Raw genomic sequence first — 56,914 nt, 5'->3', positions numbered from 1 at the left:
GCCGCGCGGCCCACAAGCTCCTGGCCGCTCTGGATGCGTTCGCCATCGATGTGGCGGATCGGACCGCGCTCGACCTCGGCGCGTCCACCGGTGGGTTCACCCAAGTGCTCCGTGAGCGCGGCGCCGACCCGGTGATCGCCCTGGACGTCGGCCACGGCCAGCTCGTCGCATCCATCGCTCTGGATCCCGGCGTGATCGCGATCGAAGGGTTCAACGCACGCGACCTCTCGCCCGAGTCGCTCCGCGAGGCCTCCGCGACGGATGCGCTCCCATCGATCGTGACGGCGGATCTGTCGTTCATCTCCCTCGGCCACGTGCTCGGGCCGATCCGCAGTGTGCTCGCACCGGATGGCGATGCGGTGCTCCTCATCAAGCCGCAGTTCGAGGTGGGTCGCACGGCCGTGAAGGGCGGACTCGTGACGGATGCTGCTGCCCGTGCCGACGCGGTCTCAAGCGTGCTGTGGTCGGCGTGGGACGCCGGGCTGCAGACCGTTGGCGTGATCTCGTCTCCGCTGCTGGGGACGCACGGCAACGCCGAGTTCGTCGCGCACTTCGCCGCTGACCGCGGAAGCAATCCGACAGAATGGTTGAGCACCGTGAGCCGACTGGCGGGAGAACGATGAGCGACGAGCGTAGCATCCTTGTCGTCGTGCACGCGCGCCGTGACGATACCGTCGAAGCTGCCCACCGCGTCATGTCGGCGCTCACCGCGGCCGGGGCGCGTCCCGTACTCAGCGCGGATGACCGCGACGACCTGGCGGCGGCGATGGCATTGCCTCCGAACACGGGGACGCTCGGGGTCGACGTCGATGTCGCCGACATCGAGCTGGCGATCGTCCTGGGCGGCGATGGCACGATCCTGCGCGCCGCGGAGCTCGTTCGCGACGGCACCGCGCCCGTGCTCGGGATCAATCTGGGGCATGTCGGCTTCCTCGCTGAGATCGAGCGCGACGACATGGACGACGCGGTGCGCCGTGTCATCGCGCGCGACTATCGCGTCGAGGAGCGTCTGGCCTTGAGCGTGCGCGTCAAGGATTCGGAAGACTCAGTGATCTACGAGACGTGGGCGCTGAACGAGGCGACGGTCGAGAAGGCCAGCCGTGAGCGAATGCTCGAGGTCGTGATCGAGGTCGACGGACGACCCCTTTCGACGTTCGGGTGCGACGGTGTCGTGGTTGCGACACCGACCGGATCGACCGCCTACAACTTCTCCGCCGGCGGGCCTGTGATCTGGCCGACCGTCGAAGCCATCGCGGTGGTGCCGCTCTCGGCGCACGCGCTGTTCGCGAAGCCGCTCGTGGTCGGCCCCGAAGCGGCCATCGCGATCGAGGTGCTCGAGCGCACGAACGGCACGGGAATACTGTGGTGCGACGGCCGCCGATCCCACGATCTCCCCCCCGGGGCGCGGGTGGTCGTGCGTCGCTCGGAACGCCCGGTGCGTCTCGCTCGGCTGCACCCCTCCGCGTTCACCGATCGACTCGTTCGCAAGTTCCGGCTCCCGGTCGAAGGCTGGCGGGGCCCTACCGCGATCACGGGGTCGAGCTCATCGGAGACCCTGTGAGCGAAGGCACCCCGTGACCGAAGCGACACTGCGAGAGAAGACACGCCGTGATTGAAGAGATGCGCCTGCGCGATCTCGGTGTGATCGCTGAAGCTACGCTCCCGATGGGTCCCGGTTTCACCGCGATCACCGGCGAGACCGGCGCGGGCAAGACGATGGTCGTGACGGGTCTCGGACTCCTTCTCGGCCAGCGCGCGGATTCCGGCGCCGTCCGCGCCGGCGCCCCGCAGGCCGCCGTCGATGGGGTGTGGCTCGTCTCCGAGACGGGGCCGGTCGCAGATCGCGTGCGCGAGGCCGGAGGCGAACTCGAGCCGCTGGGCGACGGACGTGCCGAGCTGTTCGTCGGACGCACGATCTCGAGCGAGGGCCGCAGCAGGGCGACCGTCGGCGGGCGCAGCGCTCCGGCCGGAGTTCTGGCCGACCTGGCCGATGAGCTCGTCGTCGTGCACGGCCAGTCCGACCAGCTGCGGCTGCGATCTGCGGCAGCACAGCGCGACGCACTCGACCGTTTCGGCGGCGCGCCGGTCGCCGAAGCCCTCGTCGCGTACCGCGCGACCTTCGACCGGTGGCGCGCGGCTCAGACCGCCCTCGAGGTGCTGACAGCCGAGCGCGACGTGCGTGCGCGCGAAGCGGAAGACCTACGCGTGGCGCTTGCGGCGATCGAGCAGGTCGATCCGCAGCCGGGTGAGGACCTGGAGCTCAACCGGCGGGCGGAGCGACTGGCCAACGCGGAGGATCTGCGCGTCGCGGCGGCATCCGCTCACGATGCTCTCTCGGGCGATGGCGATGTTCCGGATGTCGGCATCCTCCTCGCTGAGGCGCGAAGGGCGCTGGAGCGCGCGTCGTCGCGCGACCCAGCGCTGGAAGGACTCGCCGAGCAAGTCGCCGATCTCGGCTACCGTTCGGCTGATCTGGCTGCATCCCTGTCGGGGTACCTCGCCGATCTCGACGAAGCCGGCCCGCACGAACTCGAGGCGGTCGAAGAGCGGCGCGCTGCGCTCGGCGGACTGATCCGCGCGCACGGGTCGCTCGATGCCGCGCTCGCGCTCGTCGAGACCGGGTCGGCGCGGCTCGTCGAGCTCGATGACGACGACGATCGGATCGAACGGCTCGGGCGCGAGCGAGACGATGCCGCAATCGAACTCGACGATGTCGCCGCCGCGCTCACGGCGGCCCGCACCGAAGCGGCGATGAGGCTCGGCGCGGCGGTCACCGAAGAGCTGCATGCCCTCGCGATGCCGGATGCCCGTCTCACCGTCGTCGTCTCACCGGCATCCGCGACGGCAGCCGGACGTGATGATGTCGCCATCCTCCTCGCCCCGCACCCCGGGGCGGATCCGCGCCAGGTCTCGCGAGGCGCGTCGGGTGGCGAGCTCAGCCGCGTCATGCTGGCGATCGAGGTCGTGATCGCCGCCACCGACCCGGTCCCGACGTTCGTGTTCGACGAAGTGGATGCCGGAATCGGCGGTGCCGCCGCGATCGAGGTCGGTCGTCGGCTCGCGCGACTGGCCGAATCGTCGCAGGTCATCGCCGTCACCCACCTCGCCCAGGTGGCCGCGTTCGCGGGCAACCACCTGACAGTCGTGAAAGCGAGCGACGGTTCGGTCACAGCATCCAGCGTCCGCCGCTTGGAAGGGGCAGAGCGCGAGTCGGAGATGGCCAGGTTGCTTTCGGGCCTCGCCGATTCGGATGCCGCACTCACTCACGCGCGGGAACTGCTCGCCGTGGCGCACGAACGCGCGTGACGTAGCAGCGTCGGGAGGAACTGCCATACTCGGGGGAATCGTCTCGGCGCTCGCCCGGGAGATCCGATCATGCCGGACTGATAGGATAAAAGCCCGTGGCGGAAACTACTGACGCGGTACATTCGAACGGCGCCTTCTCTTCAGACGGCTCATCCTCAAACGGCACGACACGGCACATCTTTGTGACGGGTGGTGTCGTTTCTTCGTTGGGTAAGGGCCTCACTGCCGCCAGTCTCGGAAACCTGTTGACGGCCCGCGGACTGCACGTGGTCATGCAGAAGCTCGACCCGTATCTGAACGTCGATCCGGGCACGATGAATCCCTTCCAGCACGGCGAGGTCTTCGTGACCGACGACGGGGCCGAGACCGACCTCGACATCGGGCACTACGAGCGCTTCCTCGACATCGAGCTCTCGCAGGCTGCGAACGTCACGACCGGTCAGATCTACTCGCAGGTGATCGCCCGCGAGCGGCGCGGCGAATACCTGGGCGACACGGTGCAGGTCATCCCGCACATCACCGACGAGATCAAGCGTCGCATGCGCCTGCAGGCCACCGAAGACCCGCAGCCCGATGTGATCATCACCGAGATCGGCGGTACGGTCGGCGACATCGAGTCGCAGCCGTTCATCGAGTCGGCGCGGCAGATCCGCCACGAGCTCGGCAGGCAGAACGTCTTCTTCGTGCACGTATCGCTCGTGCCGTTCATGGGCGCCTCCGGCGAGCAGAAGACCAAGCCGACGCAGCACTCCGTCGCGACGCTCCGCTCGATCGGCATCCAGCCCGACGCGCTGGTGCTCCGCAGTGATCGGCCCGTGACCGAGGCGAACAAGCGCAAGATCGCCCTGATGTGCGACGTCGACGAGGGTGCGGTCGTCAACGCCGTCGACGTGCCGAGCATCTACGACATCCCGACGATGCTGCATGAGCAGGGCCTCGATGACTACATCGTGCGCACGCTCGGCCTCGGCAAGGCGCTCGACGTCGACTGGTCGCGGTGGGACAAGGTGCTGCAGGCGGTCCACAACCCCAAGCACGAGGTGACGCTCGGGCTGGTCGGCAAGTACATCGACCTGCCGGACGCCTACCTCTCGGTCACCGAAGCGCTCAAGGCCGGTGGGTTCGCGCACGAAACCCAGGTCGCGATCAAATGGATCCCGTCGGATGAGTGCGAGACGCCGGAAGGCGCGGCCAAGGTGCTCGGCGCGCTGGATGGAATCGTGATCCCGGGCGGTTTCGGCATCCGGGGTATCGAAGGAAAGCTCGGTGCGCTGAAGTTCGCGCGGGAACAGGGGATTCCTACCCTCGGGCTGTGCCTCGGACTGCAGTGCATGGTGATCGAGTACGCCCGCAACGGCGCGGGGATCGACGGCGCCTCATCGAGCGAGTTCGACCCCGACACCGCAGACCCGGTCATCGCGACGATGGCCGAGCAGGTCGAGATCATCGCCGGTGGCGACCTGGGCGGCACCATGAGACTGGGGCTCTACCCGGCCGACCTCGCCGAAGGTTCGCTCGCCGCAGAGCTCTACGGCGCAGCGCGAGTCGAGGAGCGGCACCGGCACCGGTACGAAGTCAACAACGCCTATCGCGACCGGCTCGCCGAAGCAGGACTGGTCTTCTCGGGACTCTCGCCCGACCGCAACCTCGTCGAGTACGTCGAGCTTCCGCGCGACGTGCACCCGTACTACATCGCGACACAGGCCCACCCCGAACTGCGCTCGCGACCGACCGAGCCGCACCCGCTCTTCCGCGGGCTCGTCGGCGCGGCGCTCGAACGGCACCGTGCCAGCGAGCTGTTCGACGACGCCGACGAGTGATCGCCGGTGAGTGAGAGCCTGAACTCGACGGACGCGAGCGCGCTCCGCGACGAGACAGTCGACCTGCCGATCGTTTCGAGCGAGCGGGTGTACGAGGGTCGCATCTGGGACGTCCGCTCCGATACCGTGCAATATCGCGACAGCGAGATCGTGCGGCAGTACGTCGACCATCCGGGTGCAGCGGCGATCGTCGCTCTCGATGATCACGATCGGGTGCTGCTGATCCAGCAGTACCGGCACCCCATCCGGCGCCGCGACTGGGAGATCCCTGCCGGATTGCTCGATGTCGTCGGCGAATCGCCGCTGCAGTCCGCGCAGCGCGAGCTGGCCGAAGAGGCCGACCTGACAGCATCCGAGTGGGAACCTCTGGTGAGCGTCTTCACCACTCCGGGCGGCAATGACGAGGTCGTGCACATATTCCTCGCTCGCGGGCTCACCGCGAACGGCGATGCGCACGCCCGTGCGGACGAGGAAGCCGACATCCGGATCGAGTGGGTGGCGCTTTCGGACGCGGTCACCGCCGTGATGGACGGGCGCATGCGCAACGGCATCCTCGCCACCGGAGTGCTCGCCGCGGCCGAAGTTCTGCGCCGTCAGAACGCATCGCCCACGCAGGACTGACATGCGGCTCGATCGAGCGGTCGACGAATACCTTCGCCACATATCGATCGAACGCGGCCTGTCCGACCATACGGTCGCCGCCTACCGTCGAGACCTGGCGGGGTATCTCGATTGGCTGCAGAGTCACAACATCGACGATTCCGCCGAGATCACTTCCGCACTCGTCACGCAGTTCGCAGCAGAGAGGGCATCCGAGCAGCCCCCTCCCGCCGCATCCAGCCTTGCGCGCCTGCAGTCCTCGGTGCGAGGCCTGCACCGGCATCTGGTGAGAGAGGGCATCGAGCACGACGATCCGAGCGGCAGGCTCCGGCCGCCCAAAGCCGCGCGTCGCCTGCCCAAGGCGCTCACGATCGATCAGGTGGAACAGCTGCTGGATGCCTCGGGTCCTGCCCCGTCGACCGACGCCGCGGACGGGGGAGTGCCCGCCGAGGCATTCGTGGCCGACATCATCGCGATTCGCGACCGCGCGCTGCTCGAGTTGCTCTACGCGACCGGCGCGCGAGTGTCGGAGATCGTCCAGCTCGATGTCGACGACGTCTCGCACGGCGATGTGCTGCGGGTACGCGGAAAGGGCTCGAAGGAGCGGATCATCCCCGTCGGCTCATTTGCGCGCAGGGCACTCGAGGCCTACCTCACGCGGTCGCGGCCGGAGCTGTCGCGGCGCGGAAGGGCGACACCCCGGCTCTTCCTCGGTGCCCGCGGTGCGCCGTTGTCGAGGCAGAGCGCGTGGCTCGTGATCGTCGGCGCTGCCGAGCGGGCGGGGCTGACCGCACATGTTTCGCCGCACACGCTGCGGCATTCGTTCGCCACCCATCTGCTCCAGGGCGGGGCGGACGTGCGCGTCGTTCAGGAGCTGCTCGGGCACGCCTCGGTCTCGACCACCCAGATCTACACGCACGTGTCGATCGACGCGCTGCGCGACGTGTACACGACGTCGCACCCTCGCGCGCGCTGAACGGGCTGTCCGGCTTCTCGCGAGCGCAGGCGGAATCACGAGATCAGGACGATTCGGTCGCCGAACTTCCTGTATCCGTGCGTTCTCCTGTGTCGGTGCGGCGTGGCGAGTGTGCGTCTGGCGTCGGGAGTTGCGGGCCGGACTCCGGGCGAGGCATCGCGGGGCGCGGCCCGGTCGCCGCTACAATCGGGAAACGGCATGGCGAAGTCAGGAGAGTCTGTGGCGGGCAGCAAACGAGGCGCGACGGCGGTCTCTGAGGACGGCACCCCGATGGGGCCGACCGGGCGTCCGTATCACGGCTTCCCGACCCCGCCGCCGCTCGACGGCCACGGCCCGGCACGCATCATCTCGCTGTGCAACCAGAAGGGTGGCGTCGGCAAGACGACCACCACGATCAACCTCGCGGCGGCTCTCGCCGAATACGGCCGTCGCGTGCTCGCGGTCGACTTCGACCCCCAGGGTGCGCTGTCGGCTGGGCTCGGCATCCAGACGCATGACGTGCCGACGATCTACGACCTCCTTCTCGACACCAAGCGCGATCCGCGCGAAGTGATCGTCGAGACATCGACGCCGGGGCTCGACATCCTCCCCGCCAACATCGATCTCTCGGCCGCCGAGGTGCACCTCGTCAACGAGGTAGCACGCGAGACGATCCTCGCCCGCGTGCTGCGGAAGGTCGCGCCCGAGTACGACGTGATCCTGATCGACTGCCAGCCGTCGCTGGGTCTTCTCACCGTGAACGCGCTGACGGCAAGCCACGGTGTCGTGATTCCGCTCGAGTGCGAGTTCTTCGCGCTCCGCGGCGTCGCGCTGCTGATCGAGACGATCGACAAGGTGCGCGACCGTCTCAATCCGACGATCGAGCTCGACGGTGTGCTCGCGACGATGTACGACCCGCGCACGCTGCACTCGCGCGAGGTGCTGGAGCGCGTCGTCGAGGCATTCGGCGACGACGTTCTCGAGACCGTGATCGGGCGCACCGTGAAGTTCCCCGACGCCTCGGTCTCGGGCATGCCGATCACGGAATTCGCTCCCGAGCATCCGGCCGCGCAGGCGTACCTGCGGCTCGCCCGGGAGCTGGTCGCGCGTGGTGCTGTCGCCTGACGGCTGGGTCGCTGACGACTCCCCGGTTGACGAGCCCGCCGAGCCTGCCGAGCCCGCCGAGGCCGCCGACCCCGGGTTTCGCGTGTCGCTCGGCGTGTTCGACGGACCGTTCGACCTTCTTCTGACGCTGATCTCCAAACACGAGCTCGACATCACCGAGATCTCGCTCAGCCGTGTGACCGACGAGTTCATCGGCTACCTGCGTCAACTCGACGTGGACGCGGAGCTCGAAGAGGCATCCGAGTTCCTCGTCGTGGCCGCCACTCTGCTCGACATGAAGGTCGCGGGTCTTCTTCCACAGGGCGAGTTCGTGGATGCGGAGTCCGTCGCCCTCCTGGAGGCGCGCGATCTGCTGTTCGCTCGGTTGCTCCAGTACCGGGCGTTCAAACAGGTGTCGACGTGGTTCGCGTCCCGGCTGCAGGCCGAGGACCGCCGCCACGTTCGCGCTGTCCGGCTCGACGAGAAGTACCGCCGGGCCACGCCGGAACTGGTCTGGACGCTCACACCCGATGACTTCGCCGCTCTGGCCATCCTCGCGATGACGCCGCGAGAGATTCCGCAGGTCGGCCTCGACCACCTGCATGCGCCGCTGGTGAGCATCCGCGAGCAGGCAGCGATCGTCGTCACGCTCCTGCGTGCCGCGGGTTCGCTGAGCTTCCGCGAGCTGGTGGCCGGTGTCGCGCAGCCGGGAGTCTTTGTGGCGCGGTTCCTCTCGGTGCTCGAGCTGTACCGTCACGCCGCACTGTCGTTCGAGCAGCTCGAGCCGCTCGGAGAACTGACCCTCCGCTGGACCGCCGAACGGTGGTCGGAGGAGAACCTCGCCACGCTGGGAGCCGACTATGACCGATGAGACTTCCACCTCCACCAACGAGGCTGCTGCGGAAGCGACAGAGACGCACGCAGACGCGACCGAGGCCGTGCGTCGACCGCATGATCCGGCATCGGTGGCGCGGCGACTGGAGGCGATCCTCCTCGTCGTCGAAGAGCCGCAGAGTCTCGTCGCCCTGGCCACGGCGGTCGGCGCGCCCGTGCCCGCCGTTCGGCAGGCGGTCCAGGCGCTGGTCGAGGATTACGACGGACTGGCCGGCGGGCCGCGTCGCGGATTCGAGCTGCGCGAGGTCGGCGGAGGCTGGCGTCTGTACGTCCGCGCAGAGCACGACGACCTGGTGACCGAGTTCGTGAACACGCAGGCGCCGTCGCGGCTCTCGCAGGCCGCGCTCGAGACGCTCGCGGTGATCGCGTACAAGCAGCCGGTCAGCCGCAGCCAGGTCGCCTCGATCCGTGCGGTCAACGTGGACTCGGTGGTGCGCACGCTTCTCGCGCGGGGGCTCATCACCGAGGTGTTCACCGACGCCGAGACCGGTGCGATCAACTACGGCACCACGGACGCCTTGCTCACGAATCTCGGCATCAACTCGCTCGACGAGCTGCCGCACATCTCACCGCTCCTGGACGACGGCGCGGACGGCTTCGACGATCTGGTGGTGCGATGAGCGAGTCTTCGGCAGGTTCAGTAACCGAGGGGCCCTCGGGCGATGGGCGGGGGTCTGACGGCGTCCGGTTGAACAAGGCACTCGCCAACGCCGGCGTCGCATCGCGCCGCGTGGCCGAACAGCTCATCGTCGAGGGTCGCGTGCGGGTGAACGGTGTCGTCGTCGACGAGCTCGGCACCCGAGTCGATCCCGCGACCGACCTGGTCGACGTCGACGGCACTGCCATCCAGTTCGACTCCACCATGCGGTACGTGGTGCTCAACAAGCCCACCGGTGTCGTCAGCTCGATGAAGGACGACCGCGGTCGTCCCGATCTGCGCCAGTTCACCGCCGACTGGGAGGAGCGCCTCTACAACGTCGGACGATTGGATGCTGATACCAGCGGGCTCCTGATCCTCACGAACGACGGGGCACTGGCCCACATCCTCGCCCACCCCGCCTTCGGGGTCACGAAGGTGTACATCGCAAAGGTGGACGGTCGAGTGACCGCGCAGACGATCGCCGCGCTCACCCGCGGAGTGCAGCTCGAGGACGGCCCCATCGCCGCAGACAAGGCCCGCCTCCTGTCCAGCTCGGACCGGGGCACCGGATCGCTGGTGGAGCTCACGCTGCATTCGGGGCGCAACCGCATCGTGCGTCGGATGATGGCCGAGGTAGGGCATCCCGTCGTCGAACTGGTCCGTCGCCAGTTCGGCCCCCTCCACCTGGGAAGTCTCCCAGTCGGTCAGGCCCGCGAGTTGACTAAAGTGGAGCGCGGCGCGCTGCTCACCCTCGCGCGCCGGGCGGCTGATGACTCGCCGCCGCCTGACGAGGAGACCCAGTGACCGACACGACCGGCGTCTCCGCGCGCGCCGACCAGCCGGCATCCCGCCTTCCGGTCGCCGGCGGCGCACCGCTCGCGCCGCGGACCACCGGGACGGTGCGGATCGTGGGCGCCGGTCTGCTCGGCTCGAGCATCGGACACGGCCTCCGAGGGTTGGGCGTCGATGTCGTCCTCGATGACAGTTCACCCGCTCAACTCCGCCTCGCGATCGACTACGGGGCGGGGCGCGCGGCGCTCGCCGGCGATCGGCCGTCGCTCATCGTCGTGGCCGTGCCGCCTGACGTCACGGCCGCCGTCATCGCGCGGGAGCTCGCCGCCTATCCCGGCACCGTGGTGACCGACGTCGCGAGCGTCAAGCTCGAACCCCTTCGTGAACTCCGCGCCCGAGGCATCGACCTCACGCACTACATCGGGTCGCATCCGCTCGCCGGTCGCGAGCGCGGCGGCGCGATCTCGGCGCGCGCCGACCTCTTCGTCGGACGCCCGTGGGTGGTCTGCCGCGACGAAGAGACGCCTGCGGCCGATCTCACGCTGGTCGAGGGCCTGGCTCTCGACCTGGGCGCCACCCCCGTGGAGATGGCGCCGGAGGAGCACGACCGATCGGTCGCCCTCGTCTCGCACGTTCCGCAGCTCGTGGCGAGCCTCCTGGCCGGGCGCTTCGTAGACGCCCCGGCGGGCTCGCTGCGCCTTGCCGGTCAAGGGGTGCGCGACACGACGCGCATCGCCGCGTCCGCCCCCGAACTCTGGGTGCAGATCCTCGGCGCGAACGCCGAGCCCGTAGTCGACGTCCTCGACGCGCTCGCCGCCGATCTGTCCGCCGTGGCCGACGCGTTGCGTGCGCCGGAGGCGCCGGGCGCTCGCCGATCGGTGGCCGACATGATCCGGCGCGGGAACGAGGGCGTCGAGCTCCTCCCCGGCAAGCACGGGCAGAACCGCCGCTTCGAATCGGTCGTGGTCATGGTCGACGACACGCCCGGTCAGCTCGGGCGCTTGTTCGGCGAGCTCGGCGAACTCGACGTGAACGTCGAAGACCTGCGGCTCGAGCATTCGCCCGGTGCGCAGTTCGGCCTCGCCGAGATCAGCGTGGTCCCGGCGGCGGTGCGCCGCGCCGTCGATGGCCTGGAGGCGCGCGGCTGGAAGATCGCGAGCACGACGAATGACTGACCCCACGACAACCACCGGCCTGGAGCTCGCGCCGATCATCGTCGCGATCGACGGGCCGGCCGGCAGCGGAAAATCGAGCGTCTCCAAAGAGGCGGCGCGCCGCCTCGGCTTCGACTTCCTCGATACCGGCGCCGCATACCGCGCGCTCGCCTGGCACGCGCTCGAACTCGGCGCCGACACGTCGGATCTCGATGCTGTCGTTTCCGCATCTGCCGACTTCGACTATGCGATCTCACTCGATCCCGATCAGCACTGGGTGCGGGTGGGCGAGGCGGATATCACCGACGCGATCCGGCAGCCCCGCGTGACGGATGCGGTGAGCGGCGTCGCCCGCGTGCCCGAAGTACGCGCGACGCTGACGTCGCTCTTCCGAAGCCTTGCGACCGGATCCGCGAAACCCGGCGTGATCGTCGAGGGACGCGACATCACCACCGTCGTCGCGCCGGACGCGCCCGTGCGCATCCTGCTGACCGCCTCGCCCGAGGTACGTGCCGCGCGACGCAGCGCAGAGGTCACGACGCAGGACGCTGCAACGGTCGCTGCGGCGCTGCGGCGGCGCGATGCCTCCGACTCGACCGTCGTGGACTTCATGACCGCCGCACCCGGCGTGGTCGTCGTGGACTCGACGACACTGGATTTCGAACAGACCGTGAACGCCATCCTCGAGGTGGTCCGCACGGAGACAGGAGCGCGCTATGGGCGCTGAAGACGAATACGAGGGCGGTCCTGACCGACTCGTCGAGAAGATGGCCGAGCTGGACGAGGGCCTCGCCGAGGCGCGCGCAGCGACACTTCGGGCGAGCCTCGCGGACTACGAGCTCGACGAGGCGGACGCCGCGCTGCTCGAGATGAACGAACGCGGTCTGGACGGGATCGAATACCTGCCCGCACTGCCGGTCGTCGCGATCGTCGGTCGCCCCAACGTGGGCAAGTCGGCGCTGGTCAACCGCATCCTGGGCCGCCGCGAGGCTGTCGTCGAAGACACCCCGGGCGTGACGCGCGACCGCGTGACGTACAAGGCGGAGTGGATGGACCGGCGGTTCTCGCTCGTGGACACCGGAGGATGGGAGCCCGACGCGCGAGGAATCGATTTGTCGGTCGCGGCGCAGGCCGAGATCGCGATCGACCTGTGCGACGTGGTGCTGTTCGTGGTCGATGCGATGGTCGGCGCGACATCCACCGACGAGGCCGTGGTGAAGCTCCTCCGGCGCAGCGGCAAGCCGGTGTTCCTCGTCGCCAACAAGATCGACGACGCCCGTCACGAGCCGGAGGCCGCCGCGCTCTGGAACCTGGGCCTCGGCGAACCGTACCCGGTCTCGGCTATCCACGGCCGCGGTGTCGCGGACCTCCTCGATGAGGTCATGAAGGTGCTGCCGGCCGTTTCGGCCGTCGCCTCGTACGAGATCGGGGGGCCGCGACGCGTCGCGATCCTGGGTCGTCCCAACGTCGGCAAGTCCTCGCTCCTGAACAAGGCCGCGGGTGAGGAGCGTGTCGTCGTCAACGAGCTCGCGGGCACGACCCGCGATCCGGTGGACGAGATCGTCGAACTCGGCGGCAAGCTGTGGCAGCTCGTCGACACCGCAGGCATCCGTCGGCGTGTCCACCTGCAGCAGGGCGCAGATTTCTACGCGTCGCTGCGCACGTCGGCCGCGCTCGAGAAGGCCGAGGTGGCCGTGGTCGTCCTCGATGTCTCGCAGTCGGTCAGCGAACAGGATGTGCGCATCATCGACATGGTGCTCGAATCCGGTCGCGCGCTGGTGCTCGCATTCAACAAGTGGGACCGCCTGCTCGACGACGACATGGAGAACCAGGATCGCCGTCGGTACCTCGAGCGTGAGATCGAACAGGATCTCGCTCACGTCGCGTGGGCGCCCCGGGTCAACATCTCGGCCAAGACCGGGCGTCACCTCGAGAAGCTCGTCCCTGCGCTCGAGACCGCGCTGACGTCGTGGGACCAGCGCATCGCGACCGGCAAGTTCAACGCCTTCCTCTCCGAGCTCGTGGCCGAGCATCCGCACCCCCTTCGCGGGGGCAAGCAGCCGCGCATCCTGTTCGGCACCCAGGCCTCCACGCGCCCGCCGACCTTCGTGCTGTTCACGACCGGATTCCTCGACCCCGGCTACCGCCGGTTCATCCAGCGCCGCCTGCGCGAGATCTACGGCTTCGAGGGCACGCCCATCGTCGTCAACATGCGCGTACGGGAGCGCCGCACGCGCTGAGGCATGAGTCGGAACATGGCGGTGGATGCGGTCTGGAGCCCGTGCTGTGAAAGGCTGGACCGGTGACGATCCAGCCGCCCGCCCCCGGGGAACCGCGCCGCCCACTCGGCCCGCGCGACCCCGGTGACGCGTGGGTCGTGGCGCCGACCGGCGAACGATACTGGGGGCGGTTCGGCGCCGCCGGTCTGCTCGCGCTCGACCCCGCGCGCGGCGTGCTGCTGCAGCACCGGGTGTCGTGGAGCCACTTCGGTGACACCTGGGCGCTGCCCGGCGGTGCGCGGCACGAGCACGAATCCGCGCGTGCCGCGGCCCTCCGCGAAGCGGCGGAGGAGGCCGGTGTGCCCGACGCCGCGATCGCACCGCGTTTCGTCAGCGTGCTCGACCTCGACGTCTGGACCTACACCACGCTCGTGGGCGATGTCGTCACGCCGTTCGAACCGGTGATCAGCGACCCCGAGAGTCACGCCCTGGCCTGGGTGCCCGTCGGCGAGGTCGATGATCTTCCGCTGCACCCGGGGTTCGCGAACTCGTGGGCGGCGCTCCGTTCGCTCCTCGCCGTCCGACCTGCGATCGTCGTCGATGTGGCGAACGTCATGGGGTCGGTCCCCGACGGCTGGTGGAAGGATCGCGCCGGCGCGGCCGCGCGCGTGATCGCCCGGCTCGAGGCGCTTGACGCCGGGGGAGTGGATGCGGCAGCCCTGGGCCTGCCCGCAACCGCGTGGTACCCCGAGATCGTCGCGGTCGTCGAAGGCGCGGCACGAGGGGTCGCGGATGCGACCGGGGCCGTCCGTGTCGTTCGGGCTGAGGCATCCGGTGACGACGCCATCGTGGCCGAGACCGTCTCTCTCGTCGCCGCGGGTCGCACGGTGACCGTCGTCACGAGCGACCGCGGGCTCGCCGAGCGAGTCAGCGCGGCGGGCGCCACGGTCCGCGGGGCGGCGTGGGGCCAGGACCTGTTCTGAGCCGGTCGCTGTCGCTGGCCCGCTTGAGCGTCAGTCCTCGCGCCCGCGCAGCTTGTCGATGTCGCGGCGTTCGCGCTTGGTCGGGCGTCCTGCTCCTCGGTCACGCACCGGAACGAACGGCATGGATTCCTTCGACGGCGGCGGAGGCGTCTGGTCGTCCATCGCCGTCGCGACGACGGCGGCGCCCACGCGTTTGCTGATGGGGGCACGCACGACGAGCATCCGATCGAATCCGGCGATCCGCACACGCAGTTCGTCGCCGATCTTCACGGGTTGCGCGGCCTTCGCACGCTCTCCGTTGACCCGCACGTGCCCGGCCCGGCATGCCGACGTCGCGGCTGACCGGGTCTTGTAGATGCGAACGGCCCAGAGCCATGCGTCGACCCGTGCGGAGGCGGACGACGAGGTCACAGGACTCCTCTGTGGGCGAATAGGTCTGTGCGCGATGGTGTCTGGCGAGCGGGCGCCCGTCCATCGTAGGACGCTGCCGGCCGGCTTCCGCGGAACGCTTCAGAGCTGCAGCGCCACGATCGCCCGGTCGGGCTTGGGGCGCGCAACCTCGCGGAAGCCCGCGTCGGCGAACACCGACAGCACGCCTCGGAAGAGGTTGTTGGGCGACTTCTTGCCGACGGAGGTGTCGATCGGGTAGCCCTCGACGGTCGCGGCCCCGTGTGCACGTGCGAAATCGACGGCGGCCGCGAGCAGGCGCGCGTTGAGCCCGATGCCCCGGTACTCCTTGCGCACCACGAAGCACGACACCGCCCAGATCGAAGGATCGTCCCACGGCTGCGTGGCGTCGGCGAACTCACGGGTGCGGGCGATGCGGCGCTGGGCATCACGGGGACCGACGCGGATCCAGCCCGCGGCCTCGCCGTCGACGTACGCGATCAGCCCGGGTGGGGGATCGGCCCTCATCTCGCTGCGGAGCATCTCGGCCTTGTCGTCGACGGACGCCGCCTGAAACTCGGCGTTGGTGATCGTCCACCACTGGCAGCGGCAGCTCGCGCCATCGCCACCGCCGGTGAGGGCGTGCTCGGCGTCATCGCTGCGGTCGGCGGTGGCGGGCGCAATCGTGATGTCTGGCATGGGCCGACGCTACCCACGGGTGCCGACATGGGCAAGGCGTTGCACAGCGCTCGTCGAGCGTGGTTTCACAGGGTGGCGGACGACCGGCTAAGATAGGGGAGTTGTCCGCGCTCAGGTGCGGGCCTCGGGATGTGGCGCAGCTTGGTAGCGCACTTGACTGGGGGTCAAGGGGTCGCAGGTTCAAATCCTGTCATCCCGACAGAAACGGCGAAGGGTCCGCGACGCGGGCCCTTCTTCGTCTTAACCCCGCCCGGTTGCGAGCCGGTGCGTGCGATCTCGTGATCGTTCCCTCCGCGACCAATACGACCAAAGGTCGATGCGTTCGATGAGAAGAGGCATCTTTGGTGGTATCCGCCATGGGTTGCGCTGCTATTCGGGATGTCACCGACGTGGGCGGCCGTGAGGAGAACTCTCTTGCTCTGTTTCCAAGATCTGGCACCCGTGCTCGACGTCGCCTTGTCTCGGGATGGGCTTCGCGATCCCGAACGCGTTTCCGGGGTTCTCGTCGAGAACGCGTGGACCACGACGTCGTTGGTGATCGTTGACACAACCGAGGAACGTTCGTGGAGAACGACGAACAAGCCGGGCGATGACGGGTTGGGTGCCTCTGCATGGACGACCCGGTCTGGAGAAGACGGCTCTACTCTCGGGATCATCGTCGAGGCGTCCTCCCCGATCGCCGCACATGCGCTCCGCGATCAGATCCGGGAAAGGATCCTCGCCGAGAGCAGACTCCTTGCTATCGAATCTGACGAAGTGTGGTCAGACGGCGAATGCCTCGTGATTCTCACCGCGCATGAGGGCTCCGTACTCGGTAAGAAGAGTGTTCCGCCCACCGTTCAAATGAGTTTCGGATCGGCTGACCACTCCATGCGGATGATCTGAGGCCCCGTCTCCGTCATGAGAGGGCAGGCCCGAGCATCCGTGACCCGGCTTGCGAGGGACTTTCGGCCCTGCCCGCCGCCTCCTCAAGGCGACAGGCTCGAAGAGCGGCGGGACCAGCGTGCTCACGCCGACACCGAGTCCCGCACGCGCGTCGAAGGAGTCACCCATGAAGTCCGCCGTCGTCACATCGTTCACCGCCCCTCTGGAGATCCAGCAGCGCGACATCCCGCAACCGGGCGCTGGACAGATCCTCGTCCGTCTGGAGACGAGCGGGCTCTGCCACACCGACATCCACGCCGCGCACGGTGACTGGCCGGTCAAGCCCACTCCGCCGTTCGTGCCCGGGCACGAGGGCGTCGGCATCGTGGAGAAGCTCGGCGACGGGGTCATCGAGCGCACGGTGGGGGAGCGGGTCGCGATCCCGTGGCTCGGGTACGCGTGCGGCGAGTGCCGATACTGCATCGACGGGCGCGAGACGCTGTGCGAGAAGCAGCAGAACAGCGGCTACTCGGTCGACGGGGCATTCGCGGAGTACGCCGTCGCGAGCGCCAAGTACGCCGTCCCCGTCCCCGATGGCGTCTCGTCGATGGATGCCGCGCCGCTCACGTGCGCCGGAGTGACGACATACAAGGCCCTGAAGGTCGCCCGCATCGTTCCCACCGAAAGGGTCGCCGTGTTCGGGATCGGCGGACTCGGTCACCTCGCCGTGCAGTACGGGCGGATCATGGGAGGGTCGGTCATCGCCGTCGATGTCGAGGACGCAAAGCTCGAGCTGGCCCGTGAACTCGGTGCCGACGACGTCGTCAATGCGGCGCAGACGGACCCCGTCGCCGCGATCCGTGATCTCGGCGGTGCCGACGTGGCCCTCGTGCTCGCGGCGTCGCCACGCGTGTTCGAGCAGGCGTTCTCTTCCCTCAATCGCGGGGGCCGCTTGATCTGCGTCGCTCTGCCGGCGGATCAAGAGATGACCGTGTCGATCTTCGAGACCGTTCTCAAGGGCATCTCGATCATCGGCTCGATCGTGGGAACCCGTCAGGATCTCGCCGAGGTCTTCGCCCTGCATGCGGCAGGCCGCACCAGGATCATCGCCGAGACCCGTCGCCTCGAGCAGGTCAACGATGCGATGGCAGAGGTGCTCTCCGGCAAAGTCCTCGCCCGCCTGGTCTTCGAGTACTGAGGAGCCCCGCCTCCCAGACCTTGAAGCGCGCCGAGTTGCGCGAACCGCCGCGTGCGCCGACGATGGGCACGTGGGGGATGCAGAGCAGAGCGACGCGCCGAGCGGGCCGCGCGGACGCCGCGCGATCTGGATCACGGCCGCGCTCGTCGCCGTCATCGGGGTCGGGGCGGTGACGGTGTGGATGCTGCGACCGGGCGAATCCGCAGCATCCGCGCCCGTGATCAGCCCGACGCCGACGGCCACCGCGACACCGACGCCGACTCCGAGCCCGACGGCGACCGGTTACCCCGCGAACGAAAGCGCCTACGACCTCGGCACGCTCCCGCAGGTGAACGTCTTCGCGGTGATCCCCGCCCTTCCGGTCGACACCGACCCTTACGGGGCGTTCACGGGTGAGGACGCCACGGCCCGGGCCGCCGGCGCGCCCGTCTTCGCCGATCCGCTCGGCCAGCCCGTTGCCTACCTGCCCGCGGACTACACGTACGGCGGCACCACTGTGCCCATCATCGAACGACAGGCGAACTGGGTGCACGTACTGCTCGCCGGGCGTCAGGCTGTGCCGTCGCAGGGTGATCCGGCCCAGATCACCGGGTGGCTTCGCGCACAGGACGTCGTCGTCGCACCGCTCGACGCATCGGTCGAAGTGAACATCTCGGCCCGCACGATCGACATCGTCCGAGCGGGCATCCCGCAGCGCATCGCGACCGATTTCGGGTGGGGGGCGGACGCCACCCCGACGCCGCACGGTCGCGCATTCATCATGACGACGCGCGTCGAGCAGTCGTTCCTCTACACGCGGGGCTACCCGCTGGTGTACCTCTCCACCCAGTCGCCGACCATGGACGGTTTCGCCGGTGCCGACGTCGCGGTGACCGCCTTCCACTATCACGACGAGCGGTCCGGCAACGTGTCCAACGGATGCCTGCGCGTCGACCCCGACACGATCACCCAACTCGCCGCGCTCCCGCTCGGCACGCCGGTCACCATCCATCCGTAAACACGCATCACGCACTCATCAAGGGAGCACCACATGCAGCATCGCCCGCTCGGCCGCACCGGCCGTGACGTCTCTGCCATCGGCCTCGGCACGTGGCAGCTCGGCGCCGACTGGGGCTCGGTGAGTGAGGCGGACGCCACGGCCGTACTCGCCGCATCGATCGAACGCGGCGTCACGCTCTTCGACACCGCGGACGTCTACGGCGACGGGCGTTCCGAATCGCTCATCGGCGGCTTTCTCGCGCAGAATCCCGGGCACGGCATCACCGTCGCGACGAAGCTGGGGAGGCGCTTGCCGCAACTGGCGGAGAACTACAACGCGCAGAACTTCCGCGACTGGACCGATCGCTCGCGCCGCAACCTCGGCGTCGACACGCTGGATCTCGTGCAGCTGCACTGCCCGCCCACCGAGGTGATCGAAGACGACGCGACGTTCGCCGCGCTCGACGATCTCGTCGCCGACGGAGCGATCGCGGCGTACGGCGTGTCGGTCGAGACGTGCGCGCAGGCGCTCGCCGCGATCGCGCACCCCGGGGTGACGAACGTGCAGATCATCTTCAATCCGTTCCGGCTCAAGCCCCTCGACGAAGTGCTTCCCGCGGCAGCCGGGGCGGGCGTCGCGGTCTTCGCCCGCGTGCCGCTCGCGTCCGGCCTGCTGTCGGGCCGGTACACCGCATCCACCACCTTCTCCGCCGACGATCACCGCACCTACAACCGCCAGGGAGCGGCGTTCGACCGGGGCGAGACGTTCTCGGGTGTCGACTACGGCGTGGGCCTCGAAGCCGCTGCGGCTCTCGCCGCGAGCCTGCCGGAGGGAGTATCGCTCCCCGCGGCGACCCTCGCATGGATCGCTTCTCGACCGGGCGTGACGACGGTGATCCCCGGCGCGCGCAACGTCGCGCAGGCGGAGTCCAACGCCGATGCCGGTGCTCTCCTCGACGCAGACACCGGCACTGCCATCGACCTGGCGGCGTTCGACGTGGCGGTGCACGAGGTGTACGACCGACTCCTGCGCGAGGCGATCCACCCGCTCTGGTGACTCCGCCGGGCCGGCCGATCGCGGGGCGGACGAGCACCCGCGTCACGCTCCCGCGCGCCCGCGTCCCGCCCGAGAGCAGACGAGTAGGGTGAACAACGTGTCTCTGGAGCTTCGCGTCACGGTCGTGATCCCGTGCCGAGATGACGCTGAATTCCTCGAGGCATGCTTGGTCGCGCTGTCGGCGCAGACCCATCCCGCCGACCGCGTCATCGTCGTCGACAACGGAAGCTCGGATGCTTCGGCCGAGGTCGCCCGACGGTACGGCGCGGAGGTCTTCGATGAGCCGCTGGTCGGCATCTGGCCCGCCGCCGCGCGCGGGTACGACGAAGCGGTCGGCGAGACCGACATCATCGCGCGGATGGATGCCGACTCGCGGCCCCACCCCGACTGGATCGCACGACTGGTGCGGGCGTTCGTCGCCGACTCGCGGCTCGGCGTCCTCACGGGCGCCGCCGAGTTCTACGGCTCCAACCCCGTCGTGCACTACCTCGGCGAGCACTGGTACATCGGCGGGGGCCATTACTGGATCCAGAAGTGGCTGGGCCAACCACTCATCTTCGGGTCCAACTTCGCGATGCGCGCCGCGGTGTGGGAGCACGTGCGTGACCGGGTAAATCGCACGAACGCGCGCATCCACGACGATCTCGACCTGACGATCCAGCTGCGCCCCTCCGACGGCATCCGCTACGACCCCACGCTGAAGATGCCGGTGTCGTCTCGACCGTTGCTCACTCAGCGCGGGCTCTGGCGCCGGGTGTGGAGGGTAGGCACCACATTCGCCGCGAGCTGGCCCGAGGGTGCGGCCTGGCGCCGGCGCACGCAGGCTTACGGTCCTGATGCCGGCACCACATCCTGGGCGCCGCCCGGCCCCGAGCCGGTGGCCGAGTGATCGTCGGCCCGCGATGATCGTGGAGTTCGAGGGCGAGATATTCCAGTGGGAGGCGCGCGCAGACGCCGCCTGGTTCTTCACCTCCCTCCCGCTCGAACTCAGTGAAGCGATCCGCGAGATCCCCCGCCCGTACCGGGGTTTCGGATCCGTCCGCGTCGTGGCGCGAATAGGGCGCTCGGAGTGGAAGACATCGATCTTCCCCGGATCGGGTCACGGTGCGTATGTCCTGCCGCTCAAGAAGGCCGTTCGGGATGCGGAGGCACTCGTCGACGGAGGCCCCGTGCGCGTTCGGCTCGAGGTGCTGGATTCCTGATCCGAATCGGCTGTCCGGCTGAGAGCGGCGCTGTCGCGCGACGCTGTCAAGTGGCCGAGGGGCAGCGAGCGCGCTCGGTAGGGTGGCGCAATGGCCAACCTCATCGCACGCATCACGGCTCGGGCGCTGCGACTCAAAGCCGTCCGCGCCTTCCTGCTCTACAGCGAACATCGTGGGCCCATGCTCGCCGACAGCGTCACGTATCGCACGCTGTTCAGCGTGTTCGCCGGGGTGCTGCTCGGGTTCTCGCTCGCCGGCCTCTGGCTCGCCGGCAATCCCGTTGCGCTGACGGCTCTGGTCGACGCGGTCGACGGCGCGATCCCCGGTCTCGTCGGTGAGGGCGGAATCATCGACCCCACCAGCATCCAGGCGCCCGCAGGGCTCACGATCGCCACCATCGTGTCGATCATCGGTCTGGTGGGCGCGGCCATCGGGGCGATCGGATCTCTGCGAGCGGCGTTGCGATCCATCGCCGACACGGCGAGTGATGACGCCTTCTTCCTCTGGGTGATCCTCCGGAATCTTCTGCTCGCGATCGTCATCGGGGCCGCCCTCGTCGCCGCGGCGGCCGTCACGTTCTTCGCCACCGCCGGAGTCGGTCTGATCAACGGTTGGCTGGGGCTCTCGTCGACCGCTCCGGCAGCTGTCGTCGGCACCCGTCTGGTGTCGATCCTCGTCGTATTCGCGCTCGACACCGTCGTGATCGCCGCGCTGTTCCGTACCCTTTCGGGTGTCCGTGCATCGGCTCGGGCGCTGTGGATCGGAGCACTGCTCGGTGGGCTCGGGCTCACGGTTCTTCAGGAGCTGTCCGGATTGTTCATCGGGGGAGCGTCGTCCAACCCCCTGCTGGCGTCGTTCGCAAGCCTCATCGCCCTCCTGCTGTGGCTCAACCTCAGCGCGCAGGTGATCCTGATCGCCGGTGCCTACATCGTCACGAGTGTTGAGGAGGAGTCGGATCGCGTGCGGGCCCGCTTCGGAGCCTCGACATTCGCGCAGCGGCGCGTGCGCCGCGCCGAGGTCGGCGTTCAGGTCGCAACGGACGAGCTCGAGCGGGCGCGCGCCGTCGAAGAGAAGGAGCGCACGACCGCCTGAACGCGGTCGGATACGTAGTTATCCACAGGGCGCCGGAGCGTACGACCCGACGAGGGCAGACTTGGCTGTCATGTCGGTGTGGCCCGCGATCCTCGTGATCTTCGCGTTCGCGGTCTTCGCGGTTCTCGGCGTGGTTCTGGCCGTCATCGACATCCGCACTCATCGGCTCCCGAATCGCCTGGTGCTCCCCGGCTATCCGGTGGCGATCGCTCTGTTCACGACCGCGTGCGTGGCCGGCGCGCCATGGCTCTCCCTCCTGCGGGCCGTGATCGCGATGGGGGCGCTGTTCGGCTTCTATCTCGGACTCCGCCTGCTTTCGCGAAGCGGGCTGGGGGGCGGGGACGTGAAGCTCGCAGGGCTGATCGGCCTGCACCTCGGATGGCTGGGCTGGGCCGAGCTCGCCATCGGTGCGGTGGCCGCCTTCGTGCTCGGAGGCCTCTATGCGGTGTCCCTGCTGACGGTGGGTCGCGCCGACAGGCGGACGCGTGTCGCCTTCGGGCCGTGGATGCTCGTCGGCGCATGGATCGGCATCCTGCTCTCGGTCTCCCTCGCCTCGGTCCACCCACCGCCGCCCATCGCCTGAGCCATTCATCGCGAGTTCCTGCGGGCGTCGACTCACGAAATACGCTCGTCACCGACAGGTGGGTAGGTTTCTTACTATGTCTCTCGACCCGACGCCCTCGTCCACCGACTCCACATCGCTCCGCGCGACGCATCCGCTCGCGATCGCGCCGGTCACGGGGCCACCGTCGTCCGTCGACGGGTTCGTGCGCGAGTTCCTGAACAACCTCAATTACGAGCAGGGCGTGGCGCTCTCGAGCTCGAGCCCGAACGATCGCTACCTCGCGCTCGCCTACACGGTGCGCGATTACCTCATGGCCCGCTGGCTCGAAGACCAGCGCCGTCAGTTCGAGGTGCAGGCCAAGGGCGTCTGCTACCTCTCGGCCGAATACCTCCTGGGTCGACAGCTCGACAACAACCTCCTGGCAGCGCGTCTGACCGATATCGCCACCGAGGCGATGGCGGCATGCGGCATCGACATCGACGAACTGCGCCAGCTCGAGGTCGAGCCCGGTCTGGGTAACGGCGGCCTCGGCCGTTTGGCGGCGTGCTTCATCGACTCGCTCGCCACCATGAGCGTGCCCAGCACCGGGTATGGCCTGCGCTACGAGTACGGGATCTTCCGCCAGACCTTCGTCGACGGCGAGCAGATCGAGCAGCCAGACGCCTGGCTGACGCTCGGGTCGCCGTGGGAGTTCCCCCACCCCGAGGCCGCGCAGACGATCGGCTTCGGCGGGCACACCGAGAAGTACAACGACGACGACGGCGTGACTCGCTCTCGGTGGGTGCCGGGCTGGACGGTCCAGGCCGTGCCCTACAACTACATGGTTCCGGGCTACCACAACGGGCGCGTCAACACGCTGCGCCTCTGGAGCGCCGTCGCCTCCAGCGCCTTCGACCTGCGCATCTTCAACGCGGGTGACTACGCCGAGGCCGTCCGCGCGCAGACCTTCGCCGAGAACATCTCCAAGGTGCTCTACCCGGAGGATTCGACCCCGCAGGGCAAAGAGCTGCGTCTGCAGCAGCAGTACTTCTTCGTCGCGGCATCCATCCACGACTTCCTCGAGCACAGCCTGTCGGCCGATTTCGATCTGACGAAGCTTCCCGAGCGGGTGATCTTCCAGCTGAACGACACGCACCCCGTCATCGCGGTCCCCGAGCTCATGCGCGTGCTCGTCGACGAGAAGGGCATGGAGTGGGATGCGGCGTGGGCCATCACCCAGCAGTGCTTCGCCTACACCTGCCACACCCTCCTGCCCGAGGCGCTCGAGGTATGGTCGGTCGACCTGCTCGGTCGACTCCTTCCGCGGCACCTCGAGATCATCTACCGGATCAACGACGAATTCCTCGCAGCGGTCCGCGAGCGCTTCGGCGACGACGAGATGCGCATCCGCAACATGTCGATCATCGCGGACTTCCCCGAGCGCTCGGTGCGGATGGCGTTCCTCGCGACGGTCGCCGGCGCGAAGGTCAACGGTGTGGCAGAGCTGCACTCGCAGCTGCTGCGCGAGAAGGTGCTTCCCGACTTCGACGAGTTCTATCCGGGCAAGTTCACGAACGTCACGAACGGCGTGACCCCGCGGCGGTTCGTCCGACTCGCCAACCCGGGGCTGGCGTCGCTCATCACCGAAGCGCTCGGAGCGGGCTGGACGGTCGACCTCGAACGTCTGCGCGGCCTCGAGGCATTCGCCGAAGATCCCGAGTTCCGCGCGAAATTCGCCGAGGTCAAGGCCGCCAACAAGCGGCGTCTGAGCGAAGTGCTGCGCGTTCGCGACGGACTGGAGGTCAGCGACGGCCACATGCTCGATGTCATGGTCAAGCGCCTGCACGAGTACAAGCGCCAGATGCTCAAGGTGCTGCACATCGTCACTCTGTACGAGGGCATCGCGTCGGGACGCGTCGCGGCGTCGGACGTGCAGCCGCGTACGTTCATCTTCGGCGCGAAGGCGGCTCCCGGCTACGTGATGGCCAAGCGCATCATCCACCTCATCAACGCCGTGGGGTCGGTCGTCAACGCCGATCCTCGCGTTGAGGGGCGGCTGCAGGTGCTGTTCCCGCCGAACTACAACGTCACGCTGGCCGAGCGCGTCATCCCTGCTGCCGACCTGTCGGAGCAGATCTCGCTCGCCGGCAAGGAGGCATCGGGCACCGGCAACATGAAGTTCGCGCTCAGCGGGGCGCTCACGATCGGCACCGACGACGGAGCGAACGTCGAGATCCGGCAGCTGGTCGGCGACGACAACTTCTTCCTGTTCGGGATGACCGAGCCCGAGGTCGAAGCCCTCTGGGCCGCTGGGTACAAGCCGAGCGAGTTCTACCAGTCGGACGAGGGTCTGCGCTGGGCGATCGACCTCATCGCTTCGGGTGCCTTCTCAGGTGGCGACCGGTCGACCTTCGAGCCGGTGGTGTCGAACCTGCTCTACGACGACCGCTTCATGGTGCTGGCCGACTACGCCTCGTACATCCAGGCGCAGGCCGAGGTGGATGCCGCGTACGCAGACCAGGACGCGTGGACCAGGTCATCGATCCTGAACGTCGCCCGCTCGGGCTTCTTCTCGTCGGACCGTTCGATCCGCGATTACATCGACCGCATCTGGCACACGCCGCCGTCGCTCTGAGGAAGGGTCAGCGAGCGTAGCGCTCTACGAAGGTCCGCAGGATCCTGCTCGGATGCGAGACCGGGGCGCTGCGGACGGCGGCGAGTGTGAGTTCCAGCTCGTCGGTGGCGAAATACCCGTGGTCTGCGTACGCGTGGATGCGGGTGGTGATGCCATCGACGTCGAGCTCGGGGTGGAACTGCGTCGCGTAGACGTTGTGCCCGACACGGAACATCTGTACCGGGCACCGCGGGGAGGATGCGAGGAGGACAGCGGGGGCAGGCAGCGAGCTGATCGCCTCCTTGTGGCCGACGAACGCCCCGAAAGCCGGCGGCAGCCCTTCGAGAAGCGGATCCGCGGCGCCCGCATCGGTGAGGGTCACCGGCACGACGCTGATGGGCTCGGAGTGCGTGCGGTCGATCGTCGCGCCGAGATGGGTTCCGACCGTTCCCACGCCGTAGCAGGCGCCCAGGAACGGGAAGTCGCGTTCGACGACGTCGCCCAGCAGAGCGGCGAACTCGGCCTCTACCCGCCTCTGGACCGTCGACTTGCGATCGGCAGGGTCTGAGGCGTTGAAGGGTCCTCCCCCGACGAAGATGCCCGAGAGGTCATCGAGCGCGAAACGGGGCATCGCTCCCGCTTCGAGACGCACCCGGATCAGTTCCGTTTCGGAGAGACCGGTATATCGGAGGAACAGCGCGTACTCCTCGTCGGCGGGCACATCTTCGGCGCGCGTGGCGAGGAGGACGAAGGGCTTCACGCCCTCCACGATATCTGCGCCCGTACCGCGCCCCGGCCAACGCGGATGCGAGAGGATCGGTGCATGACCGACATCCGTTCCCGAACCTTCGACTGGGCCGATCCCGCCGCCGCTCTCGCGCAGGCGCAGAGCGCGGGTACCGGACTCGAGGCACTCCAAGCGATGATCGACGGGGTGATCCCGCCGCCCCCGATCGCGAACCTGATGGGTTTCACGCTGGTGGAGGTGAGCGAGGGCGTTGCGGTGTTCGAATGCGAACCGGCCGAATTCCACTACAACCCGATCGGGGCTGTGCATGGCGGTCTCGCCTGCACGCTGCTGGATTCGGCTCTGGGCTGCGCGGGCCACACCACTCTGCCCGCCGGAGTGGGGTACACGTCGATCGATCTGACCGTTCGCTACCTGCGCCCCATCACGCACGAGTCGGGCGTCTTGCGCGCGACCGGCCGTGTGATCAAGCCCGGCCGCCGCGTGATCTTCACCGAGGGAGAGCTGACGGATGCTGCGGGCCGGGCCGTGGCGACGGCCACGAGCTCACTTCTCGTCCTGACCCCGACCGAGGAGCCTCGCGGAGGTTCCCGTGGGCGGGACTAGGCTCGACGCATGGCAATTGCACGTCTGCACGGCGGACCCCTCGACGGACAGCTCCTTCCCCTGGAGACTCCCGACCTCGACTCACTGATCGTTCCCTACGGCGAAGGTCAGATCGTCTACGAGCGCAAGGGCGGGCTCGAGCACACCGGCGAGTCCGACGGACCGACCGAGGCGGAGTTCTGGTTCATCGAGGCGACCGAAGACATCGATCCCAACCCCGACGGTCGAGACGACTGAGGCTGTGACCGGAGCGCACGCGGCACCCGATCATGCCGGCGCGTCGCGCTCGGTCGAGGTCGAGCGGAAGTTCGACGTCGAAGACGCCACCCCACTGCCGGATTGGAGTGCGCTCCCCGGCGTGACCTCGGTCGCGGAGCCCGAGCGGCGCGAGCTCGACGCGCGATACCTCGATACGACGGAGCTCGCGATGGCCGCTGCAGGGTACGCGCTGCGGCGGCGCACCGGCGGTCCGGACGCGGGCTGGCACATCAAGGGGCCGAAGGTCGACGGTGGTCGCGTCGAGCTCGGCTGGCCGCTCGGCGATGACGACGAAGAGGTGCCGGACGCTGTGCGCGCCGTCGCAGCGACGGTGACCGAGGGCGAGCTGGGCACGATCGCTCGCATCCTCAACACCCGCACGGCGTACGAACTCCGCTCCGGTTCGGGAGTCGTCGCGGAGTTCGTCGACGACCGTGTCACCGCGACGGACGCACGCACGGGCGTCGTGCGCACGTGGCGCGAGTGGGAGATCGAACTCGGTCCGGACGCCCCTGCCGATTCAGGCCCGTTGTTCGCCGCGGTCGAGTCGGCGGTGCTCGCCGCAGGCGGCAGACCCGCGGCATCCGATTCAAAGCTCGCCCGCGCGCTCGGCCACTGACCCGCAAAGACCGCGAGACCGGATAGGCGACACGAGACGGAGTGCATCCGTCGCGGTTTCGTCGCGCCTATCCGGTCTCGCGGAATGAAGGGGGCGGGGGATCGCTAGAGATTGATCATGTGCCCGGCGAGGCCGTGGAAGGCCTCTTGCACGGCCTCCGAGAGCGTCGGGTGCGTGTGGACGTTCCGAGCGGCCTCGAGGGCGGTGAGATCCCACTTCTGCGCGAGGGTCAGCTCGGGAAGCAGCTCCGACACGTCGGGGCCGATCAGGTGGCCGCCGAGAAGCTCCAGGTGCTCGCCGTCGGCGATCAGCTTGACGAAACCGATGGGCTCGCCCAGGCCGTTGGCCTTGCCGTTGGCGCTGAAGGGGAACTTCGCGACCTTCACGTCGTAGCCGGCATCGCGCGCCTGCTGTTCGGTCAATCCGAACGAGGCGACCTGGGGTGAGCAGAACGTGGCGCGCGGCATCATGCGGTAATCGCCGAGCGTCATGGTCTCGGCCTTGCCGATCGTCTCGGCAGCGACGACGCCCTGCGCCTCGGCGACGTGCGCGAGCTGCAGCTTGGCCGTCACATCTCCGATGGCGAAGATGTGCGGCACGTTCGTGCGCATGTAGTCGTCGATCGCGATGGCGCCGCGCTCCGTCAGCTCGACGCCCGTGTTCTCGAGGCCGAACCCCTCGACGCGGGCCGCGAAGCCGATCGACATGAGGACCTTGTCGGCCTCGATCGAGGCCTGCTCGCCGCCCTGGGGGGTGTAGGTCACGGTGACCTTGTCGCCCGAGTCGACGACCGTTTCGACCTTCGTCGAAGTGAGGATCTCGACGCCGTACTTCTTGTACTGGCGGGCGATCTCTTTCGACACGTCGGCGTCTTCGTTGGGGAGCGCGCGGTCGAGGAACTCGATGATGGTGACCTTGACGCCGAAGTTGACCAGGACGAAGGCGAACTCCATGCCGATCGCTCCCGCGCCGACGATGACGATCGAGCCGGGCAGCTCACGCGTGAGGATCTGCTCCTCATACGTCACGACGTTGTCGCTCAGCGTCACGCCGGGCAGCAGCCGGACCGTCGACCCGGTGGAGATGATCGCGTTGTCGAACGTGACCCGGTCGACCTGGCCGTCGGCCTTCGTGACGTCGATCGTGTGCGCATCGACGAACGACCCGCGACCCTCGTACTCGGTCACCTTGTTCTTCTTCATGAGGAAGTGGATGCCCTTGACGTGCGTGTCGGCGACCTTCCGGCTGCGATCCCACGCGGTGCCGAAGTCGAAGTGCACGTCACCGGAGATGCCGAACTGCTCGGCCTGGTGGTGGAACACGTGCGCGAGGTCGGCGTTTCGCAGCAGCGCCTTGGACGGGATGCACCCGACGTTCAAGCAGACACCGCCCCAGTACTTCTCTTCGATGATGGCGACCGAGAGGCCGAGCTGGGCTGCGCGGACGGCCGCGACGTACCCGCCGGGACCGGCGCCGAGGATGGCGACGTCGTAATGAGGCATGCCCCAAGCCTATCGCTCGGAGGGACCGTCAGAGCCGGGGGAGGAGGGCCCGGGAGGCGTCGATCCGGGGGTCGTGGAGACGCCCGCCACGCGCGCCCGTTCGAGCTCGGCCGCTCGGCGAGAGCGCGATACGAGCAGGTAGACCACGCCGCCCAGAACCGCCGCGGCGACGACCCCGAACAGGACCCAGGGCAGTGCAGAGGAACCGCCATCCGCTGGCGCGGGGGAAACGGAGGATGTCGGACTCGGAGCGACCGGGCTCGGTGAGGGGGATGCGGTCGGCGCGGTGGTCGCGGAGGTGGAGGGCGTCGGGGTCGGGGTCGCGGGCGCGGTAACGGTGAAGCCGAACTGGTCCGAGATCGGATGACCGTCGCTCGACACGACGCGCCAGAGCACCGTGATCGTCCCGGTAGCGCCGGGCGCCAGCGGCTGGCTGACGACATTGCCCTGGACGACGGGCGCGCCGGCGGCGATCGATGTTCCACCGGCATCCGTCACCTGCACCTCCGTCGCTCCCGCGTCGCCGAGCAGATCACCGCTGAACGTGAGTGTCAGCTGCGCGGGGAGCACATCGACCGTCGAGCCGGATGCCGGGTCCGAGCCGCTGAGTTCGTCGTGCGCGTATGCGGGCGTCGCCATCAGCGCGACCGCTGCGGTCAGGAACAGGGCGGCGACGAGCGCGAAAACACGGGCGGCACGAAACGTATGCGTGGGGTGGGAAGGCACGATGTCGAGCCTATCCGGGGCTGTCGTGGTGCCGACGGTCGCCGTAGCATGGCGACCAGGCGGGCTTTCCTGCTCGCTTGACCACGAACGGAAAGCGAGTGATGCGATGGACATGATGATGAAAGACATGATGTCGAACGACATGATGTCGATGCCCGGCATGGAGTCGATGGACATGACTCTGATGCAGGCCTGCATGGATGCCTGCTCGGCCTGCGAGCAGGCCTGCACGGTGTGTTCGACCCAGATGATGGACTGCTCGCCGGCCTGCATGAACTGCGCCGACATGTGCAACACCATGATGCGGTCGATGCTGCGGATGCAGGGGATGACGCCGGCGGCCATGATGTCGATGCTCGACGCGTGCATGGCGATGTGTCAGGTCTGCATGGACAAATGCATGGAGCACGCGGACATGAGCGAGGTCTGCAAGATGTGCGCGCAGTCGTGCAAGGCCTGCATGGACGCATGCATGGCGATGAAGGACTCGATGATGCGGATGGGCTGAACGGCCCCGCCGATCATCCCAGCAGCACGTTGAACCAGCGGTCTCCCACCGCGAGTACGTGATACCGCTCGTGGACGGCGACCGGCGTCCCGACTTCGAGCGCGTCGGCCGCGCCCGCGCCGCTCCACACGAGGAGCGCCGCACCGTCGGCGACGGTGGAGAGTTCCGCGGCCCCCGCGTCGTCGATCGAGGCGACGATCGCATCGACCCATTCGGACGGGGTCGCGGAGGCCAATCGCGACTGGATGAGGTGCATCGCGTGCCCAGGGGCGAACGTCGAGCAGGAACCGCCGTGAACACACATGCACGCCGCACGCTCACGCACCGTAAGGGGCGGGGTGGGGCGGTGTGGACTCGACACGGCGGTCTCCTTGTCAGTAGGTTCGAATACCCGCCACGTTAGGCGGGATGTCGGGGCGTCACACGTCCGCCGACACAGGACGAAACATTGCGAACGCCCGCCCGGCGCTCTCGCATCGCGCGGTTTTCGCGAGCGAGCGATCGGTTAGGCTGGATCCGAGGAGGATCACCGTGGAGGACAACCGCCAGCGTCAGCCGGACGAGATCCGGCGAGCCGCCGACGACGGTGATCCCGACAGCGGATCCACCGACACGACGCAGACGTTCGGGCACGACTCGGATCTGTCCTTCGTTCCGTTCGGCAGTGAACTGAGCGAAGCAGAGGTCGAGGCGATCGGCGCACTGCCCTCTCGGGCCGCGCTGCTCATCGTGCTGTCCGGACCGACGGCCGGTGCTCGGTATCTGCTCGACACCGATGTCACGACGGTGGGTCGCCATCCCGAAGCCGACATCTTCTTCGACGATGTGACCGTCTCACGCCGCCACGCCGAGATCACGCGCTCGGGCAGCGAGTTCGAGATCGTCGACCAGCGGTCGCTGAACGGCACGTACGTGAACGGTGAGCGGGTCGATCGCTCCCCGCTGGCCAACGGCGGGGAAGTGCGGATCGGCAAATTCCGTCTCAACTTCTTCGTGTCGCCGGCCGACCTGCCGCAGGCAGCGGACGGGTGATGGCAGGTGCTGCCGCCCGCGAACGTTCGTCGTCCGCGGGCCTTCTGAGCATCGGGCAGGTGCTGGCGCGGCTGACGCCGGAGTTCCCCGCGCTCACCTCCAGCAAGCTCCGTTTCCTCGAGGTGCAGGGTATCGTCACGCCCACGCGCACCGAATCCGGGTATCGCAAGTTCTCGCAGGACGATCTTGATCGTCTCCGCCTCGCCCTGACCCTGCAGCGCGATCACTACCTCCCGCTCGTCGTCATCCGTGAATACCTCGCCGATGTCGATGCCGGGCGCGATCCCGCACCGCCGTCGGCCGTGCCCTCGATCGTCGCCGCGCCGCGGCGCTACCGCCGCGACGAGCTGCTGTCGGCTGCCGGCGCGTCGCCGCAGGTGCTCAACGATGCGATCAGCACCGGTGTGCTCACGGGTCAGGACGCCTACAACGACCAATCGGTCGCGATCCTGAGGGCGCTCGTCGCCCTCGACAGGCATGGGATCGAACCGCGCCATGTGCGGGCCGTGCGGCAGAGCGCAGAGCGTGAGGTCGCGCTGATCGAGTCGGCGTTGACGACTCTCCTGCGGCGCACGGACGCAGCATCCCACGCCCACGCTCGCGAGCTCGCCCCGGAACTCGCCAAGCGGCTGGACGAGGTGCGGGCGATCTTCGTTCGCACCGCCCTGGACCGATTGCTCTCCTGAACGCGACACGCCGAACCCGCACACGCGGATGTCGTTGCCGGGGGAGCGGCCCTGATCTAGCGTGGAGATAGACGTCCGGAAGGAGGATGCGCATGACCACTCGTGAGACCCCGACGGGCAGCGCACCGGACGACGCCTTCTCCGCAGACCTCCTGTTCACGGACGGGCTGCCTCAGATGGACGATGAGGTCGGCTATCGCGGGGCGGTCGCCGCACGCGCCGCCGGCATCACCTACCGTCAGCTCGACTACTGGGCACGCACCGAGCTGGTCGAACCCACTGTCCGCGGCGCAAGCGGCTCGGGATCGCAGCGACTGTACGGTTTCCGCGACATCCTGGTTCTCAAGCTCGTGAAGCGACTCCTCGATACGGGTATCTCGCTGCAGCAGATCCGCACAGCGGTGGAGCAGCTGCGCGCCTCCGGCATCCGCGACCTCGCCGGCACGACCTTGATGAGCGATGGTGCGTCGGTGTACCTGTGCACATCGAACGATGAGGTGATCGACCTGGTCAGCCGCGGTCAGGGTGTGTTCGGCATCGCCGTGGGCAAGGTGCTCCGCGAAGTGGAATCGACTCTGGTCGACTTCGACGCACAGGCACCCGAAGTGCTGGACGAGCTCGCCGCTCGTCGGGCCGTGCGCACGGCGTAGATCCAGAACGGCTGCTCACCCTGATCAGGGTGCAGCTCTTCGTCGCGGCCCTGCGACCGATGTCCGGCCGCTCTCAGGCGCGGGCTTCGCCGGGAACCGGGATCCGTCCGGTGCGGATCACCCGGTCAAGAAGCGCGTCGAAGTCGGCTGCGAGCTCTTGAGCGGAGTCGCCGGGCCAGATGTGCAGGGGCTTGGCAGCGCCCTGTGCCTGCTGCAACGACGTGCGTTCGGGCAGTTGGGGGGCGAGCACGAGCGGCCCGAACATGTCGCGCAGCTCTTTGATCCGGAACTGGTGCTCGATCGACTGGGGCCGCACGCGGTTGACGACGATGCCGAGCGGCTGGAGGCGAGGGGACAGACCGCGACGGATCTCTTCGATCGCACGGAGCGCGCGGTCCGCCGCTGCCACCGAGAACAGGCCGGGTTCGGTGACGACGATCACACGGTCGCTCGCGGCCCAGGCCGTGCGCGTGAGCGCGTTGAGCGAAGGAGCGCAGTCCACCAGGACGAGGTCGTAGTCGGACTCGATCGTGGCGAGCGCCTCTTCGAGCTTCCAGACATCGCGGACGCTCGGATGGGGTCCGTCGAAGTTGATCGCGGACGGGCTGCCGATCAGCACATCGATCGTGCCCGGGTGCACCTTTGCCCAGCCGCTGGAGGTGATCGCCTGCCGGACGACCTTCTCTTTGGGATTGGCGAGGACGTCGGCGACGTTGAGCCGCCCGGCGACCTGGATATCCATGCCGGTCGAGACGTCGGACTGGGGGTCGAGATCCACCACGAGAGTCCGAACTCCCCGCGCAAAAGCAGCGGAGGCGAGTCCCAGAGTCACGGTTGTCTTGCCGACCCCGCCTTTGAGCGAGCTAACGGAGAGTACGTGCACAAGGGTCCACGTTACCTTCCCCTAGGCTGTGAACACACTTTGCCCGAATGCACGGCTGCCTTGTGGGGTGTTGATGTTCCGGAAGATCCTTGTCGCCAACCGTGGCGAGATCGCGATTCGCGCGTTCCGCGCAGCGTTCGAACTGGGTGCCCGCACGGTGGCGGTGTACCCCTACGAAGACCGCGGCTCGCTCCATCGTCAGAAGGCCGACGAATCGTATGTGATCGGCACGCAGGGCCATCCCGTGCGGGCTTACCTCGACGTCGACGAGATCATTCGGGTCGCGCTCGCTTCGGGTGCGGACGCGATCTATCCCGGTTACGGCTTCCTCTCCGAGAACCCTGAGCTGGCCGCGAAGGCCGCGGAGAACGGGATCACGTTCATCGGACCGCCGGCGAAGGCGCTCGAGATGGCCGGTAACAAGGTCACGGCGAAGCACCATGCCACGGCGGCAGGCGTGCCGGTCCTGCGCTCGACAGAAGCCTCGGAAGACGTCGATGAACTCGTCGCCCAGGCCGCCGACATCGGGTTCCCCATCTTCGTGAAGGCGGTCGCCGGCGGCGGTGGTCGCGGCATGCGTCGGGTGGAGGAGCCGGCGGCCCTGCCCCCGGCGATCGCCGAAGCGATGCGCGAAGCGGGCGCCGCGTTCGGCGACGCGCGGGTCTTCCTCGAGCAGGCCGTCGTCCGCCCCCGCCACATCGAGGTGCAGATCCTCGCCGACGCGTCGGGCCACACCGTTCACCTGTTCGAGCGCGACTGCTCCGTTCAGCGTCGCCACCAGAAGGTCATCGAGATCGCCCCCGCCCCGAACATCTCCGAAGAGCTGCGTGCAGCGCTGCACCGCGACGCGGTGGCCTTCGCCGAGTCGATCGGGTACGTCAACGCGGGCACGGTCGAATTCCTCGTCGATACGGCGGGCGAGCGTGCCGGTGAACACGTCTTCATCGAGATGAACCCCCGCATCCAGGTCGAGCACACGGTGACCGAAGAGGTCACGGACGTCGATCTCGTCCAGTCGCAGATGCGCATCGCCGCGGGCGAGACGCTCGCCGATCTCGGGCTCCAGCAGGAGAACATCGTGTTGCGGGGCGCGGCGCTGCAGTGCCGCATCACGACGGAAGACCCGGCGCACGGTTTCCGCCCCGACACCGGCCGCATCACCACCTACCGGTCACCGGGTGGTGCAGGCATCCGACTGGATGGCGGTACGACCGCGGCAGGGTCGCAGATCAGTCCGCACTTCGACTCGATGCTCGCGAAGCTGACCTGCCGCGCACGCGACTTCCCGGCTGCGGTCGCGCGCGCCAAGCGCGCTCTCGCGGAGTTCCGCATCCGCGGCGTGGCCACCAACATCCCGTTCCTGCGTGCCGTGCTGGATGACCCGGCCTTCGTCGCCGGCGACCTGAGTACCGCGTTCATCGAGGAGCGCCCTCAGCTGCTCACGGTCAATGCCTCCCGCGACCGTGCCACCAAGCTGCTCAACTGGCTCGGCGACGTGACCGTCAATCGGCCGTACGGGGAGAAGCCGGTCTCGGTCTCTCCCGGCAGCAAGCTTCCCGCCATCGACCTGTCGACGCCGCCGCCCTCGGGCACCCTCGATCGGCTGCGCGCGCTGGGGCCGGTGGAGTTCTCTCGTGCCCTGCGGGCACAGGTGCCCCTGGCGGTGACGGAGACGACCTACCGCGACGCGCACCAGTCGCTCCTGGCGACCCGAGTCCGCACCCGCGACCTCGTCCGGGTCGGACCCCACGTGGCGCGGATGACCCCCGGACTGCTCTCCGTCGAGGCGTGGGGCGGGGCCACCTACGACGTCGCGCTCCGCTTCCTTGCCGAAGACCCGTGGGAGCGGCTGGCCGCGATTCGCGAGGCCATCCCCAACATCCCGATCCAGATGCTCCTGCGCGGTCGCAACACCGTCGGCTACACACCCCGACCCGACGCGGTCGCCCACGCGTTCGTCCGTGAGGCCGCGCAGACCGGGGTCGACATCTTCCGCATCTTCGATGCGCTCAACGATGTCGACCAGATGCGGACGGCCATCGACGCGGTGCTAGAGACCGGCTCGGCCGTCGCGGAGGTCGCCGTCTGCTACACCTCAGACCTGCTGGACCCCGCGGAATCCCTTTACACCCTCGACTACTACCTCGGGCTCGCCGAACGGATCGTCGAGGCCGGCGCCCACATCCTCGCGATCAAGGACATGGCCGGACTCCTGCGCCCGGCCGCGGCGGCGAAGCTCGTCACGGCGCTGCGCGAGCGGTTCGACCTGCCGGTGCACCTGCACACGCACGACACCGCGGGCGGCCAGCTGGCGACGCTGCTGGCTGCGAGTGCCGCGGGAGTGGACGCGGTGGATGCCGCGGCCGCACCGCTGTCCGGAACCACCAGCCAGCCGTCGCTGTCGGCGCTGGTCGCCGCCCTGGCGCACACCGAGCGCGACACCGGCATCGATCTGGCCGCGGTCAGCGATCTCGAACCCTATTGGGAGGGTGTCCGCAATCTCTACAGCCCGTTCGAGTCGGGTCTGCCTGGACCGACCGGGCGCGTCTACCACCATGAGATCCCCGGCGGACAGCTCTCCAACCTCCGTCAGCAGGCGATCGCGCTGGGCATGGCAGATGACTTCGAGCGCATCGAGGACATGTACGCCGCGGCCGACCGCATCCTGGGGCGCATCCCGAAGGTCACGCCGTCCTCGAAGGTCGTCGGCGACCTCGCCCTTGCCCTGGTCGCCGCCAACGCAGACCCGGCCGACTTCGCGGAGAACCCGCAGAACTACGACATCCCCGACTCTGTGGTCGGCTTCATGGCCGGCGAGCTGGGCGATCTTCCCGGCGGCTGGCCCGAACCGTTCCGCACCAAGGTGCTGGCGGGACGCCAGATCTCCATCGAGGTGCCCGCACTGACCGCCGAGGAGCGCGACGGGCTCGCGGGCGACGCGGCAACCCGCCGTCGCACGCTCAACCGCCTCCTGTTCCCCGGGCCGGCAAAGGACTTCGAGACCAACCGCGAGGCCTACGGAGACCTCTCCGCGCTCGGCACGCCCGACTATCTTTACGGGCTGAAGCCGGGGGAGGAGCACATCGCCGAGATCGACCCCGGTGTGCAGCTGTACGTCGGACTCGAGGCGATCGGCGAGGCAGATGCCAAGGGCATCCGCACCGTGATGACGACGCTCAACGGTCAGCTTCGCCCGGTGTACGTGCGAGACCGGAGTATCAAAGTCGACACCCGTCAGTCCGAGAAGGCGGACACCTCGAAACCCGGCCAGGTCGCCGCTCCGTTCTCGGGCGTCGTCACGGTGAAAGTGAGCGTGGGCGACACCGTCGCAGCGGGTCAGCCGGTCGCATCGATCGAGGCGATGAAGATGGAAGCCGCGATCACCTCGCCCGTCGAGGGCACCGTGGAGAGGCTGGCGATCGACGCCACCCAGCAGGTGGATGCCGGAGACCTTTTGGTCGTGATCCGCCCCGCGCATTAGCCTGGAGGGCAGGCCATGCGCGCCTGCCCGTCCTTTGGAGTGATTTGCTGTGACGCCCGACCGATTGGACCAGACCCCCGAGGGGGACGCCGAGAACGGAGTGCTCGCCGACGCCGGCAGCCTCGACACGAGCGCTTTCAGCATTCTCGGAGCCACGACGGAGCAGGTGAGCGTCTCGTTTCCGGTCGATGACCACGACGATCTCGAGGACGAGGGAATCGTCGACGACGAAGTGGCGCCCGAGGCGCTCCACGCCATTCACGGCGAGCACAATGAGCCTCACGAGGTCATTCTCGAGGATGAGCCGGCCTCTGAGGCGGGCGTTCTCGAGACGGGCGTCCTCGAGGCGGGTGAGGTCGAGACGGGTGAGGTCGAGACGGGTGAGGTCGAGACGGGTGAGGTCCTGACCGGCGAGATCGAGACCCCATCATCGCCCGGAGCTTTCGTCGAGGACGCGCCCGAGATCATCGGCGAGTACGAGACCGACGACGACGAAGAGGCTTCCGACCGCGGTGACGACAGCGCACGGCAGGACGAGCCCGTCAGGGCGGCCGAACCGCTGCGTCCCCCGTCGATCGCGGCGACGTACGCATCGCCGCCCGCGGGTGTGGCGCCTGCCGCGCCGACGGCCGACCCTGGCCTGGTCGCCCCCGTGGATGCGACCCCCGCCGCTCGCGCGAACACCGAGCCTGCGGCGCCCCCGACCACGGCTTTCGCGGTCGCCCCCGGCGGTCCCAGCCTCGACCGAGAGCTGTCCACACGCACTCCCACCGGGTCCACTCCGACGACGCGGCGTGAAGCGATGCATCCAGAGCTGGCGGCACGATCAGATCGCGCTCATGCCGTCGAGCGGATTCACCCGAGTCCCGATGTCGCGTTGACGTCGAAGCGGCTCGGTGAGTTCGAAGCGGGGCGTGAATCATCCGACCTGCTCACTCCCGACCGGCTGCTCGACCCGCACCAGGTCGTACGCCCCGAGCCGGAAGGCACCTGGCAGCACCTGGTCTACTCGCTCAGCGGGCACCGGATCAACCTCGGCGACGGCAAGCGCGCGCGTGCGCGCAAGGAACTCGACCGCCGGATCGCCGTGGCTCTGCCGGGCGGTGCGCGATTCGTCCCCGTTCTCTCGCGCAAGGGTGGTGTCGGCAAGACGACGATCACGGCACTGCTGGGAATGGCCTTGGCCGATGCCCGTGACGACCGCATCATCGCGATCGACGCGAACCCCGATCGCGGCACGCTCGCCGAGCGCATCGCGCGGTCGAGCGGCAGGACCATCCGCGATCTGGTCCGCGTCCACTCGGAGGTGTCCGGGTACAGCGATGTCTCCTCGATCGTGGCACGGGACGAGACGCGCCTGGACGTCTTGGCATCGGATGCCGATCCCCGCGTCTCGGAGGCGCTCAGCGATCGCGATTACCACGACGTCGCTGCCGTCGCCGCGCACTATTACTCGATCGTCCTCACCGATACGGGAACCGGGATCGTGCACTCGGTGATGGGAGCCACGCTCGACGTCGCCGACCAGCTGGTGATCGTCTCCGGGCTCAGTGTCGACGAAGCACGACTCGCATCCGAGACGCTCACCTGGCTCGAGACGAACGGGTACTCCGAGCAGTCGCGCAATGCCGTCGTCGTGCTGAACAATTCGCGCCCCGGTGCGCCGCTCGTGCGCCAGGAGGAGCTCGAATCGCACTTCGCGACCCGCGTGCGCGCCGTGGTCCGGATGCCCTACGACCCGCTCATCGGAGGGGGGAGCACCATCACCTTCCGTGATCTGCAGCCCGCAACCAGACTCGCCGCGCGCGAGCTGGCCGCTGCCGTCGTGCAGGGCCTGCGTTCCCTCGCGCCGGCGGCATAGGCATCCGATGACCGTTCGAGCCATCCGCATCTTCGGCGACCCCGTTCTGCGCGCCACGAGTTCCCCCATAGACGACATCGACGACGGTGTGCGCGCGCTCGTCCAAGACCTGCTCGACACCGTGGAGCTGCCGGGTCGCGCGGGGGTGGCAGCGCCGCAGATCGGTGTCGGTTTGCGTGCCTTCAGCTACAACATCGACGGCGACATCGGGTACATCCTCAATCCCGAGCTCGTCGAGGTGTCGGGTGACCCGGTCGAGGTCGGCGAAGGATGCCTCTCGGTACCCGGGCTCTGGCATGCGGCCGTGCGGTACCCCCACGCGAAGGTCGTCGGGATCGACCTGGACGGTCAGCCGCTCGTGCTGGAGGGCGACGGTCTGCTCGCCCAGGCTCTCCAGCATGAGACAGACCATCTGGACGGCAGGCTCTACCTCGATCGCCTCCCGCCCGAGACCCGTCGCACCGCCATGCGCGAGGTCCGGGAGAGCAGCTGGTTCTGACGCGAGAAGACGCACCGCGTGCCGACGACGCACGCGGTGCGTGTCCTCGTGTCAGGGTCGAGGAGCGAGCGTATCGAGACCCCGCTAGGCCAATGACACGTTGGTGGTGTTGACCGGTACGGCGTAAAGAGCCTCGACGTCCTCGGCGAAGTCCGCCATGATCACGTTCCGCTTGATGCTCATCTTCGGCGTGAGGTGACCGCTGGCCTCTGTCCACTCCGTGGGCAGGATCGTGAACTTGCGGATCGACTCGGCCCTCGAGACCGACTTGTTCGCGATATCGATCGCGCGCTGCACTTCGGCGCGCACCGCGGGGTTGGCCGCGGCGGCCGAAAGCGACATGTCGGCCGACAGGCCGTTGTTGGCGAGCCACGTCGGCAGCATTTCGGAGTCCAGGGTCACCAGCGCGGAGATGAACGGCTTCTGATCTCCGACGACGACGACCTGGCCGACGATCGGGTTCGCGCGAATCGGGTCTTCGAGGGCGGCCGGAGCGACGTTCTTGCCGCCGGCGGTGACGATGATCTCCTTCTTGCGACCGGTGATCGAGAGGAAGCCGTCGGCGTCGAAAGAGCCGAGGTCGCCGGTCTTGAACCAGTCCCCGTCGAACGCCGCAGCTGTCGCCTCGGGGTTGCGCCAGTACTCCTTGAACACGTCGACCCCGCGCACCTGGATCTCACCGTCGTCGGCGAGACGCACTCCGACGCCCGGCAGCACCGGGCCGACCGAGCCGATCTTCGACTTCGTGGCGAGGTTGACCGTCGCGGGTGCGGTGGTCTCGGTGAGACCGTAGCCTTCCAGGATCACGACGCCCAGACTGTGGAAGAAGTGCCCGAGGCGGGGTCCCAGCGGAGCTGACCCCGACACGGCGTACTGCACGCGGCCGCCCATAGCGTCTCGCAGCTTGCTGTACACCAGCCGGTCGAAGAGCGCGAACTTGATCTTCATCCCGAGGGGGATCTTCTTGCCGTCCTGCAGACGGATCGAGTGCTCGATCGCCGTCTGCGCGGCGGAGCGGAAGATCTTGCCACGCCCGCCCGCCTCGGCCTTCTGCTCCGCGGAGTTGTACACCTTCTCGAACACGCGGGGAACCGCGAGGAGGAAGGTCGGCTTGAACGAGCCGAGGGCGGGCAGAAGGAACTTGGTGTCGGGCTGGTGGCCGGTCTTGACCCCCGCGTGGATATCGAGGATCGAGATGAACCGCGCGAAGACGTGCGCGGTCGTGATGAACAGGAGGGTCGAGGCCCCCGGAACGGTGAGCACCTCCTTCAGGGCGACGGAAGAGTTGCGCACGAGCTCGACGAAGTTGCTGTGGGTGAGCACGCAGCCCTTCGGACGGCCGGTGGAGCCGGAGGTGTAGATGAGTGTCGCGATGTCGGCGCCCACCGCGATGTTGCGTCGGCGTTCGATCTCTTCGTCGGTGACAGCGGCACCCTGCTCGACCAGCTTGCCGAGATCGCCGAGGTGCATGGCCCAGACGGATCGGATCAGCGGGAGGTCTGCCCGGACTTCATCGAGTCGCGCGGAGTGGTCGATGGATTCGGCGATGACCGCGGTCGCCCCGGAGTCGGAGAGGATCCACTGGATCTGCGCGGGCGAGCTCGTCTCGTAGACCGGCACCATGACGGCGCCGGCGAAGAAGAGGGCGAAGTCGACGAGCGTCCATTCATATGTCGTGCGGGCGATGAACCCGACCTTGTCGCCGGGCTCGACACCGGCCGCCGCGAAGCCCTTGGCGAGGGCGACGACCTGGCGGTGGAACTCCTTCGCCGAGATGTCGCGCCAGCCGTCCCCCTCCGGGACGGCGAACAGGGCGAGCCCAGGGGTGACCTTCACGCGGTCGACCAGAAGGTCTGTCACGTTCGCGTGCGGGTCGGCAGGCACGATGGCAGGGACTTCGAATTGGATCACGGCAACTCCTTCGGTACCGATGGCGTATATCTCTCGGGTGGCTCCGAGTCTAACCTTTGCCCGCGCCGAGCCTCCGGAAGTGCGGATGACCCGACCCCGCTAGACTGCAAGGCGCCGCGCGCCGCGTGGCCTGGAAGGGGATCGCGGTGCTCAAAGTCGGGATCGATATCGGTGGGACCAAGATCGCCGGGGGAGTCGTCGACAGCGACGGCGCGATCATCGAGAAGCTGCGCGTCGATACTCCCACCGATACGCGCGCGCTGGCCGATGCCGTCGTCGACATGGCCCACCACCTGTCGTCCGGGCACCCCGTCGCCGCGGTCGGCGTCGCCGCGGCCGGCTTCATCGACAAGGACCGCGCCACCGTCATCCACGCCCCGAACATCGCGTGGCACGACGAGCCGCTGCGCGCGATCCTCGAGGCGCGCATCGATGTGCCGGTCACCATCGAGAACGATGCGAATGCAGCGGGGTGGGCCGAGTTCCGATTCGGGGCTGGGCGCGGAGTCGACGACATGGTGATGCTCACGATGGGCACCGGGGTCGGCGGTGCGATCATCTCGGCGAACGAGCTGTTCCGCGGCGGGCACGGCATCGCCGCCGAACTGGGTCACCTGCGGTTCATCCGCGATGGCCACCCGTGCGGCTGCGGCCAGAACGGATGCCTCGAACAGTATGCGTCCGGTCGCGCGCTGCAACGCGAGGCGAACGACATCGCCGACTCGGGAGGGATCGGCGCGGCGCTGGCCGCTCTCCGCGAGGAGAAGGGCGTCTTGCACGGTCCGGCCATCTCTCGGCTGATCCTCGCGGATGACCCCGGTGCCGTCGAGGCGCTCCGGCGGGTGGCGACCGCACTCGGCGAGGCATGCGGCGGATTCCAGGCGGTGCTCGATCCGGAGCTCTTCGTCATCGGCGGGGGAGTGGCCCAACTCGGCGAAGTACTCCTGGAGCCCGTGCGCATCGCCTACGAGACCTCGCTGCCCGGGTACGGCGAGCGACCGATCGCCGAGTTCGCGATCGCGCAGCTCGGCAACGACGCGGGCCTGATCGGAGCGGCGGACCTCGCCGTCGCCGACGCCGCGGAGATCGTCGCGGGGCGAACGGGGTAGCGATGTTCTACTGGCTGATGAAGTACATCGTGATCGGCCCGCTGGTCAAAGCCATCTGGCGACCGTGGGTCGTCGGCCGCCGCAACATCCCGGCCGAAGGCGCGGCGATCCTCGCCAGCAACCACCTCTCGGTGATGGACTCGATCTTCCTGCCGCTCATGATCGACAGACCCATGTCGTTCCTCGCCAAGAGCGACTACTTCACCGGCAAAGGCCTCAAAGGCTGGGCCACGCGGATGTTCATGAAGGCGACGGGGCAGATCCCGATCGATCGTTCGGGCGGCAAGGCGTCCGAGGCATCCCTCAATACAGGCCTCCAGGTGCTCGGTCGCGGCGACCTGCTCGGCATCTACCCCGAGGGGACGCGAAGCCCTGACGGCAAGCTCTACCGCGGGCGGACGGGTCTTGCCCGCATGGCTCTGGAGGCACACGTGCCCGTGGTGCCCGTGGTCATGGTCGACACCGACACGATGCTTCCGATCGGTCATACCGTCCCGCGCATCGTGCGCGTGGGGATCGTGATCGGCGAACCCCTGGACTTCTCGCGGTTCGCCGGCATGGAGGGGGATCGATTCATCCTCCGCTCGATCACCGACGAGATCATCGTCGCGCTCCAACGCCTCGGCGAGCAGGAATACGACGACGTCTACGCATCCAGCGTCAAGGACCGTGTGGCCAGGGCGAAAGAGGCGACGACCTGACGATCGCCGGCCGTCGGCGCAGCTCCGCGATGAACCGTGGGGTCACCGCCCGCCAATAGACTAGCCGGATGCCTCAGCAGCCCGACTCTCTCGACCACTGGCGGAATCTGCCGATCAAACAGCAGCCGTCGTGGCCCGATCTCGACGCCGTCGCCGCCGTATCCGCCGAGATCGCCACATTGCCGCCGCTCGTGTTCGCCGGCGAGGTCGACAACCTCCGCGAACATCTCGCGCGCGCCGCATCAGGGCGTGCCTTCCTCCTCCAGGGGGGTGACTGCGCAGAGACCTTCGCCGGAGCGACGGCCGAGCAGATCCGCAACCGCATCAAGACCGTTCTGCAGATGGCGGTCGTGCTGACCTATGGCGCCTCGATGCCGGTCGTGAAGATGGGCCGGATGGCGGGCCAGTTCGCCAAGCCGCGCTCGAGCGACACCGAGACGCGGGGCGATGTGACGCTGCCCGCCTACCGCGGTGACATCGTCAACGGATTCGACTTCACCGAGGGGTCGCGCACGGCTGATCCGGCCCGGTTGCTGAAGGGGTACCACACCGCAGCATCCACGATCAATCTGATCCGCGCGTTCACGCAGGGTGGCTTCGCCGACCTGCGCGAGGTGCATTCGTGGAACCGTGGCTTCGCGGAGAACCCGGCCAACCAGCAGTACGAGCGACTGGCGCACGAGATCGACCGTGCGATCAAGTTCATGGAGGCGGCGGGCGCCGACTTCGACGAGCTTCGCCGCGTCGAGTTCTACACGGGCCACGAGGGCCTCCTGATGGACTACGAGCGCCCGATGACCCGTATCGACTCGCGCACGGGAACGCCGTACAACACGTCGGCGCATTTCGTATGGATCGGTGAGCGCACGCGCGACCTGAACGGTGCGCACATCGACTACTTCTCGAAGATCCGCAACCCCATCGGCGTGAAGCTCGGGCCCTCGACCACCCCAGATGACGCGCTCGCGCTGATCGACAAGCTCGACCCCGATCGCGAGCCCGGACGACTCACATTCATCACGCGCATGGGCGCGGGCAAGATCCGCGACGCGCTTCCTCCGCTGCTCGAGGCCGTGCGCGATTCGGGTGCGACGCCCCTGTGGGTGACGGATCCGATGCACGGCAACGGCATGACGACGCCGACCGGCTACAAGACCCGGCGCTTCGACGACGTCGTGGATGAGGTTCGCGGGTTCTTCGATGCGCACCGCGCGGTCGGCACCTTCCCGGGTGGCATCCACATCGAGCTCACCGGCGACGACGTCACGGAGTGCCTCGGTGGCTCCGAGATGATCGATGAGGCGACACTGGCCACGCGCTACGAGTCGCTGTGCGACCCGCGCTTGAACCATATGCAGAGCCTCGAGTTGGCTTTCCTCGTCGCGGAGGAGCTCGAGAAGCTGTAGTCCCGGCGGCTTCCAGGCCGCGAGACGCGGCCGAGGAACCTCCATCGGTGCACTGGACGTTCCGCAGCCGCGTCTCGCGAGCCTGTGGAGAACCTCCGCGTCGGGCGGCCGAAGTTGAGCAGGATCGAGGGATGCCTCCGCGAATCCCTCTCCCGTCCGTCCTGCTCTCCGGCACATTCTCGACGGAGGATGCGCGCCGTGCAGGCATCGGCCAGGGAAGGCTGCGCGGCCGTGACATCAGCCATCCCTTCCGTGGCTTGCACGCCAGCGGACCCGTCGGCGACGATCTCGTCTCGTATTGCGAAGCACTCGTCCCGCTCTTGGGCGAGAACCGGTGGTTCAGCCACGTCACCGCGGCCCGGCTGTGGGGGATGCCGTTGCCGACGGCGTGGACCTCGGGTGAGCCGCTCCATACCCTGGCAGTCGCGGGTGCACATCGGATCGAGAGGACGGAGGTCGTCGGTTGGGAGACCGAGCGCGCCGACGTGCCGAGGTCGGTGCTCGGGCTGCTGCCCGTGATCTCCCCCGCGGCGGTGTGGGCCCAGTTGTCCGTACCCGGGGCGATTCGAGCTTCGACTCCTCAGTCGGAGGGCGCACGCGGGCGGTGGCCGCTGTCCCCTCAATGGCTCGTCGCGGTCGGGGATTTCCTGCTGAGCGGCACCCGCGCCGCGACGCGAGTGCCGTTGTGCTCGATCGACGACCTTCATGCGGAGCTCCGGGCGCATCGGGGCAAGCGAGGCGCGAAAGCGCTGGCGTGGGCGATCGAACGACTCAGGCGTCCGGTCGACTCACCGAGAGAGACGTTTCTGCGTCTCGGCCTCGTGGAGCGCGGGCTGCCGGAGCCCACCGTGCAGGTGGCTGTGAAGACCGCAGCCGGAGTCCGGCACGCAGATCTGGGCTACCCCGATTCACGCGTGCTCCTGGAGTACCACGGCGATCACCATCGCACCGACAGGCGCCAGTGGCGCGAAGATCTCACACGACGTCAGCTGTTCGAGGACGCCGGCTACACCGTGATCGAGGTCGCATACGACGATGTCCACCCCGACTGCGCAGCGTTGGCCGAGCGCGTGCGGCGCGTCCTGCGCCGCGCCGATCGCTCGACGTAAGTGCGAGCCTCGCTCACACCTCGCGAGACGCGGCTCCGGAACCTTCGTTTGCAGATCGAACGTTCCGGAGCCGCGTCTCGCGAGATAGAAGGGTCTACAGGCCGACGTCCGTGAACGTGATCGCCGTGCCGGGCGGCTGGAGGGTGCCCTCCTTCGGGGTCACGCCCTTCACGCGGTAGATGTCCCAGAGCCCGAGGGTGTCGGGGATGTCGGTGCGGCCCTTCAGGCCCGCGGCCTCGAGCTTCTTGATCGCGTCGCGGATCGTCAGCCCGACCACCGCCGGCACGGCGATCGGCTCCGGACCCTTCGAGACGATGAGCGTCACCGTTTCACCCGGTCGCCAATCGCCGCCTCCATCGCGACCGGCGATGCGGATCACGTCCCCTGCGGCGATGTCATCGCTGAATTCCGTCGGTTTGTCCGACGAGACCTGCAGATTCACGCCGTTCAGGATGCCGGTGGCAGTGTCGGGGCTCTGTCCGGTCACATCGGGCACGGGCCCGAGCGAGACAGCCAGAGACGCGGTGTCGCCCTCGTGGATCGAGCATCCCGCCGTGCAGTCGATGACGGAGCCGTCCCCGCGCTGGGTGACGGAGGCGCCGATCACCGAGCCCGCAGCAGCCTCCGTGAAGGACGACTCGTTCGGATCGGTCACTCTGATGTTCAGCGCAGTGAGCGTCTGCCGAGCGAGGTCGGCGCTCATGCCGCTGAGCGACGGCACGGTCTGCGGTTGCGGTCCCTGCGAGATGAGCACCGCCACGCTGGTGTCGCGGTCCAGTCGGGTGCCCGGCTCGGGGTCGGTGCCAACCGCAAGCCCCGCGGCGACATCGAGGCTGTAGACGGGGCGCTGCTGCGCGATCATCCCGGCGTTCGCGATCTCTGCCTGAGCGGCGTCGAAAGTCATACCCGCGACGGTCGGAACGGCCACCATCGAACCGGGCCCGGAGCCGAACCACCAGCCGATCCCGCCTGCCAGGGCCGCCAGGAGGATGACGACGACGAAGATCCAGCCGCCCTTCACCGAGCGACGCCGCGTGCTGCGGCGAAGCCGCGTCGCGTTGTCCGTCGTGTCGACCGCCGTGGTCGGAGCCGTCATCGTCGACGGCAGAACACTCGTGACGCCCATCGAGTCGAAGGGTCCCGAATCGACGCCGTCATCGGTCGCCGGCCCTGCCGCGGCGACCGCACGAGCGACCTGGGGGTAGATGCCGAGCTCGTGCTCGATCTCACGGAGGCGGCCCAGCATCTCGGTCGCATCGGAGGGGCGATCGTCGGGCGAGCGCTCGGTGGCCCAGAGGACCAGCTCGTCGAGTTGCTCGGGCACGCCAGGGTTCTTCACACTGGGACGGGGCACGGAGTCGGTCGCATGCTGGAACGCGATCTGCATCGGCTGCTCACCCTGGTAGGGCTGTTCGCCGACGAGCATCTCGTACAGGAGGATCCCGAGAGCGTAGATGTCGCTCCGCGCATCAGCGGTGCCTCGCGTCACCAGTTCGGGGGCGAGGTAGGCGATCGTTCCCAGGAGCATCTGCCCGGTCGCCGTGTTCGCGGTCGTCGCGCGGGCGAGGCCGAAGTCGCCGATCTTGATGCGGCCGTCCTCGGCGAGGAGGACGTTCTCCGGTTTGACGTCGCGGTGGATGATCCCGCCTCGGTGCGCCGCAGCGAGACCCGAGAGCACAGCATCCATGATCGTGACCGTCTGCGCGATCGTGAGACGGCGCTGCTCGCGCATGAGCTCGCGCAGGGTGATCCCAGGGAGGTACTCCATGACGAGGTAGGCGGTCTCGCCGTCCTGGCCCTGGTCGAAGACGTTCACGACGTGCGGGTCGGCAAGACGCGCCGCCGAGCGGGCCTCCTGGATGAACCGGCTCTGGAACACCGAATCATCGCTGAGGTGACCGTGCATCACCTTGAGCGCCACGCGGCGCTCCAGGCGGAGGTCGGTGGCGACGTAGACCGTCGCCATCCCGCCTCGCGCGATGCGCGCCCGGACGCGGTACCTGCCGTCGACAAGCCGCCCGATGAGGGGATCGGCTTGCTGACTCGTGCTCACCCCTCGAGTCTACGGACGGGGCGGCGTCGCCCCGGGGAGCGGCTCACCCTCGGCGCATACGGTTCCGAGCACGTGCGGGTGCTCAGCCGAGGGCGGCGAGCCACTGTGAGGCGGGCAGTTCCCACCCCGCATAGCGATCGGGATGGGCCGAGATCTGCACCGCCTGGGCGGCGTCCGCGAACGACATGTCCTCCCACCCGGCGATGTCCAGCAGTCCGAGAGTGCGCGTGCCGTCGGCCCCGGTCGCACCGAGGAAGAACGATCGGGTCGCGTACGCCGGATCGCCCACTTCGTCGGGTGTGCCCCATCCCGTGCTCGGCCGCTGCTGGAAGAGTCCGAGCGAGTCTCGGTCGCCCCAGCCGAGGTTGCGAAGCCACGACTCCTGCATCGCCGTGCCCAGCGCGATCTCGATACCCCGATCCGGCACGCCGAGTTCGCGCCCGATGCGGATGATCAGAGCAGCGTTCGCCCTCTGCTCCTCGTCGAGCGCGGTTTCCGCCGGCGGCGTCACGGCCGGGGGAGCCGCTACCGCATCCGGACCCGGGATCGTGATCGATTCGCCCGGGTAGATGATGGATGCTCGGGTCAGCCCGTTCGCGTCGAGAATCGCCTGCGTCGACAGGCCATGGGCCTGTGCGATCGCCGTCACGGTGTCGCCGGCCTGCACGACGTAGGCCGAGGTGTTCTCGGGCCCGGAGGGCGGCGGGGTTGCCGACGCCGGAACCATCGCGCCCGGAATCACGATCTGCTGACCCGGGTACACGATCGAGGTCTCATCCAGTCCGTTCGCGTCCAGAAGGGTGCGCGTCGCGATGCCATGGCTCGACGCGATCCCACTGATCGTGTCGCCGTCGACGATCTCGTAGTCGGAGGATGCCGGGGCCTGCGGGGCGGGGGGCGCGGCGATAGGGGCTTGTGGAGCGGGCGTGCCGGTCATGCGGAGCACCTGTCCGGGATAGATGATCGACTCCGGCGTCAGTGCGTTGGCGGCGAGCACTTCCGCCGTGCTCAGACCGTGCCGGCCCGCTATCGCGCTGACGGTGTCGCCGGGCTGGACGGTGTAGTCGTCGAGTGTCTCCGTGGCGGGCGCCCGGAACGCGGCGCCCCGCGGCGCAGCCTCGGCCGCGCCGGGCACAGGCACCCGCTCGCTGCCGCGGGCTCCGGCCTGAGGCACAGCGGTGAGGGTCGCAGCGTGGGCGGGAACGGCCGCCAGAGTGAGCGCGAGGGAACTCACGAAGACCGCCTGAGCCCTGTCGATGAGCATCCGCCGGTGAACGCGAGTGCCTTCTGATCCGTTGAGTCGTCGCACGATCTTCCCCCTCCGTCAACGTCGTAACCGTGACACGGATGTAAACGCAAGTCAACAGAAGTGGCCTGTGGGAAAAGAGTGACGAAAGTACACGATGTCGCCCGGACCTTTCCGAACGGGGAGCGCACATACGACGGAGCGCGGGATGAGATAGTTGCATGGTGACCGGAGATACCACCCCGCGAACCGAGACCGAATGGCTCACGCTGCCCGAGATCGCGGAGATGCTCGACGTCCCGCGCGGGCGGGTGCGCAGGATGCTGGACGAGCAGCAGCTCGTGGGCGCGATGCGCGAGGGGGTCTTCCGTATCCCCGCGGTGTTCTTCGTCGACGGGGCACCGCTGTCGTCCCTGCGGGGCACGATCTTCGTGCTGCACGACGCAGGATTCAGCGACGAAGAGGCGATCGACTGGCTTCTCGAGCACGAGGATTCGATCGGCATGTCGCCCATCGGAGCCCTGCGCGCCGGTCGCAAGAGCGAGGTCAGGCGCGTCGCCCAGTCGATGGGGTGAGCGGGCGCCGGTTCAGGCCGCTCGGGTCGTCGCCTCGCGGGCGAGGTCCCGCAGGTCTCCGACCGCCGCATTGCCCAGGCGGGCGCCGTTGAGGGCGCGCTCGGCCTGTCGCGAGTAGTCGGCGATCAGGGCCTCGACGCGTTCGAGCGCGCCGGTCTCCTGAATCGTGCGCTGCAGCGCCGCGATCTGCACGCCGTCCAGATCGGGGTCGCCCACGAGTTCATCGACGACGCGCCGGGCTGACGGTGCGAGGCGCTCGCGCGCATAGGCGATCAGCACGGTGCGCTTGCCTTCGCGCAGGTCGTCGCCGGAGGGCTTGCCGGTGACGGCCTCGTCGCCGAATACGCCGAGCACGTCGTCGCGCAGCTGGAACGCCATTCCGAGCGGATGCCCGAATGCCGCGAGCGCCGCGAGCTGCTCGGCGTCCGCACCGGCGAGGGCTGCGCCGATCAGCAGCGGCTGCTGCACGCTGTACCTCGCCGACTTGAGCGAGGCCACACGCAGCGCACGGTCGGCGTGCCGCTCGTCGGGCTCGGAGCGGAAGGCGGCTTCCTCGGCGATATCGAGGAACTGCCCGACCGTGACCTCACGGCGCATGCGCGCATACTCGGTGCGTGCGACGGAGGAAGCGGGGGATGCAGCATCCATCCCCTCCTCGAACAGGTCATCGCTCCACGCGACCAGCAGGTCGCCGAGCAGGATCGCGCCCGAGCGCCCGAACGCGGCGGCGTCTCCGACCCACGCCGAGTCGCGGTGGAAGCGCTCGAGCGCGCGGTGCGCCGAGGGTCCGCCGCGGCGCGTGTCGGAGTTGTCGATGATGTCGTCGTGCACGAGCGCCGCCGCGTGGAAGACCTCGAGCGCCGCCGCGGCGGCGATCACATCGGCGCCCGGCGACCCGGTGGAGCGTGCGTCCGGACCTTCGTCGACCGCACGCCAGCCGGCCAGGCAGAACCGTGCGCGCAGACGCTTCCCGCCGCGGAGCGCGCCGGTCGCCGACTCGATCAGGGACGCCGCCTCGGGCCCCCAATCGGCCGCCTCGGACCGTCTGATCGAGAAGAAGTTGTCCAGACGCTGAGAAACAGCCTCGATCGGGTCCGGTGCGGGCATCACGGGCCTAGCCTAGTGATCGACGGCACGCGTACAATCGAGCCGTCTGCGACATCCAGTGCCAGACACGTAAGAGGGGGATGCATGCCACTGTCCGAACAGGAGCAGCGTCTGCTGGACGAGATGGAACGCCATCTCATGCGCAACGACGCAGACGTCGTCAGCGCGCCCCGGGACGGCCGCACGCTCAGTTACCGCAACATCGTCTACGGCACCATCCTGGTGCTCGCCGGTCTGGGTGGGCTCGTCGTGGGGGTCTCGACCAGCATCATCATCGTCGGGGTTCTCGGTTTCCTCGTGATGCTGGGTGGAGTCATCCTCGCGGTGACGCCCACGCGCGGCATCGCCCACGTCGAGGCCGAGCCGGGCCGCCCCACGAAACAGAAGACGTCCACGTCCTTCATGGATCGCATGAACGATCGATGGGATCGGCGCCAGGAACGCCCCTGAGCCCCCACCGACCGCCGCGCTGAGCGCGCGGCCCATCGAAAGCACCGACCTCCGGGTCGGTGCTTTTTTTCGTGTGCCGCACTCCGGTCGGTGAGGTGGACCTGGTCGCGGGGGAGCGGAGGGCGGATTCTGCGCACGGATTGATAGTCAAGTGGAGGAAAGTGGAGTAAAGTGGTGGACATTCCGGGGGGGCCGGTCGGAGGGGGTGGTGTTCGGATGCTGCTGGGCACGCACACTCCCAAGCTCGACGACAAAGGCCGCGTCATCCTCCCGGCCAAGTTCCGTGACGACCTCGGTGCGGGAATCGTCGTCACTCGTGGGCAGGAGCGCTGCCTCTACGTCTTCAGCGCGGAGGAGTTCGAGCGCACACACGAGCGCATCCGCGAAGCTCCGCTCACGAACAAGCAGGCGCGCGACTTCCTGCGCATGTTCCTGTCCGGCGCGAGCGCCGAGAAGCCCGACAGCCAGAACCGCATCACGATCCCTCCCGCGCTGCGCGCCTATGCGGGCCTGGAACGCGACCTCGTCGTCACAGGCGTCGGTGCGCACGCCGAGATCTGGAACGCCGACGCGTGGAACGCCTACGCGGAAGGAAACGAAGACAGCTACTCCGAGATGGAGCAGGAGGTGATTCCCGGCCTGTTCTGATTCCTCGGCTGTGACTCCCAGCCGCTCATTCCCTGACACACTTCCCCGGTGCCAGGTCAGAGCGGATGGGGATCAGGGCCAAGGACCCAAGGCCCCAGAGACCATGAGCCTCAACGACATCCACACCCCCGTCCTCCTGGAGCGCTGCGTCGAGCTGCTCGCGCCCGCGCTGCAGCGCGACGGCGCCGTGCTCGTCGACGCGACGCTCGGAATGGGCGGCCACTCCGAAGCCCTCCTTGAACGCTTCCCGGGGATCACACTCGTCGGACTCGACCGCGACCAGGACGCATTGCGCATCGCCGCTCAACGCCTCGCCCGGTTCGGCGACCGGGTCACCTTCGTTCACACGGTGTACGACGGGATCACCGCAGCCGTGCACGGGGCGGGCCTCGCATCCGCCGACGCGATCCTCTTCGACCTCGGGGTGTCGTCCCTTCAGCTCGACGTCGCCGATCGCGGGTTCGCCTACGCGCAGGACGCGCCGCTGGACATGCGGATGGACCAGACCTCGGGAACGACCGCGGCAGACGTCCTCGCCACGTACAGCGAGGGCGAGTTGCGTCGCATCTTCGAAAGGTACGGCGAGGAGAAGCTCGCCGGACGCTACGCCCGCGCGATCATCGCGGCACGCGCAGACGCACCGATCGACCGCTCAGGGCGCCTCGTCGACATCCTCCAGGCAGCCACCCCCGCTGCGCTGAAGCAGGCGGGGCACCCCGCCAAGCGGGTGTTCCAGTCGTTGCGCATCGAAGTCAACGGCGAGCTCGCCGCGCTCGAGCGTGCGATCCCGTCCGCGCTGGACCTCCTGCCGGTCGGAGGCCGCATCGTCGTGATGTCTTACCAATCCCTCGAAGACCGCCTCGTCAAACGCGCGCTGGCGGAGGCGACAGCATCCACCGCTCCGTCAGGGCTTCCGGTGGAGCTCCCCGAGCACGCTCCTCGTTTCCGGCTCATCGTGAAGGGCGCCGAGCAGGCCTCGCCAGAAGAGGTCGCCCGCAATCCCCGGGCCACACCGGTGCGGCTGCGTGCCGCTGAACGTCTGCGAGATGCGGCATGAGCGCGGTCAACCCCGTCGGAACGGCTCTGCCGACATCGCTCCTTCCGGAGTTCGAGGTCCCCCAGCGACGGTTCCACGTCGTGGAGGCCCCGAGCAGGCGCAGACGACCACGCCTGGCGTACGGCATCGTCGCGCTCGCCGGGGCTCTCGCGATCGTCGGCGCGCAGATGGCGCTGTCGATCGTCACGACCCAGGGCTCGTACGAGCTGTCGAGCCTGAACGAGCAGCAGCGCACGCTGACCTGGCAGAAGCAGATCCTCAACGACGACGTGGCCGGACTCAACTCGCCGCAGTACCTCGCAGCGAACGCCTCGGCGCTCGGGATGGTCATCGACGAATCGCCGAACTACCTGCGGCTCAGCGACGGGGCGATCCTCGGATCCGGCCAGGCGGCGGTCGGCGCATCGTCCGTGGACGCGATCGGCCGCGCCACCGTGCCCAATGCCCTCATCACCGACACGCCCCTCGTGACCGATCCGGCCGCGACGATCCAGGGTGTGAAGCCCACGCCGGTGGCGACACCCGGCCCAGGCGGAACGCCGGTATCGAACACGCCCCCCGCGCTCACCGACGGTCTGCCGACCCCGAGTACACACTGAAAGCATGACGACACGAGCCACTCGCAGTCCTCGCCGCCGCACGGTCATCGCCCTCGCCGTCGTGCTGGCCGTGCTCGCCGGATTCATCGTGCGGCTGGTCGACATCCAGGTCGTCAACGCCGACGTCAACATGGCGCAGGCGCAGTCGTACAGTCTGGGCGCCACTCGGACCCTCTACGGCACCCGTGGCTCGATCGTGGACGAGACGGGCCAGACGCTCGCCGGTAGCATCCTGCAGTACGACGCGCAGCTCAGCCCCTCCAACGCTGCGAACTACCAGCGGACCGACGCGGACGGCAAGCAGGTGGCCGTGCCGCTCAGCGACATCGCCGCCCAGATCGGCGCGGTGACCGGTCAGACGGCGGCCGACGTCGAGAAGATCGTGACCGACGCGCTCGCCGCCGACCCGAATTCGCAGTTCGCGTACCTCAAGAAGGGCATCTCGACCGCGGAGTACCGCGCCCTGGCGGATCTGGGTCTGCCCTTCATCTACTTCGACCAGCACCCTGCGCGCACGTATACGGACGGCGCAGTCGCGGGCAACCTGGTCGGCTTCATGGGGACGGATGCCACGCCCCTGGCCGGCCTCGAGATGATGCAGAACTCGTGCCTGGCCTCGACGGACGGCAGCGCTTCGTACGAGAAGGGCAAGGACGGCGTCATGATCCCGGGGACCGAGCAGCAGAATCCCGCGGTCGACGGCGGAACCCTGAAGCTCACGATCAACCGCGATCTGCAGTGGTATCTGCAGCAGCTGATCGGTCAGCAGACGCAGGACATGGGTGCCCTCCGCGGCACCATCACGGTCGTGGAGGTGGCGACGGGCAAGATCCGTGCTGCCGCGGAGTATCCGAGCGTCGACCCCAACAACGTCGACGCGGCCGAGCCGCAGAACCGTTACAGCCACATCTTCAGCGACACTTTCGAGCCAGGGTCGACCTTCAAGGGACTGACCGCATCGACCGTGCTGGATGCCGGTGGCCAGACCGTGAACTCGACGGTGACCGTGTCGGGGGCCGAGCAGTTCGCGAACGGTGCGCGCGTGTACGACTCGTTCCAGCATCCGGCGTACAACTACACGCTCGCGGGCGTCCTGATCGATTCGTCCAACGCCGGCATCTCGCGGTTCAGCGAGACCGTGAGCACCCAGACGCGGTACGACTACCTGCAGCGGTTCGGGATCGGGTCGGGGAGTGCGGTCGGCTTCGAGGGCGAGTCGAAAGGACTTGTCGTTCCGCCCGACCAGTGGGACAACCAGCAGACCTACAACACCTCGTTCGGACAGGGCCTCACCACGACCGTCCCCGAACTGGTGGGCGCGTACGATGCGATCGCCAACGGTGGGACGCGGATGCCGCTGTCGCTCGTCGAATCGTGCACGAAGGCCGATGGCACCGTGATCACTCCGACGTTGCCGGCGCCGCAGCCCGTCATGAGCGCAGACACGTCCGCCCAGGTCCGCACGATGCTCGAGAACGTCGCGCTCCAGGCCTCGTACGCCGATCAGGTCGCCGTGCCGGGGTATCGCATCGCGACCAAGACCGGAACCGGTGAGAAGAGCGACGGCAACGGTCACTACAAGGTCGGCGTCTACTTCACCACGATGATCGGATTCGCACCCGCGGACGATCCCCAGTACATCGTCGCGGTCACGCTCGACGAGCCGACCAAGGTAACCTCGTCTTCGGCCAATGCGCCCGCGTTCCAGAAGGCGATGACTCAGGTCCTCAAGACGTATCGCGTGATGCCTTCGACCACCCAGCCCACGCTGCTCCCCAAATTCGGGTGAGCATCCGCGCAGACTGACCCGCCACACGGCCGGAGACACGATGATCGCCCTCACGCTCGCCCAGCTCGCCGACGCCGTCTCGGGTGAACTCCGCCTCGGTCGAGATGACACCCCCGACACGATCGTCTCCGGGGCGGTAGACACCGACTCGCGGCTGATCGGCCCCGGCGACATCTTCGTGGCGAAGCCCGGCGAAGTGACCGACGGGCACCTGTTCGTCGCGGGTGCCGCAGCCGCGGGTGCTGCTGTCGCGCTCGTCCAGCACCCGGTCGAGGCGGCCGTTTCGCAGATCGTGGTCGTCGATGTCGTCACGGCGCTCGCCGACCTCGCCCGCGAGGTCGTCTCGCGCGCACGTGCGGCGGGCGACCTGCAGGTCGTCGGGATCACCGGGTCCAACGGCAAGACGACCACCAAGAACCTGCTCGCGCGCATCCTCGAGCTCGAGGGCGAGACGGTTGCTCCGCGCGCCTCATTCAACAACGAGGTGGGTGCTCCACTCACCATGCTGCGCGTGACACCGAACACTCGGTATCTGGTCAGCGAGTTCGGCGCGAGCGGTCCGGGTGAGATCGCTCGCCTTGCGGGGCTGGTCGAACCCGATATCGCGATCGTCCTCATGGTGGGCATGGCTCATGCCGGCGGGTTCGGCGGCATCGAGGCCACCTTCGAGGCGAAGTCCGAGCTCGTCCGCGTCTCTCGGCGGGGCGGCCTGGCCGTTCTCAACGCCGACGACCCGCGGGTGGCCGCCATGGCGCCGATCGCCGCGGAGCGCGGCCAATCGATCCGCTGGTTCGGACGGGGCGCCGGCGCCGATGTGCGCGCCGACGATGTCGAAGTGACCGCATCAGGGACCTCCAGCTCGATCACCGCTGATGGCCGGACCCTCACCCTGCGCCTGCGGGTCCTGGGCGCGCACCATGTCATGAACGCCCTCGCCGCGATCGCCGCAGCGACCGCTCTCGGCGTTCCGCTCGCGACGTGCATCGAGCGTCTCGAGACGGTCGAGCTCGCCGAGCGCTGGCGGATGCAGCCCCTCGGCTCCGATCGGGTGCGCATCATCAACGACGCGTACAACGCGAGCCCGGATTCGATGGCCGCAGCCCTGCGGACCCTCGCCGAGATCACGGGCGAGGGCGAGCGCACAGTCGCCGTCCTCGGGGCGATGAGCGAGCTCGGTGAATACGCCGGGGAGGAGCACGACCGCGTGGGACTGCTCGCGGTGCGCCTCGGGATCCAGCGCATCGTCGTGGTGGGCACCGACGCCCGGCGCATGTATCTGGAGGCTGTCAGCCAGGGATCGTGGGACAGCGAGGCGATCTTCTTCCCGACCGCCGATGAGGCCTACACGTACCTGCTCGGCGAGCTGCGGGACGGCGATCGCGTGCTGGTCAAATCCTCCAACTCGGCCGGGCTCAGGTTCCTCGGCGATCGTCTGGGAGAATCGTTCTCGTGAGATCCCTCCTGACGGCAGCCGCGATCTCGCTGGCATTCACCCTCTTCCTGACCCCGGTGTTCATCCGGCTGTTCCGGAAGTGGGGCTGGGGCCAGGTCATCCGAACCCCGGAAGACATCAGCAATCCGTCGCACGGCGCCAAGCGCGGCACCCCGACCATGGGCGGGACGATCTTCATCCTCGGCACCGTCATCGGCTACCTCGTCGGCGCGTACACCGGCAACAATCCGCCGACCGTGTCGGGGTGGCTGGTCATCTGGATGATGGTCGGCCTCGGGACGGTCGGATTCATCGACGACTACATGAAGGTCCACCGCCAGCGCAGCCTCGGACTCAGCGGCTGGCGGAAGGTCGTCGGGCAGATCATCGTCCTCGTGCCCTTCGCCGTGGTCGCGCTCAACTTCCCCGACCGTGTCGGGCAGACTCCCGCAGCGGCCTACGTCTCGGTGTTCCGCGACATCCCCGCTCTGTCATTCATGGCACTCGGCCCGATCCTCGGATGGCTGCTGTACCTCGCGTGGATCTCGCTCATCGGGGTCG

General features: G+C 68.3%; 56 protein-coding genes and 1 tRNA gene (2 of these 57 only partly in view). 46 read left to right on the top strand and 11 right to left on the bottom strand.

The genetic code is table 11. The features are described 5' to 3' along the window. The 14 genes from F6B43_RS04935 to F6B43_RS04870 all read left to right on the top strand — a co-directional run. Positions 1-623, top strand: the 3' portion of a protein-coding gene (locus tag F6B43_RS04935; protein WP_150447745.1) for a TlyA family RNA methyltransferase. The gene continues 178 nt to the left of window position 1, outside the view; only the last 623 of its 801 coding nucleotides appear in the window; its start codon lies off the left edge, out of view; it ends in the stop codon at positions 621-623. Next, positions 620-1,561, top strand: a complete 942-nt coding sequence (locus F6B43_RS04930) for an NAD kinase (RefSeq protein WP_150447744.1) — start codon at positions 620-622, stop codon at positions 1,559-1,561. Before F6B43_RS04935 ends, F6B43_RS04930 begins: the two co-directional genes overlap by 4 nt. A gap of 47 nt (positions 1,562-1,608) precedes the next feature. Continuing rightward, complete coding sequence (gene recN, locus F6B43_RS04925) at positions 1,609-3,306, top strand: DNA repair protein RecN (RefSeq protein WP_150447743.1); 1,698 nt, start codon at positions 1,609-1,611, stop codon at positions 3,304-3,306. A 176-nt stretch (positions 3,307-3,482) separates the two neighbouring features. Further along, positions 3,483-5,126, top strand: a complete 1,644-nt coding sequence (gene pyrG, locus F6B43_RS04920) for a CTP synthase (RefSeq protein WP_246159865.1) — start codon at positions 3,483-3,485, stop codon at positions 5,124-5,126. Positions 5,127-5,132: 6 nt separating this feature from the next. Next, the gene (locus tag F6B43_RS04915) at positions 5,133-5,747 is read left to right on the top strand and encodes an NUDIX domain-containing protein (protein ID WP_246159802.1); all 615 of its coding nucleotides are present in this window, start codon (positions 5,133-5,135) and stop codon (positions 5,745-5,747) included. A gap of 1 nt (position 5,748) precedes the next feature. Beyond that, positions 5,749-6,702, top strand: a complete 954-nt coding sequence (gene xerD, locus F6B43_RS04910) for a site-specific tyrosine recombinase XerD (protein WP_150447741.1) — start codon at positions 5,749-5,751, stop codon at positions 6,700-6,702. Between the two features lie 270 nt (positions 6,703-6,972). Further along, on the top strand, positions 6,973-7,806 hold the full coding sequence (locus F6B43_RS04905; RefSeq protein WP_150448436.1) for a ParA family protein: 834 nt from the start codon (positions 6,973-6,975) through the stop codon (positions 7,804-7,806). Then, positions 7,790-8,656, top strand: a complete 867-nt coding sequence (locus F6B43_RS04900; protein WP_425486799.1) for a segregation and condensation protein A — start codon at positions 7,790-7,792, stop codon at positions 8,654-8,656. The genes F6B43_RS04905 and F6B43_RS04900 overlap by 17 nt, the downstream gene beginning before the upstream one ends. Next, positions 8,646-9,299: an SMC-Scp complex subunit ScpB gene (scpB, locus tag F6B43_RS04895; RefSeq protein ID WP_150447740.1), complete on the top strand. Its 654-nt coding sequence runs from the start codon at positions 8,646-8,648 to the stop codon at positions 9,297-9,299. Before F6B43_RS04900 ends, scpB begins: the two co-directional genes overlap by 11 nt. After that, the gene (locus F6B43_RS04890) at positions 9,296-10,123 is read left to right on the top strand and encodes a pseudouridine synthase (RefSeq protein ID WP_150447739.1); all 828 of its coding nucleotides are present in this window, start codon (positions 9,296-9,298) and stop codon (positions 10,121-10,123) included. Before scpB ends, F6B43_RS04890 begins: the two co-directional genes overlap by 4 nt. Next, the gene (locus F6B43_RS04885) at positions 10,120-11,286 is read left to right on the top strand and encodes a prephenate dehydrogenase (RefSeq protein ID WP_150447738.1); all 1,167 of its coding nucleotides are present in this window, start codon (positions 10,120-10,122) and stop codon (positions 11,284-11,286) included. Before F6B43_RS04890 ends, F6B43_RS04885 begins: the two co-directional genes overlap by 4 nt. Then, positions 11,279-11,992, top strand: a complete 714-nt coding sequence (cmk, locus tag F6B43_RS04880; RefSeq protein WP_150447737.1) for a (d)CMP kinase — start codon at positions 11,279-11,281, stop codon at positions 11,990-11,992. The genes F6B43_RS04885 and cmk overlap by 8 nt, the downstream gene beginning before the upstream one ends. Continuing rightward, positions 11,982-13,505, top strand: a complete 1,524-nt coding sequence (der, locus tag F6B43_RS04875; protein WP_150447736.1) for a ribosome biogenesis GTPase Der — start codon at positions 11,982-11,984, stop codon at positions 13,503-13,505. Before cmk ends, der begins: the two co-directional genes overlap by 11 nt. Positions 13,506-13,567: 62 nt before the next feature. Then, positions 13,568-14,467, top strand: a complete 900-nt coding sequence (locus F6B43_RS04870) for an NUDIX domain-containing protein (protein ID WP_150447735.1) — start codon at positions 13,568-13,570, stop codon at positions 14,465-14,467. Positions 14,468-14,497: 30 nt separating this feature from the next. Here F6B43_RS04870 and F6B43_RS04865 read toward each other — a convergent pair whose 3' ends face one another. Together F6B43_RS04865 and F6B43_RS04860 are read right to left on the bottom strand one after the other, a co-directional pair. Then, positions 14,498-14,878 (bottom strand): RNA-binding S4 domain-containing protein, encoded by a 381-nt coding sequence (locus tag F6B43_RS04865; RefSeq protein ID WP_150447734.1) that lies wholly within the window; start codon positions 14,876-14,878, stop codon positions 14,498-14,500. A 99-nt stretch (positions 14,879-14,977) separates the two neighbouring features. After that, positions 14,978-15,553: a GNAT family N-acetyltransferase gene (locus F6B43_RS04860; RefSeq protein ID WP_150447733.1), complete on the bottom strand. Its 576-nt coding sequence runs from the start codon at positions 15,551-15,553 to the stop codon at positions 14,978-14,980. A gap of 125 nt (positions 15,554-15,678) precedes the next feature. Here F6B43_RS04860 and F6B43_RS04855 point away from each other — a divergent pair. The 10 genes from F6B43_RS04855 (at position 15,679) to F6B43_RS04810 (ending at position 25,123) form a co-directional block, all read left to right on the top strand. After that, a tRNA-Pro gene (locus F6B43_RS04855) sits at positions 15,679-15,752 on the top strand. A 242-nt stretch (positions 15,753-15,994) separates the two neighbouring features. Beyond that, on the top strand, positions 15,995-16,438 hold the full coding sequence (locus F6B43_RS04850; protein WP_150447732.1) for a hypothetical protein: 444 nt from the start codon (positions 15,995-15,997) through the stop codon (positions 16,436-16,438). A 166-nt stretch (positions 16,439-16,604) separates the two neighbouring features. Then, positions 16,605-17,615 carry an alcohol dehydrogenase AdhP gene (gene adhP, locus F6B43_RS04845; protein WP_150447731.1) on the top strand — a complete coding sequence of 337 codons (1,011 nt, stop codon included), beginning with the start codon at positions 16,605-16,607 and terminating at the stop codon, positions 17,613-17,615. Positions 17,616-17,685: 70 nt separating this feature from the next. After that, positions 17,686-18,612, top strand: coding sequence for a L,D-transpeptidase (locus tag F6B43_RS04840; RefSeq protein ID WP_246159801.1), 927 nt, complete (start codon positions 17,686-17,688; stop codon positions 18,610-18,612). 33 nt (positions 18,613-18,645) lie between these two features. Continuing rightward, positions 18,646-19,650: an aldo/keto reductase gene (locus F6B43_RS04835; protein ID WP_150447730.1), complete on the top strand. Its 1,005-nt coding sequence runs from the start codon at positions 18,646-18,648 to the stop codon at positions 19,648-19,650. 97 nt (positions 19,651-19,747) lie between these two features. Further along, on the top strand, positions 19,748-20,539 hold the full coding sequence (locus F6B43_RS04830; RefSeq protein ID WP_246159800.1) for a glycosyltransferase family 2 protein: 792 nt from the start codon (positions 19,748-19,750) through the stop codon (positions 20,537-20,539). Positions 20,540-20,552: 13 nt separating this feature from the next. Then, on the top strand, positions 20,553-20,852 hold the full coding sequence (locus F6B43_RS04825; protein WP_150447728.1) for a DUF1905 domain-containing protein: 300 nt from the start codon (positions 20,553-20,555) through the stop codon (positions 20,850-20,852). 90 nt (positions 20,853-20,942) lie between these two features. Continuing rightward, the gene (locus tag F6B43_RS04820; RefSeq protein WP_150447727.1) at positions 20,943-21,944 is read left to right on the top strand and encodes a YihY/virulence factor BrkB family protein; all 1,002 of its coding nucleotides are present in this window, start codon (positions 20,943-20,945) and stop codon (positions 21,942-21,944) included. Positions 21,945-22,014: 70 nt separating this feature from the next. Continuing rightward, positions 22,015-22,527 carry a prepilin peptidase gene (locus F6B43_RS04815; protein ID WP_150447726.1) on the top strand — a complete coding sequence of 171 codons (513 nt, stop codon included), beginning with the start codon at positions 22,015-22,017 and terminating at the stop codon, positions 22,525-22,527. 76 nt (positions 22,528-22,603) lie between these two features. Continuing rightward, the gene (locus F6B43_RS04810; protein WP_150447725.1) at positions 22,604-25,123 is read left to right on the top strand and encodes a glycogen/starch/alpha-glucan phosphorylase; all 2,520 of its coding nucleotides are present in this window, start codon (positions 22,604-22,606) and stop codon (positions 25,121-25,123) included. Positions 25,124-25,130: 7 nt separating this feature from the next. Here F6B43_RS04810 and F6B43_RS04805 read toward each other — a convergent pair whose 3' ends face one another. Continuing rightward, positions 25,131-25,862, bottom strand: a complete 732-nt coding sequence (locus tag F6B43_RS04805) for a glutamine amidotransferase (protein ID WP_150447724.1) — start codon at positions 25,860-25,862, stop codon at positions 25,131-25,133. A gap of 63 nt (positions 25,863-25,925) precedes the next feature. On the opposite strand from F6B43_RS04805, the gene F6B43_RS04800 reads away from it, so the two are divergent. The 3 genes from F6B43_RS04800 to F6B43_RS04790 are packed head-to-tail and all read left to right on the top strand — an operon-like array spanning position 25,926 to position 27,333. Beyond that, entirely contained in the window at positions 25,926-26,456 is a 531-nt protein-coding gene (locus F6B43_RS04800; protein ID WP_150447723.1) for a PaaI family thioesterase, read from the top strand. Positions 26,457-26,465: 9 nt separating this feature from the next. Beyond that, on the top strand, positions 26,466-26,693 hold the full coding sequence (locus tag F6B43_RS04795; protein ID WP_150447722.1) for a response regulator: 228 nt from the start codon (positions 26,466-26,468) through the stop codon (positions 26,691-26,693). Positions 26,694-26,697: 4 nt separating this feature from the next. Further along, positions 26,698-27,333, top strand: a complete 636-nt coding sequence (locus F6B43_RS04790) for a CYTH domain-containing protein (RefSeq protein WP_150447721.1) — start codon at positions 26,698-26,700, stop codon at positions 27,331-27,333. 104 nt (positions 27,334-27,437) lie between these two features. Here the strand turns inward: F6B43_RS04790 and lpdA are convergent, their stop codons facing one another. Continuing rightward, positions 27,438-28,835, bottom strand: coding sequence for a dihydrolipoyl dehydrogenase (gene lpdA / locus F6B43_RS04785; RefSeq protein ID WP_150447720.1), 1,398 nt, complete (start codon positions 28,833-28,835; stop codon positions 27,438-27,440). A 9-nt stretch (positions 28,836-28,844) separates the two neighbouring features. Beyond that, complete coding sequence (locus tag F6B43_RS04780; protein ID WP_246159799.1) at positions 28,845-29,561, bottom strand: copper resistance CopC family protein; 717 nt, start codon at positions 29,559-29,561, stop codon at positions 28,845-28,847. 28 nt (positions 29,562-29,589) lie between these two features. Here F6B43_RS04780 and F6B43_RS04775 point away from each other — a divergent pair, with 28 nt between their 5' ends. Further along, positions 29,590-30,069 (top strand): four-helix bundle copper-binding protein, encoded by a 480-nt coding sequence (locus F6B43_RS04775; RefSeq protein WP_246159798.1) that lies wholly within the window; start codon positions 29,590-29,592, stop codon positions 30,067-30,069. A gap of 13 nt (positions 30,070-30,082) precedes the next feature. Here F6B43_RS04775 and F6B43_RS04770 read toward each other — a convergent pair whose 3' ends face one another. Next, entirely contained in the window at positions 30,083-30,430 is a 348-nt protein-coding gene (locus tag F6B43_RS04770) for a hypothetical protein (RefSeq protein ID WP_246159797.1), read from the bottom strand. Between the two features lie 170 nt (positions 30,431-30,600). Here F6B43_RS04770 and F6B43_RS04765 point away from each other — a divergent pair, with 170 nt between their 5' ends. From F6B43_RS04765 to F6B43_RS04755, 3 genes are all read left to right on the top strand, one after another. Further along, positions 30,601-31,101 (top strand): FHA domain-containing protein, encoded by a 501-nt coding sequence (locus F6B43_RS04765; protein ID WP_150447717.1) that lies wholly within the window; start codon positions 30,601-30,603, stop codon positions 31,099-31,101. Next, a complete protein-coding gene (gene ftsR, locus F6B43_RS04760) occupies positions 31,101-31,787 on the top strand; it encodes a transcriptional regulator FtsR (RefSeq protein ID WP_150447716.1) in 687 nt (228 codons plus the stop codon). The genes F6B43_RS04765 and ftsR overlap by 1 nt, the downstream gene beginning before the upstream one ends. Before the next feature lie 92 nt (positions 31,788-31,879). Next, positions 31,880-32,437: a MerR family transcriptional regulator gene (locus F6B43_RS04755; protein ID WP_150447715.1), complete on the top strand. Its 558-nt coding sequence runs from the start codon at positions 31,880-31,882 to the stop codon at positions 32,435-32,437. A gap of 73 nt (positions 32,438-32,510) precedes the next feature. Here the strand turns inward: F6B43_RS04755 and F6B43_RS04750 are convergent, their stop codons facing one another. After that, the gene (locus F6B43_RS04750; RefSeq protein WP_150447714.1) at positions 32,511-33,320 is read right to left on the bottom strand and encodes a ParA family protein; all 810 of its coding nucleotides are present in this window, start codon (positions 33,318-33,320) and stop codon (positions 32,511-32,513) included. Between the two features lie 73 nt (positions 33,321-33,393). Here F6B43_RS04750 and F6B43_RS04745 point away from each other — a divergent pair, with 73 nt between their 5' ends. Genes F6B43_RS04745 through def form a run of 3 tightly spaced genes read left to right on the top strand, consistent with a single transcriptional unit; the run spans position 33,394 to position 39,161 of the window. Beyond that, positions 33,394-36,801 carry a pyruvate carboxylase gene (locus F6B43_RS04745; RefSeq protein WP_150447713.1) on the top strand — a complete coding sequence of 1,136 codons (3,408 nt, stop codon included), beginning with the start codon at positions 33,394-33,396 and terminating at the stop codon, positions 36,799-36,801. Positions 36,802-36,850: 49 nt separating this feature from the next. After that, positions 36,851-38,662, top strand: coding sequence for a MinD/ParA family ATP-binding protein (locus tag F6B43_RS19840; protein ID WP_246159796.1), 1,812 nt, complete (start codon positions 36,851-36,853; stop codon positions 38,660-38,662). 7 nt (positions 38,663-38,669) lie between these two features. Beyond that, positions 38,670-39,161: a peptide deformylase gene (gene def / locus F6B43_RS04735; protein WP_150447712.1), complete on the top strand. Its 492-nt coding sequence runs from the start codon at positions 38,670-38,672 to the stop codon at positions 39,159-39,161. A gap of 84 nt (positions 39,162-39,245) precedes the next feature. Here the strand turns inward: def and F6B43_RS04730 are convergent, their stop codons facing one another. Continuing rightward, the gene (locus F6B43_RS04730) at positions 39,246-41,072 is read right to left on the bottom strand and encodes an AMP-dependent synthetase/ligase (RefSeq protein WP_150447711.1); all 1,827 of its coding nucleotides are present in this window, start codon (positions 41,070-41,072) and stop codon (positions 39,246-39,248) included. Between the two features lie 146 nt (positions 41,073-41,218). Here F6B43_RS04730 and F6B43_RS04725 point away from each other — a divergent pair, with 146 nt between their 5' ends. The 4 genes from F6B43_RS04725 to F6B43_RS04710 all read left to right on the top strand — a co-directional run bounded on the left by F6B43_RS04725 (position 41,219) and on the right by F6B43_RS04710 (position 45,397). Beyond that, the gene (locus F6B43_RS04725; RefSeq protein WP_150448431.1) at positions 41,219-42,181 is read left to right on the top strand and encodes an ROK family glucokinase; all 963 of its coding nucleotides are present in this window, start codon (positions 41,219-41,221) and stop codon (positions 42,179-42,181) included. Positions 42,182-42,183: 2 nt separating this feature from the next. Next, complete coding sequence (locus F6B43_RS04720; RefSeq protein WP_150447710.1) at positions 42,184-42,882, top strand: lysophospholipid acyltransferase family protein; 699 nt, start codon at positions 42,184-42,186, stop codon at positions 42,880-42,882. Positions 42,883-42,950: 68 nt separating this feature from the next. After that, complete coding sequence (locus F6B43_RS04715; protein WP_150447709.1) at positions 42,951-44,288, top strand: class II 3-deoxy-7-phosphoheptulonate synthase; 1,338 nt, start codon at positions 42,951-42,953, stop codon at positions 44,286-44,288. 131 nt (positions 44,289-44,419) lie between these two features. Next, positions 44,420-45,397, top strand: coding sequence for a hypothetical protein (locus F6B43_RS04710; protein WP_150447708.1), 978 nt, complete (start codon positions 44,420-44,422; stop codon positions 45,395-45,397). 94 nt (positions 45,398-45,491) lie between these two features. Here F6B43_RS04710 and pknB read toward each other — a convergent pair whose 3' ends face one another. Together pknB and F6B43_RS04700 are read right to left on the bottom strand one after the other, a co-directional pair. Beyond that, on the bottom strand, positions 45,492-47,450 hold the full coding sequence (pknB, locus tag F6B43_RS04705) for a Stk1 family PASTA domain-containing Ser/Thr kinase (RefSeq protein ID WP_150447707.1): 1,959 nt from the start codon (positions 47,448-47,450) through the stop codon (positions 45,492-45,494). 82 nt (positions 47,451-47,532) lie between these two features. Beyond that, on the bottom strand, positions 47,533-48,684 hold the full coding sequence (locus F6B43_RS04700; RefSeq protein ID WP_246159795.1) for a muramidase family protein: 1,152 nt from the start codon (positions 48,682-48,684) through the stop codon (positions 47,533-47,535). Between the two features lie 233 nt (positions 48,685-48,917). Between F6B43_RS04700 and F6B43_RS04695 the strand changes: the two genes are divergently transcribed. Next, positions 48,918-49,271, top strand: coding sequence for an Rv2175c family DNA-binding protein (locus tag F6B43_RS04695; protein WP_150447706.1), 354 nt, complete (start codon positions 48,918-48,920; stop codon positions 49,269-49,271). A gap of 12 nt (positions 49,272-49,283) precedes the next feature. Here the strand turns inward: F6B43_RS04695 and F6B43_RS04690 are convergent, their stop codons facing one another. Beyond that, positions 49,284-50,378 (bottom strand): polyprenyl synthetase family protein, encoded by a 1,095-nt coding sequence (locus F6B43_RS04690; RefSeq protein WP_150448429.1) that lies wholly within the window; start codon positions 50,376-50,378, stop codon positions 49,284-49,286. 84 nt (positions 50,379-50,462) lie between these two features. Between F6B43_RS04690 and F6B43_RS04685 the strand changes: the two genes are divergently transcribed. The 7 genes from F6B43_RS04685 to mraY all read left to right on the top strand — a co-directional run. Continuing rightward, a complete protein-coding gene (locus F6B43_RS04685; RefSeq protein WP_150447705.1) occupies positions 50,463-50,828 on the top strand; it encodes a DUF3040 domain-containing protein in 366 nt (121 codons plus the stop codon). A gap of 216 nt (positions 50,829-51,044) precedes the next feature. Beyond that, a complete protein-coding gene (gene mraZ / locus F6B43_RS04680) occupies positions 51,045-51,476 on the top strand; it encodes a division/cell wall cluster transcriptional repressor MraZ (RefSeq protein ID WP_150448428.1) in 432 nt (143 codons plus the stop codon). A 103-nt stretch (positions 51,477-51,579) separates the two neighbouring features. After that, a complete protein-coding gene (rsmH, locus tag F6B43_RS04675) occupies positions 51,580-52,533 on the top strand; it encodes a 16S rRNA (cytosine(1402)-N(4))-methyltransferase RsmH (RefSeq protein ID WP_150447704.1) in 954 nt (317 codons plus the stop codon). Continuing rightward, positions 52,530-53,132, top strand: coding sequence for a cell division protein FtsL (ftsL, locus tag F6B43_RS04670; protein WP_150447703.1), 603 nt, complete (start codon positions 52,530-52,532; stop codon positions 53,130-53,132). The genes rsmH and ftsL overlap by 4 nt, the downstream gene beginning before the upstream one ends. Positions 53,133-53,136: 4 nt before the next feature. After that, on the top strand, positions 53,137-54,921 hold the full coding sequence (locus F6B43_RS04665; RefSeq protein ID WP_150447702.1) for a peptidoglycan D,D-transpeptidase FtsI family protein: 1,785 nt from the start codon (positions 53,137-53,139) through the stop codon (positions 54,919-54,921). 40 nt (positions 54,922-54,961) lie between these two features. Further along, entirely contained in the window at positions 54,962-56,374 is a 1,413-nt protein-coding gene (locus tag F6B43_RS04660; RefSeq protein WP_150447701.1) for a UDP-N-acetylmuramoyl-tripeptide--D-alanyl-D-alanine ligase, read from the top strand. Continuing rightward, positions 56,371-56,914, top strand: the 5' portion of a protein-coding gene (gene mraY, locus F6B43_RS04655; RefSeq protein ID WP_150447700.1) for a phospho-N-acetylmuramoyl-pentapeptide-transferase. It continues 557 nt past the right edge of the window; the window shows 544 of its 1,101 coding nt (coding positions 1-544); the start codon lies at positions 56,371-56,373; its stop codon lies beyond the right edge, outside the window. Before F6B43_RS04660 ends, mraY begins: the two co-directional genes overlap by 4 nt.

It is taken from the genome of Microbacterium rhizomatis (assembly GCF_008710745.1).
Taxonomy (GTDB): Bacteria; Actinomycetota; Actinomycetes; order Actinomycetales; family Microbacteriaceae; genus Microbacterium; species Microbacterium rhizomatis.
The sequence above is the reverse complement of the archived record's forward strand: the minus strand, read 5'-3'. Positions and strand labels throughout refer to the sequence as shown.

What these genes read in the sequence shown, in the direction of transcription:
- F6B43_RS04930 (WP_150447744.1), top strand. Translation starts at nt 620, where the DNA reads ATGAGCGACGAGCGTAGCATCCTTGTCGTCGTGCACGCGCGCCGTGAC.
- xerD (WP_150447741.1), top strand. Translation starts at nt 5,749, where the DNA reads ATGCGGCTCGATCGAGCGGTCGACGAATACCTTCGCCACATATCGATC.
- F6B43_RS04905 (WP_150448436.1), top strand. Translation starts at nt 6,973, where the DNA reads ATGGGGCCGACCGGGCGTCCGTATCACGGCTTCCCGACCCCGCCGCCG.
- scpB (WP_150447740.1), top strand. Translation starts at nt 8,646, where the DNA reads ATGACCGATGAGACTTCCACCTCCACCAACGAGGCTGCTGCGGAAGCG.
- F6B43_RS04890 (WP_150447739.1), top strand. Translation starts at nt 9,296, where the DNA reads ATGAGCGAGTCTTCGGCAGGTTCAGTAACCGAGGGGCCCTCGGGCGAT.
- cmk (WP_150447737.1), top strand. Translation starts at nt 11,279, where the DNA reads ATGACTGACCCCACGACAACCACCGGCCTGGAGCTCGCGCCGATCATC.
- der (WP_150447736.1), top strand. Translation starts at nt 11,982, where the DNA reads ATGGGCGCTGAAGACGAATACGAGGGCGGTCCTGACCGACTCGTCGAG.
- F6B43_RS04860 (WP_150447733.1), bottom strand. Translation starts at nt 15,553, where the DNA reads ATGCCAGACATCACGATTGCGCCCGCCACCGCCGACCGCAGCGATGAC.
- adhP (WP_150447731.1), top strand. Translation starts at nt 16,605, where the DNA reads ATGAAGTCCGCCGTCGTCACATCGTTCACCGCCCCTCTGGAGATCCAG.
- F6B43_RS04835 (WP_150447730.1), top strand. Translation starts at nt 18,646, where the DNA reads ATGCAGCATCGCCCGCTCGGCCGCACCGGCCGTGACGTCTCTGCCATC.
- F6B43_RS04825 (WP_150447728.1), top strand. Translation starts at nt 20,553, where the DNA reads ATGATCGTGGAGTTCGAGGGCGAGATATTCCAGTGGGAGGCGCGCGCA.
- F6B43_RS04820 (WP_150447727.1), top strand. Translation starts at nt 20,943, where the DNA reads ATGGCCAACCTCATCGCACGCATCACGGCTCGGGCGCTGCGACTCAAA.
- F6B43_RS04815 (WP_150447726.1), top strand. Translation starts at nt 22,015, where the DNA reads ATGTCGGTGTGGCCCGCGATCCTCGTGATCTTCGCGTTCGCGGTCTTC.
- F6B43_RS04810 (WP_150447725.1), top strand. Translation starts at nt 22,604, where the DNA reads ATGTCTCTCGACCCGACGCCCTCGTCCACCGACTCCACATCGCTCCGC.
- F6B43_RS04800 (WP_150447723.1), top strand. Translation starts at nt 25,926, where the DNA reads ATGACCGACATCCGTTCCCGAACCTTCGACTGGGCCGATCCCGCCGCC.
- F6B43_RS04795 (WP_150447722.1), top strand. Translation starts at nt 26,466, where the DNA reads ATGGCAATTGCACGTCTGCACGGCGGACCCCTCGACGGACAGCTCCTT.
- lpdA (WP_150447720.1), bottom strand. Translation starts at nt 28,835, where the DNA reads ATGCCTCATTACGACGTCGCCATCCTCGGCGCCGGTCCCGGCGGGTAC.
- ftsR (WP_150447716.1), top strand. Translation starts at nt 31,101, where the DNA reads ATGGCAGGTGCTGCCGCCCGCGAACGTTCGTCGTCCGCGGGCCTTCTG.
- F6B43_RS04755 (WP_150447715.1), top strand. Translation starts at nt 31,880, where the DNA reads ATGACCACTCGTGAGACCCCGACGGGCAGCGCACCGGACGACGCCTTC.
- F6B43_RS04745 (WP_150447713.1), top strand. Translation starts at nt 33,394, where the DNA reads ATGTTCCGGAAGATCCTTGTCGCCAACCGTGGCGAGATCGCGATTCGC.
- def (WP_150447712.1), top strand. Translation starts at nt 38,670, where the DNA reads ATGACCGTTCGAGCCATCCGCATCTTCGGCGACCCCGTTCTGCGCGCC.
- F6B43_RS04720 (WP_150447710.1), top strand. Translation starts at nt 42,184, where the DNA reads ATGTTCTACTGGCTGATGAAGTACATCGTGATCGGCCCGCTGGTCAAA.
- F6B43_RS04715 (WP_150447709.1), top strand. Translation starts at nt 42,951, where the DNA reads ATGCCTCAGCAGCCCGACTCTCTCGACCACTGGCGGAATCTGCCGATC.
- F6B43_RS04710 (WP_150447708.1), top strand. Translation starts at nt 44,420, where the DNA reads ATGCCTCCGCGAATCCCTCTCCCGTCCGTCCTGCTCTCCGGCACATTC.
- F6B43_RS04695 (WP_150447706.1), top strand. Translation starts at nt 48,918, where the DNA reads ATGGTGACCGGAGATACCACCCCGCGAACCGAGACCGAATGGCTCACG.
- F6B43_RS04690 (WP_150448429.1), bottom strand. Translation starts at nt 50,378, where the DNA reads ATGCCCGCACCGGACCCGATCGAGGCTGTTTCTCAGCGTCTGGACAAC.
- F6B43_RS04685 (WP_150447705.1), top strand. Translation starts at nt 50,463, where the DNA reads ATGCCACTGTCCGAACAGGAGCAGCGTCTGCTGGACGAGATGGAACGC.
- mraZ (WP_150448428.1), top strand. Translation starts at nt 51,045, where the DNA reads ATGCTGCTGGGCACGCACACTCCCAAGCTCGACGACAAAGGCCGCGTC.
- rsmH (WP_150447704.1), top strand. Translation starts at nt 51,580, where the DNA reads ATGAGCCTCAACGACATCCACACCCCCGTCCTCCTGGAGCGCTGCGTC.
- ftsL (WP_150447703.1), top strand. Translation starts at nt 52,530, where the DNA reads ATGAGCGCGGTCAACCCCGTCGGAACGGCTCTGCCGACATCGCTCCTT.
- F6B43_RS04665 (WP_150447702.1), top strand. Translation starts at nt 53,137, where the DNA reads ATGACGACACGAGCCACTCGCAGTCCTCGCCGCCGCACGGTCATCGCC.
- F6B43_RS04660 (WP_150447701.1), top strand. Translation starts at nt 54,962, where the DNA reads ATGATCGCCCTCACGCTCGCCCAGCTCGCCGACGCCGTCTCGGGTGAA.